The 51,304-nt window shown below is 57.7% G+C and carries 42 protein-coding genes; 20 read left to right on the plus strand and 22 right to left on the minus strand.

Annotated elements, in window-relative coordinates:
• Positions 1–61: 61 nt before the first annotated feature.
• The 6 genes from dld to zapE form a co-directional block, all read right to left on the minus strand.
• Positions 62–1,780 carry a D-lactate dehydrogenase gene (dld, locus tag Abci_RS06285; protein ID WP_048838295.1) on the minus strand — a complete coding sequence of 573 codons (1,719 nt, stop codon included), beginning with the start codon at positions 1,778–1,780 and terminating at the stop codon, positions 62–64.
• Between the two features lie 180 nt (positions 1,781–1,960).
• Complete coding sequence (locus Abci_RS06290; protein ID WP_048838296.1) at positions 1,961–2,998, minus strand: L,D-transpeptidase; 1,038 nt, start codon at positions 2,996–2,998, stop codon at positions 1,961–1,963.
• A gap of 45 nt (positions 2,999–3,043) precedes the next feature.
• Positions 3,044–4,771, minus strand: a complete 1,728-nt coding sequence (lpdA, locus tag Abci_RS06295) for a dihydrolipoyl dehydrogenase (RefSeq protein ID WP_048838343.1) — start codon at positions 4,769–4,771, stop codon at positions 3,044–3,046.
• A 79-nt stretch (positions 4,772–4,850) separates the two neighbouring features.
• Positions 4,851–6,092, minus strand: coding sequence for a 2-oxoglutarate dehydrogenase complex dihydrolipoyllysine-residue succinyltransferase (gene odhB / locus Abci_RS06300; protein WP_048838297.1), 1,242 nt, complete (start codon positions 6,090–6,092; stop codon positions 4,851–4,853).
• Between the two features lie 114 nt (positions 6,093–6,206).
• On the minus strand, positions 6,207–9,080 hold the full coding sequence (locus Abci_RS06305) for a 2-oxoglutarate dehydrogenase E1 component (protein WP_048838298.1): 2,874 nt from the start codon (positions 9,078–9,080) through the stop codon (positions 6,207–6,209).
• Between the two features lie 282 nt (positions 9,081–9,362).
• Positions 9,363–10,556, minus strand: coding sequence for a cell division protein ZapE (gene zapE, locus Abci_RS06310; protein ID WP_048838299.1), 1,194 nt, complete (start codon positions 10,554–10,556; stop codon positions 9,363–9,365).
• A gap of 132 nt (positions 10,557–10,688) precedes the next feature.
• Here zapE and Abci_RS06315 point away from each other — a divergent pair, with 132 nt between their 5' ends.
• The gene (locus Abci_RS06315; RefSeq protein ID WP_048838300.1) at positions 10,689–11,027 is read left to right on the plus strand and encodes a carboxymuconolactone decarboxylase family protein; all 339 of its coding nucleotides are present in this window, start codon (positions 10,689–10,691) and stop codon (positions 11,025–11,027) included.
• A 185-nt stretch (positions 11,028–11,212) separates the two neighbouring features.
• Here Abci_RS06315 and Abci_RS06320 read toward each other — a convergent pair whose 3' ends face one another.
• A complete protein-coding gene (locus tag Abci_RS06320) occupies positions 11,213–13,417 on the minus strand; it encodes a ComEC/Rec2 family competence protein (protein WP_244877600.1) in 2,205 nt (734 codons plus the stop codon).
• A gap of 85 nt (positions 13,418–13,502) precedes the next feature.
• Between Abci_RS06320 and gltX the strand changes: the two genes are divergently transcribed.
• The 11 genes from gltX to Abci_RS06375 all read left to right on the plus strand — a co-directional run bounded on the left by gltX (position 13,503) and on the right by Abci_RS06375 (position 28,512).
• On the plus strand, positions 13,503–14,909 hold the full coding sequence (gltX, locus tag Abci_RS06325; protein WP_048838345.1) for a glutamate--tRNA ligase: 1,407 nt from the start codon (positions 13,503–13,505) through the stop codon (positions 14,907–14,909).
• Positions 14,902–15,843 (plus strand): aspartate carbamoyltransferase catalytic subunit, encoded by a 942-nt coding sequence (locus tag Abci_RS06330; RefSeq protein WP_048838301.1) that lies wholly within the window; start codon positions 14,902–14,904, stop codon positions 15,841–15,843. Before gltX ends, Abci_RS06330 begins: the two co-directional genes overlap by 8 nt.
• Positions 15,840–17,132 (plus strand): dihydroorotase, encoded by a 1,293-nt coding sequence (locus Abci_RS06335; protein ID WP_048838302.1) that lies wholly within the window; start codon positions 15,840–15,842, stop codon positions 17,130–17,132. Before Abci_RS06330 ends, Abci_RS06335 begins: the two co-directional genes overlap by 4 nt.
• The gene (plsY, locus tag Abci_RS06340; RefSeq protein WP_048838303.1) at positions 17,129–17,773 is read left to right on the plus strand and encodes a glycerol-3-phosphate 1-O-acyltransferase PlsY; all 645 of its coding nucleotides are present in this window, start codon (positions 17,129–17,131) and stop codon (positions 17,771–17,773) included. The genes Abci_RS06335 and plsY overlap by 4 nt, the downstream gene beginning before the upstream one ends.
• Before the next feature lie 10 nt (positions 17,774–17,783).
• Complete coding sequence (gene dprA / locus Abci_RS06345) at positions 17,784–19,034, plus strand: DNA-processing protein DprA (RefSeq protein WP_244877601.1); 1,251 nt, start codon at positions 17,784–17,786, stop codon at positions 19,032–19,034.
• 29 nt (positions 19,035–19,063) lie between these two features.
• Positions 19,064–21,760, plus strand: a complete 2,697-nt coding sequence (topA, locus tag Abci_RS06350) for a type I DNA topoisomerase (RefSeq protein WP_048838304.1) — start codon at positions 19,064–19,066, stop codon at positions 21,758–21,760.
• A 3-nt stretch (positions 21,761–21,763) separates the two neighbouring features.
• A complete protein-coding gene (locus tag Abci_RS06355; protein ID WP_048838305.1) occupies positions 21,764–23,848 on the plus strand; it encodes an RNB domain-containing ribonuclease in 2,085 nt (694 codons plus the stop codon).
• The gene (locus tag Abci_RS06360) at positions 23,838–25,604 is read left to right on the plus strand and encodes a S41 family peptidase (RefSeq protein ID WP_048838306.1); all 1,767 of its coding nucleotides are present in this window, start codon (positions 23,838–23,840) and stop codon (positions 25,602–25,604) included. The genes Abci_RS06355 and Abci_RS06360 overlap by 11 nt, the downstream gene beginning before the upstream one ends.
• Positions 25,601–25,939, plus strand: a complete 339-nt coding sequence (locus Abci_RS06365) for a DUF1491 family protein (RefSeq protein WP_048838307.1) — start codon at positions 25,601–25,603, stop codon at positions 25,937–25,939. The genes Abci_RS06360 and Abci_RS06365 overlap by 4 nt, the downstream gene beginning before the upstream one ends.
• A gap of 202 nt (positions 25,940–26,141) precedes the next feature.
• Positions 26,142–27,284 carry an OmpA family protein gene (locus tag Abci_RS06370; protein WP_048838308.1) on the plus strand — a complete coding sequence of 381 codons (1,143 nt, stop codon included), beginning with the start codon at positions 26,142–26,144 and terminating at the stop codon, positions 27,282–27,284.
• A gap of 109 nt (positions 27,285–27,393) precedes the next feature.
• On the plus strand, positions 27,394–28,512 hold the full coding sequence (locus Abci_RS06375) for a THUMP domain-containing class I SAM-dependent RNA methyltransferase (RefSeq protein WP_048838347.1): 1,119 nt from the start codon (positions 27,394–27,396) through the stop codon (positions 28,510–28,512).
• A 46-nt stretch (positions 28,513–28,558) separates the two neighbouring features.
• Here Abci_RS06375 and cysK read toward each other — a convergent pair whose 3' ends face one another.
• Complete coding sequence (gene cysK, locus Abci_RS06380) at positions 28,559–29,545, minus strand: cysteine synthase A (RefSeq protein WP_048838348.1); 987 nt, start codon at positions 29,543–29,545, stop codon at positions 28,559–28,561.
• A 147-nt stretch (positions 29,546–29,692) separates the two neighbouring features.
• Here cysK and Abci_RS06385 point away from each other — a divergent pair, with 147 nt between their 5' ends.
• A complete protein-coding gene (locus tag Abci_RS06385) occupies positions 29,693–30,142 on the plus strand; it encodes an RrF2 family transcriptional regulator (RefSeq protein ID WP_048838349.1) in 450 nt (149 codons plus the stop codon).
• A 128-nt stretch (positions 30,143–30,270) separates the two neighbouring features.
• Here Abci_RS06385 and Abci_RS06390 read toward each other — a convergent pair whose 3' ends face one another.
• The gene (locus Abci_RS06390) at positions 30,271–30,813 is read right to left on the minus strand and encodes an Ig-like domain-containing protein (RefSeq protein ID WP_048838350.1); all 543 of its coding nucleotides are present in this window, start codon (positions 30,811–30,813) and stop codon (positions 30,271–30,273) included.
• A 453-nt stretch (positions 30,814–31,266) separates the two neighbouring features.
• On the opposite strand from Abci_RS06390, the gene Abci_RS06395 reads away from it, so the two are divergent.
• The 3 genes from Abci_RS06395 to Abci_RS06405 all read left to right on the plus strand — a co-directional run bounded on the left by Abci_RS06395 (position 31,267) and on the right by Abci_RS06405 (position 34,928).
• Positions 31,267–31,800 (plus strand): hypothetical protein, encoded by a 534-nt coding sequence (locus tag Abci_RS06395; RefSeq protein WP_048838351.1) that lies wholly within the window; start codon positions 31,267–31,269, stop codon positions 31,798–31,800.
• Positions 31,801–31,985: 185 nt separating this feature from the next.
• Complete coding sequence (gene parE / locus Abci_RS06400) at positions 31,986–34,013, plus strand: DNA topoisomerase IV subunit B (RefSeq protein WP_048838310.1); 2,028 nt, start codon at positions 31,986–31,988, stop codon at positions 34,011–34,013.
• Between the two features lie 18 nt (positions 34,014–34,031).
• Complete coding sequence (locus tag Abci_RS06405; protein ID WP_048838311.1) at positions 34,032–34,928, plus strand: EamA family transporter; 897 nt, start codon at positions 34,032–34,034, stop codon at positions 34,926–34,928.
• 22 nt (positions 34,929–34,950) lie between these two features.
• Here Abci_RS06405 and Abci_RS06410 read toward each other — a convergent pair whose 3' ends face one another.
• The 13 genes from Abci_RS06410 to Abci_RS06470 all read right to left on the minus strand — a co-directional run bounded on the left by Abci_RS06410 (position 34,951) and on the right by Abci_RS06470 (position 47,339).
• On the minus strand, positions 34,951–36,468 hold the full coding sequence (locus Abci_RS06410; protein WP_048838312.1) for a complex I subunit 4 family protein: 1,518 nt from the start codon (positions 36,466–36,468) through the stop codon (positions 34,951–34,953).
• A 116-nt stretch (positions 36,469–36,584) separates the two neighbouring features.
• Positions 36,585–38,540: a DNA mismatch repair endonuclease MutL gene (gene mutL / locus Abci_RS06415; RefSeq protein WP_084597554.1), complete on the minus strand. Its 1,956-nt coding sequence runs from the start codon at positions 38,538–38,540 to the stop codon at positions 36,585–36,587.
• 29 nt (positions 38,541–38,569) lie between these two features.
• On the minus strand, positions 38,570–39,088 hold the full coding sequence (locus tag Abci_RS06420; RefSeq protein ID WP_048838313.1) for a DUF3035 domain-containing protein: 519 nt from the start codon (positions 39,086–39,088) through the stop codon (positions 38,570–38,572).
• 53 nt (positions 39,089–39,141) lie between these two features.
• The gene (gene lspA / locus Abci_RS06425; protein WP_084597555.1) at positions 39,142–39,642 is read right to left on the minus strand and encodes a signal peptidase II; all 501 of its coding nucleotides are present in this window, start codon (positions 39,640–39,642) and stop codon (positions 39,142–39,144) included.
• Positions 39,639–42,560: an isoleucine--tRNA ligase gene (gene ileS / locus Abci_RS06430; protein WP_048838314.1), complete on the minus strand. Its 2,922-nt coding sequence runs from the start codon at positions 42,558–42,560 to the stop codon at positions 39,639–39,641. Before ileS ends, lspA begins: the two co-directional genes overlap by 4 nt.
• A 164-nt stretch (positions 42,561–42,724) precedes the next feature.
• On the minus strand, positions 42,725–42,910 hold the full coding sequence (locus Abci_RS06435; RefSeq protein ID WP_048838315.1) for a hypothetical protein: 186 nt from the start codon (positions 42,908–42,910) through the stop codon (positions 42,725–42,727).
• The gene (locus Abci_RS06440) at positions 42,907–43,851 is read right to left on the minus strand and encodes a bifunctional riboflavin kinase/FAD synthetase (protein ID WP_048838316.1); all 945 of its coding nucleotides are present in this window, start codon (positions 43,849–43,851) and stop codon (positions 42,907–42,909) included. The genes Abci_RS06435 and Abci_RS06440 overlap by 4 nt, the downstream gene beginning before the upstream one ends.
• 2 nt (positions 43,852–43,853) lie before the next feature.
• The gene (gene mtnC, locus Abci_RS06445) at positions 43,854–44,567 is read right to left on the minus strand and encodes an acireductone synthase (RefSeq protein WP_048838317.1); all 714 of its coding nucleotides are present in this window, start codon (positions 44,565–44,567) and stop codon (positions 43,854–43,856) included.
• Positions 44,564–45,109, minus strand: coding sequence for a 1,2-dihydroxy-3-keto-5-methylthiopentene dioxygenase (locus Abci_RS06450; protein ID WP_048838318.1), 546 nt, complete (start codon positions 45,107–45,109; stop codon positions 44,564–44,566). The genes mtnC and Abci_RS06450 overlap by 4 nt, the downstream gene beginning before the upstream one ends.
• Entirely contained in the window at positions 45,106–45,714 is a 609-nt protein-coding gene (locus Abci_RS06455) for a methylthioribulose 1-phosphate dehydratase (RefSeq protein WP_048838319.1), read from the minus strand. The genes Abci_RS06450 and Abci_RS06455 overlap by 4 nt, the downstream gene beginning before the upstream one ends.
• Before the next feature lie 95 nt (positions 45,715–45,809).
• Positions 45,810–46,055, minus strand: coding sequence for a twin-arginine translocase TatA/TatE family subunit (locus Abci_RS06460; protein ID WP_048838320.1), 246 nt, complete (start codon positions 46,053–46,055; stop codon positions 45,810–45,812).
• Positions 46,056–46,227: 172 nt separating this feature from the next.
• Positions 46,228–46,692 (minus strand): CHAP domain-containing protein, encoded by a 465-nt coding sequence (locus Abci_RS06465; protein ID WP_048838321.1) that lies wholly within the window; start codon positions 46,690–46,692, stop codon positions 46,228–46,230.
• Positions 46,662–47,339 carry a regulatory protein RecX gene (locus Abci_RS06470; protein WP_048838322.1) on the minus strand — a complete coding sequence of 226 codons (678 nt, stop codon included), beginning with the start codon at positions 47,337–47,339 and terminating at the stop codon, positions 46,662–46,664. Before Abci_RS06470 ends, Abci_RS06465 begins: the two co-directional genes overlap by 31 nt.
• 241 nt (positions 47,340–47,580) lie before the next feature.
• Here Abci_RS06470 and Abci_RS06475 point away from each other — a divergent pair, with 241 nt between their 5' ends.
• The 4 genes from Abci_RS06475 (at position 47,581) to hslO (ending at position 51,166) form a co-directional block, all read left to right on the plus strand.
• Positions 47,581–48,783, plus strand: a complete 1,203-nt coding sequence (locus Abci_RS06475; protein ID WP_048838354.1) for an aspartate aminotransferase family protein — start codon at positions 47,581–47,583, stop codon at positions 48,781–48,783.
• Positions 48,780–49,778, plus strand: a complete 999-nt coding sequence (gene argF / locus Abci_RS06480) for an ornithine carbamoyltransferase (protein WP_048838323.1) — start codon at positions 48,780–48,782, stop codon at positions 49,776–49,778. Before Abci_RS06475 ends, argF begins: the two co-directional genes overlap by 4 nt.
• Before the next feature lie 3 nt (positions 49,779–49,781).
• A complete protein-coding gene (locus Abci_RS06485) occupies positions 49,782–50,096 on the plus strand; it encodes a hypothetical protein (protein ID WP_048838324.1) in 315 nt (104 codons plus the stop codon).
• A gap of 113 nt (positions 50,097–50,209) precedes the next feature.
• Positions 50,210–51,166 carry an Hsp33 family molecular chaperone HslO gene (gene hslO / locus Abci_RS06490; RefSeq protein WP_048838325.1) on the plus strand — a complete coding sequence of 319 codons (957 nt, stop codon included), beginning with the start codon at positions 50,210–50,212 and terminating at the stop codon, positions 51,164–51,166.
• The last annotated feature ends 138 nt before the right edge of the window (positions 51,167–51,304 follow it).

The raw sequence follows: 51,304 nt of genomic DNA on the forward strand, positions 1-51,304 counted from the left end.
CGCCTTTTTTTACGCCTGTTACGTCTCCGCTCCCACAGAAGGGAGAGCGGAGAATAAATGCTTAAACGCTTTCCGCAACCCAGTTGCGCTTCTTGGTTGCCTGCCCAATACCCGGATTAAAGCAGTTGCATGGGTCCAGTGTACGATAGTGCGCCAGCATGTCTTCTGGTGCCTCGTAAAGATGTCCCACATTATGCTCTGCCGGGTAACGAGCCCCGCGCTGGTCAAGCCCAGGCAACATGCTGTGCTCAACAGCAACGGCATTGTAGCCTTTTTTAATGACGTAATCCTGATGCATGACGTGGCATAGGAAATGACCGTAGTAGAGTTTGACGATAATCTTGTCTTCAATCTCCTGCGGCAGTGTTTCAAACCACTCGCGGTCATTACGCCGTAGAGCCACATCCAACGCCACAATATCTTCCGCCTCGCGGTGGTGTACGGCACGATACCGCACGGCCGCCCCGGCCGCAGCAAAACGATGCAGGAAGGCTCGGCTCCCTTCATCGGGTGTGCATTCAAAATACGCACCAGTCACCTTACTAAAATAGTCAGCCAGGTAGCTGCGCATGGCAGGTGCAAGGGTTTCCGTCACTTTAAGCATGAGATGATGCTCATACTTATTACGGTAGTCGAGCATCCGTTCCGGCAACTGGTTAGGAATAAAGGCACTGAGCGCCTGCATGATGCGATCACTCAGATTTTCAGGCAGAAACCCAAATTTTTTCGTGAAAATGTCGAAACGGGATTTCATGGCAAACATTTTTGGCAGGAAAGCCGTGCCAAATTTGCGAATAATCGCAAAGGTGTCTTTGCCGTATTTTTCCGCAATATTAAACGCATCGCGGTGCATGTATTCGCCAGCGATGGGCAGTTCCTCAAACGCGGTCAGAACATGCCTCCGCAAATCTTCCAGTTCATCTGTGCTGTTGGTGCCAATGTAGAAAACGCTGGCGTTTTTGTTGGCCGGGAACGTATCCAGCCGTACAGCAAACACCACCAGTTTGCCTGCACAGCCTGCGGCCTCATGCCAACGTGCAGGGTCAGCGTTATAGCGTGCCGGTGTATCGGCATCTACATCGCGTACATGGGTGATATAATGCCCGTCATGGCCATGCCCTGCATCCCACTGGATATCGGCATCACTGAAAGTCCCAGCCTGCAATTTTGCAAGAATACTTTCCGGGTCATTACCCAGATCAATCCCCAGATGGTTGACCAGGCGGAGTTGCCCATCTTCCGCAACCTGCCCGAACACCGCCATCTCTGTATAGGCTGGGCCACGCTGCACCAGTGCGCCACCAGAGTTATTGCTAATTCCCCCCAGCACCGAAGCCCCAATGCAGGAGGACCCTATAACAGAATGGGGTTCACGCCCTATGGCAGCCAGCTTGCTTTCAAGCTCATACAAGGTAGCTCCGGGCAGGCAGACAACCTGCTTGCCATCACCAATCAGGTGGCTCCCTGTCAGCCTGAGCGTGCTGATCAACACAATTTCACGGTCGTAGTCATTGCCATCAGGCGTTGAGCCACCGGTAAGCCCCGTGTTGGCCGCCTGCATGATAATAATTTTGTCTGCCTGAACACAGGCCTGCGCCACGCGCCACAGTTCAATCAAAGAACCGGGCTGCACAACTGCCAGAACATTCCCGGAGCCAAACCGAAAACCATGCCGGAAGCGATACGTCTCAGCCTCTCCCGTCAGCACATGATGGCTGCCAACAATGGCGTTAAGGCTGCTGAGTAAAGACTGGTCAGCCTGAGGCTGGATCTGGGTCATGGAAGCGGGAACTCCGGTAAGGGAAAGTGCTCTAAACGCGTGTTGTTACAACATCTGCGTACCGTTATACCACTCTCCTTACGGGATGCCTGCCTCTCACTACCTCTTGAGCTTTAAATATCCGTTCACATTTCTGAAAAAAACGGGACCCGCTCGGGGCGTAGCCCGCTTTCCAGACTTTTAACCTCTTGAGGCCGCACCGTGCGGTTTAGTCGTGCTTTTGGCATCTGCTGTATTCACGCTCATAACCTCTGGCATATCTGCGGTATCGACCACAATTACGCTAGCTCCCGCCAGAGGAGAGGGCGTGCGGTCAGGCCGCAGAAGCGCTTTGAAGCGTTCATCAATAGCTGACATGCGCTCATATTCCGCATCAATCAGCCCATGCTTGTCAAAAAACACATTCAGAGCCGCCGGAATACGAATGCAGCCTTCAGACGCCGTGTGCCCTAACCGGCTTTCCAGATAAACGGGGTCTGTTGCGTGCATCTCCAGCCGGATCTGCCCTTTTTCACGGCTAGGTAGCCAGCCTTTTTCGGCCCATTGCCACCCGAAATCCCACACGCGCATCCCCTTGATGCCGTTGCCCATAATACCGTTTTCATTCTTGGTGCCCAAAGCACGATAACCAAGAATATCAGCCGTATTCTGGAAAACCCCCGTAGGCGTAATGTAATAAAATTTCCGGCCTGTTGTGCCTGTAGAGACCTTTGTACTGCCTATCACCTGCCAGTCAGAGCTATGCGGCAACGCCAGAAAAATACACAGCCTCTGCACCGCCGGATTACGGTCCACCACAATAACAACCTGAGGCCGATCGAGCGGATAGCCGGATTCCGTCAGTTCCTTTTGGGCAAGGGAAACCCATGCCTCTTTCCGCACGGTAGGCACCTTAACGGCAGCAGGTACTTCATGCCGGAAGGCATGGTTGAGCACTGTTGCTTCCGCACGCGCCTGCTCCTCCGTCAAAATTGGGAGGGAGGGAATTTGCAGCGCAGGCGCCGCCTCTGTAACCGATTCGGGAATAATAACGGGAGAGGGTGCCCCCTCCCTGTCTGCTGCGGCACCTTGGTGCCCGGCAGTATCGGCAACAGGGGGCGGAACCTTAGAGGTATCCTGCTCCTGCGCCTGAGTGAGTTCTGGCACAAGGAGCAAACTGCCCGCCAGAAAAAGCAAGATCGGACCTTTTGCTCCGTGCACGCCATATACTCCTGTCATTCATGCCAGAAGACTATGGCACCCCTTCCCCAAAGAAGGAAATCTTCAAATATTCAGTGACCGGCCATCAGCCCCCAAGGCGGCTTCTTTCACGGCTTCGCTCAAGGTTGGATGTGCATGGCATACGCGGCCAATATCTTCAGCAGATGCGCCAAATTCAATTGCCATTGTTGCCTCTGCAATCAGTTCACCCGCTGCCGGGCCAATGATATGCACGCCCAGTACGCGGTCTGTTTTCTTACAGGCCAGAACCTTCACAAATCCGTCTGTCATGCCCAGCGCCCGGGCACGCCCGTTTGCCATGAAGGGGAATTTGCCGGTTTTGTACTCGGTTCCTTTTTCCTTCAGTTGCTCTTCTGTCAAACCAACAGATGCAACTTCCGGCCACGTATAAATAACACCGGGGATGGCGTCATAATTAACGTGCCCTGCCTGCCCTGCCAGAATTTCGGCCAGAGCAACGCCTTCTTCTTCTGCTTTATGGGCCAGCATGGGGCCTGCAATCACATCCCCAATGGCGTAAATGCCGGGTACATTGGTTGCAAAATGAGCGTCTGTGACAATGCGGCCCCGTTTATCCAGCTCAATACCGGCTTCTTCAAGGCCCATATTCTTGCTGGCCGCCGTGCGGCCCACTGCCACCAGAACAATATCAGCTTCAAGCGTTTCGGCCTGCCCACCGGCTGATGGCTCAACCGTCAGGGTAACGCCTGTCTTGGTTTTTTCGGCTTTGGTCACTTTATGACCCAGCTTCATTTTGAAACCCTGTTTCACCAGAAGTTTCTGGAACTGGGTGGCAACTTCCTTGTCCGTACCGGGAACCAGACGGTCAAGGAATTCAACAACCGTAACCTCTGCGCCAAGGCGGCCCCACACGCTGCCAAGCTCAAGGCCAATCACACCGCCGCCAATGACCACCAGCCGCTTTGGTACGGATGAAAGTTCAAGCGCACCTGTGGAGGTGACAATAACTTTCTCGTCAATTTCAATACCGGGCAGGTTGGCACTGTCACTGCCGGACGCAATGATAATGTGTTTTGCCGTAACAGCTTTACCATCGACCGTGATGCGGCCCGTGCCTTCAACCTTACCGTGACCCTTGAGCCAAGTGATGCCGTTTTTCTTGAAAAGATACTCAACACCCTTGGTGTTGGCTTCTACGATATCAGCTTTGCGGGCCTGCATTTTTGCAAGGTCAAGCTTTACACTATCAATCACAACGCCATGGGCTGCAAAATCATGGCCAGCAGCGTGGTAGTTTTCAGAAGACTGCAAGAGCGCCTTGGAGGGAATGCACCCCACATTCAAACAGGTGCCGCCAAGGGTTGCGCGTTTTTCAACACACGCCACCTTGAAGCCAAGCTGCGCGGCACGAATAGCGCCAACATATCCACCAGGGCCAGAGCCAATGACAATAACGTCGTAATCAGTCTCTTTCGGGGTTTCTGCGGCGGGTGCAGCTTTGGCTTGGGGCGCTGCTGGTTTTGCGTCTGTTTTAGCGGGAGCTGGCTTGGCAGCGGCCGCGTTTCCGGCAGCACCTTTTTCCAGCAGTGCAAGAACTGCGCCTACATCAACCTCATCGCCTTCCGCAACGGCGTGGCTCTCCAACCGACCATCAGCAGGGGATGGAACTTCTACACTGACCTTGTCTGTTTCCAGTTCTACCAGTGGCTCATCTGCCTTGACCGCATCGCCAGGCTGTTTCAGCCATTTCCCGACCGTGGCTGTGGTCACGCTTTCCCCAAGGGAAGGTACTTTAATTTCGATTGGCATGAATCTCGTCTCGCTTGCGTTCAGGGTCAGATAAGAGAAAACAGGCGGGGCCATGATTGCCCCCGCCTGTCACCGGTTCTCAGACGTCGATCAGAAGGCGGCGTGGGTCTTCCACGTTCTGTTTGATACGGACCAGGAAGCTGACTGCTTCTTTCCCGTCCACAATGCGGTGGTCATAAGACAGCGCAATATACATCATCGGACGAATAACAACCTGCCCTTTTACAGCAACCGGGCGTTCCTGAATGGAGTGCATGCCCAGAATACCGGACTGCGGCGCGTTCAGGATTGGTGTGGACAGCAGAGACCCATAGATACCACCGTTGGTGATGGAGAAGGTACCGCCGGAAAGGTCATCAATTTTCAATGTCCCTTCACGCGCTGCCTTACCAAAACCGCCAATGGCTTTTTCAATCTGTGCAAAACCAAGTTTGTCAGCATCGCGAATAACCGGAACAACCAACCCATTTGGTCCGCCAACAGCAATACCAAGGTTGACATAGTCACGGTAAATCACGTCCTCGCCGTCAATTTCCGCGTTGATGGCAGGAAACTCTTTCAACGCAGCAATAACAGCACGGGAGAAAATGGACATAAAGCCCAGCTTCACACCGTGTTTTTTCACGAATGAGTCCTGATATTCCGCCCGCAGTTCCATGGCGGCGGACAGGTCAACCTCGTTAAAGGTTGTCAGGATAGCAGCCGTGTTCTGAGCGTCTTTCAGGCGGCGGGCGATGGTCCGGCGCAGGCGCGTCATCTTCACGCGCTCTTCACGGGGGTCATCATTCCGTGGGGGTTTGGGGGCCGCCTGCTGCTGGGCGACCGGAGGCTGGGACAGGAAGCTTTGGACGTCACCCTTCGTGATGCGCCCGTTCAGGCCTGAACCCTGACCAACCTGATCTGCGCTCAGGTTGTTTTCCGTCATAAGTTTGCGTGCAGCGGGGAGAGCCGCAGCGGCATCTATTGCCGGAGCAGCTTTTTTGTCGGCTGGGGCAGCGGCAGGAGCCGGTGCTGCGGGAGCAGCCTGCTTTTCAGTCGTTTTTTCAGCAGGGGCTGGTTGTGCTGAAGGCTTGTTGCCACCGGCACCGGGTTCCAGTGTTGTCAGCACCGCACCAACTTCCACCTCGTCCCCTTCCTTCACCGCTGCCGTGCCGAGCACACCAGCTTGCGGGGCAGACACTTCAACGCTGACCTTGTCTGTTTCAAGCTCAACAATCGGTTCATCCGCAGCCACGGCATCGCCGGCTTTTTTCAGCCATTTAGCAATGGTTGCAGTGGTAACGCTTTCACCTAGTGTCGGCACCTTGATCTCGACTGACATCTCTATCCCCATTTTCTTCAAACATGCACCGGTGGGGTTTTATACACCAGAGCCCACCTGTCGTTTCTCATCCGTTTTCCAAGCATGGATGACCTGCTCAGACAGTTCCGTATTTCAGTCTGTTTTCTTCACGCCCAACGCTCTGGCAATGAGGTCAGCCTGCTCCGCAGCATGAATACGGGCAAGACCCGTTGCAGGGCTGGCGGCCGCAGCACGCCCCACATAAGCTGGACGACCTGCTTTATGTTTGGCAGCGACAAGTGCTTTTTCGATACGTCTGTCAGCAAAGTGCCAAGCTCCGCCATTTTCCGTTTCTTCCTGACACCACACAACCTGCGCGTTCGGATAGCGCTTCAGTTCAGCAGCCAAGGCGGCTTCAGGGAACGGATAAAGCTGCTCAAGACGCAGGATGGCTACCTTGTTCAGCTCTTTCTCGCGCCGTTCTGCCAGCAGGTCATAATAGACCTTGCCAGAACACAGCACGACACGCTCAATCTCGGCATCCGCAGCCAGAGCGTCAATTTCTCCCAGCACAGGCTGGAAGCGCGTACCCGGCCCAAACTCCGTCAGAGCAGAGACTGCCAGCTTATGACGCAGCAGAGACTTTGGCTCCATAAGGATCAAAGGTTTACGATAATCCAGCTTCAACTGGCGACGCAGGGCGTGGAAGTAGTTTGCTGGCGTTGTAATGTTGCAGACAAACATGTTGTCTTCCGCACACAACTGCAAATACCGCTCCAGACGCGCAGAAGAATGTTCTGGCCCCTGCCCTTCGTACCCGTGTGGCAACAGCATGACCAAGCCGGACATACGCAGCCATTTGGTTTCACCTGAGGCTATGAACTGGTCAATAATAACCTGTGCACAGTTGGAGAAGTCCCCAAACTGGGCTTCCCACAACACGAGTGTTTGCGGGTTACGGAGCGAATATCCGTATTCAAACCCGAGCACCCCGTATTCTGAAAGAAACGAGTTCCAGATCTCAATTTTTGCCTGCTCAGGCTGAATATGATTGAGCGGCGTGTATTGGCTCTGATTAGTCTGATCAATCAGTGTGGCATGGCGTTGGCTGAATGTGCCACGCTGGCAGTCTTCACCAGACAGACGCACACGGTGGTTTTCCAGCAAAAGAGAACCGAAACCCAGTGCTTCACCCGTTGCCCAGTCAAACCCTTCGCCGGTCTCAAACATAGCCGCCTTGGCTTTAAGCTGACGGGCAATTTTTGAGTTCAGGTCAAAATTATCAGGAACAGTGGCCAGCGCTGCCCCAATGGTTTTCAGTTTATCCTGTGCAATCCCGGTTTCCGGGTAGGCGCTTTCCACCTTGCCAGTTGGCGCTGTCAGGCCGGACCAGCCACCTTCCAGCCAGTCAGCCTTGTTCACCTTGTAGGACTGTGCGGCTTTGTAGTCCGCATCCAGCCGTTCAAAAAACGCATCCCACTGTGCTTTTACGTCAGCCTCCGTCACCACACCTGCGGCGATAAGGCGCTTGGAATATAGTGCGTGTGGCGTTTCATGCTCGGCAATGGCTTTGTACATAACCGGCTGCGTGAAAGCAGGTTCGTCCGTCTCATTGTGCCCGTGGCGGCGATAGCAGACGATATCCAGCACGATGTCACTGGCAAAGGCCTGCCGGTAATCTTCTGCCAGACGGGAGGCATAAATAACCGCCTCTGCATCATCACCATTCACATGCAGCACAGGCGCTTCAATGGCTTTGGCGACATCCGTGCCGTAAACGCCGGAATGACCGTTTTCAGGGTTGGTTGTAAACCCAACCTGGTTGTTGACCACCATGTGAATGGTGCCACCTGTCCGGTACCCTTTGAGCTGAGACATGGAGAATGTCTCATACACAATGCCCTGACCGGCAAAGGCTGCGTCACCATGGATAACAATACCCATGTGCGCTGAGCGGTTTTCCGTATCGCCTGTGTCGTCCTGAATAGCGCGCACTTTGCCGCACACAACCGGGTCAACTGCTTCAAGGTGAGACGGGTTCGGCTGGAGCGAAATATGAACGGAGTGGCCGCCCACTTCCACATCCGTGGAGGAGCCCAGATGGTACTTCACATCGCCTGAACCCGCGACGTCATCCGGCTTGAAAGACCCACCAGCAAATTCATTAAAAATGGCCACATAGGGCTTGCGAACCACATTGACCAAGGTGTTGAGGCGGCCACGATGCGCCATGCCAATGGTCACAGACCGGACGCCCTGACTGGCCCCCTGATCAATAATGGCGTGCAGAGAGGGAATGGAAATTTCCCCGCCCTCAAGCCCAAACCGTTTGGCACCCACGTACCGTTTCTGACAGAAGGACTCAAAGCCCTCGGCTTCAGTCAGGTTCTGCAGAATAGCTTTCTGCTCTTCGGGTGTAACGGCTTTCTGCCAGTTATCGCCTTCAAGACGTTGGCGGAACCACTCACGCTGTTCCTCATTGCGGGCATAGAGATATTCCGCGCCGATGGTATGGCAATAGACCCCGCGCAAGGACGCAACAACGTCCTTGATCTTGGCGGATGGCCCCTTGAGCAGAGGTTGAAGCAGCGAGCCTATATAGACCTCACGATTCTGGTCCTTATCGCCAAAACCATAGGTTGCGAGCGCAAGCTCCTTACGGGGCTGAGGCACTTTAAGGCCAAGCGGGTCCAGCGTGGCTTCAAGGTGCCCATATTCCCGGTAAGCCCGGACAAGGCGTGCAATCGCCAAGCTGTCTTCAGCAGCCAGACCACCAACAGCGCTGCCTTTGGCCCCTTTTGCCACAGGCTCTGGCTCATCACCCGTAATGATGGACGCACGGGGAGCCCATGACGGCCCTACAGCGTCTTTCAGGACGGCGGCTTCTTCCTCTTCCAGAGAACTGAAGAGTTCATCAAAGGAGGGATCTACTGTTTTGTGATCCTTGGCCCACTGGGCGTACAGATCAGCAAGATAGGCAATATTGGCCCCGTTAAGCGCCGTTGCCAGTACATCTGAAGCTGCCATGTCAGACTCCTTCCCGTTGCGGGGCCAGCCCGAACTGGTGGCCTTGCATTGTGTCATTCCCGAACAAAACCCGGACCATGTTTTTCTTCATCCCACATCTCAGTGCAGGATGCCCTGCCTTGCCCTGTCGTGACGAAAAGGTGCCGGTTATAGCGCTACACATGCTGCCCCTGCATCCTTCCTGCACTCATGCATTCGTTCTTCCGGCCAAAGGCGCTGTGCCTCTGGCCACTCTGTGATTTTGCTAGACCGCTGCTGCATCGGGAACAAGAGAGCCGCCTGTCACGCTCTTGAGAGGCCATGTGCGGCCTGTGCGGCCTTGGCACCCTGTGCCAGCCAGCTCTCGCTCCCCATCTCAGCAAGACGTGATGCGGTGCGGGCAAAAGCATCCGCCCCATCACCGGTGGTAAAGAGCTGGTCAGGGGTAGCCTCCGCCGTGGCAAACAGCAGATTCCCGTTGTCATACAAGGCATCAATCAGGGTAATGAAGCGCCGTGCGAGGTTGGCATCGTCCTGTCCCATTTTGGGAATGTCATCTATGATCAGAACGGTGAACTGCTTTGCGAGCGCCAGATAGTCGTTTGGACCACGGGGCTTTCCACACAAAGAGTTGAAATCAAACCGGGCCACGGGGCCAGCAGCCTGATCCACCTCAAAGCTACGACCACTGAACTCCAGCGTCACAGGTTTGGGCTTTTCCTGCCCGGCATAGCGGGTAAAAATCTCGTCCAGCCTTTGTTTGCCGCGCTTGTCTGCGGGCACAAGCCATGTTTCCCGGTCCTGCTGCCGCCCACGGCGGTAATCCCGTTGCGAATCAAGCTCCACTGTGTCCAGTTCCCGCTTGATAATGGCAATGAACGGCTTGAAAGCATCCGCCCCCGGCTTGTTCTGGAACAGCTCACCAGGGTCTGTGTTGGACGTGGCGACAATAATAACATTGGCGGCAAAAAGAGCTTCAAACAGCCGCCCCAAAATCATGGCGTCTGCAATGTCATTCACCTGAAATTCATCAAAGCACAAAAGCTGTGCCCGACCTGCGATAGTTTTAGCTAACGGCGGGATAGGGTCTGTCATGCCGGGGTTGGCAGCCTTGAGAGCATGAAGCTTCTGGTGCACATCCTGCATGAAGCGCAGAAAATGAATACGCTCCTTCCGTTGCACCGGCGCACAGGCAAAGAACAGATCCATCACCATGGTTTTGCCACGCCCAACGCGGCCTACAATATACAAGCCACGCGGGTGCTGGGGTGGCGCAGGCGCTTTAATGCGCTGCACAAGCCCGGCCAGCAGCCCTTTGGCCGCTGGCTGAGGGGCTGGCATGTGGTCCAACTCCTGCCAAAGCCGGTCCAGCCGCTCAATTACCCGTTTCTGGTCTGGGTCACTTGTAAGGTCGCCTGACGCAATGCGCGCCTGATAAACCGCCATAGGCCCTTGCTGTGCCACCGTGTGTGCCTCGTTCTTGTTATTCTCGTTCATACCTTACGCCGATAGCGGGGAGCCACCCCACTGAGCAAGGGGCCTGAACCTCTCCTAACCGTGTCGTGACAGGCCACGCTGCTTTCTGCTGCATTCTAGAGGGTTTTTGTTAACAAAAACAGGACACAGCACATGACTGACTGGAATGCCTACCGCACGCACCTGAGCCAGAACGTAAAAGTACTGGCCAAACTGTCCCCCAATACCCTCAAGGGGTTACAGACCCTTGAAACCCCTGAACCAGACAAAAAACATCTGGACGACAAAACGCGGGAGCTGATCTCTCTGGCAGTCGCGGTCACCACACGCTGCGATGGGTGTATTGCGGTTCATACTGTAGGCGCCAAAAAAGCTGGCGCAACGAAGGAAGAGATAGCCGAGGCTCTGGGCGTAGCGGTAGCGCTGAACGCCGGTGCAGCTCTTGTGTATTCCAGCCGGGCGCTGGATGCGTTCGACACCGTGCAAGACTAAACGTGCAAGACTAAAACAGACTCTAGCTGCCAGCAGGACGGTGTCTCGCAACGGCATGATGCTCAGAACAGCATCGCATTGTCCTGCTGGTCGTTAAAAAGTGGGTTTGTCAGAGGCAAGGCAGGCCATCCGTACACAGCGCCTAGACGCACCGATAATAAGGGCGTCGAGGTCTGTTAATCGTTCTATTCTGCCTGCGCCAACGGCAGATTAGGGTGCCCATGCCCTCCGGGTTTTAAAACCCATGGCCGCGTGCCCTGCCACGCACGGTCTGTTTGGAGGTCAACCGCTTTCGCGGTCGCAAACACAGTCTGCGCGCCATTTCGCCATGCGGAAAAACGATCAAGCCGCAACGGCACATTCGGACAGGACTGGCGCAACGGGGCAGAACTGATAACGGCATCCGCGCCTTTACAAACGGCATCAGGCAAACCTTGCATCCCATCTGAGCGGTCATGCAGCCTTAACAAAAAGACCTTGTTAGCAGCGGAGAAAAAACACAGCCCTGCCTCGCCGTCACTATCGCAGCTTAACGCGCCATCCAGCACTTCATCCTGCACGGGAAACGGCTTTATGGTTTGGGCTGCCACCGCCTGCTGCCATGCGACACCTAGCCACGCGGCATCGCGAGATTGGCCACCAACCCACAGTGTTTTTTGCTGATACAGCCCCACCATACCCCCATCCGGGCTAATCATCATGGTTGGGCGCAACACCACAAATGGGACCAGCAAGCCAACACCAACCGGCGCAAGCCCCCAGAAACGCCATGTTTGCCGCCATAAGCACAGCCAACACAGCCCTAATATAATAAGCCCCAAAGCCCAGGGGGGCATTGCCGGCACCATAATGCGGGCAGCAGGCCACTGCACTACCACACGCGCCGAAGCGATAATAAGCCGCACACCCCACCCCATAGGGATGAGTGCCAATGCCTCACCATGAAACGGGACCAGAACGAGGGCCACCAAGCCTAACGGCATCACCCAGAGCGCCATCACAGGCACGACAAACAGGTTCGCAATAACAAAGAAGGGTTGTATTTGGCCAAAATGCGCCATCACAACAGGCAGGGTTGATAAACCAGCCAAAAGGCTCGTCAAACCCAAGACCAGAGCATGGTGTGTAGCCCTATGTGCCAGTTGTAACCACGCAGGCTTGAAGGTCAAAGCCCGAAAGGCGGCAAGTTTAGGCCCGGCAACCTCATAGCCCGCAGCAAGCGCCATCACTGCGACAAAGGACATCTGAAAAGCCGCACTCAGCACATACTCCGGGTGCCACACCAGCATACCCAGTGCTGCAAGCGCCAACCCGCGTAATGACACGCTCCGACGCCCGATAGACAACCCAACAACAACTACCGTTGCCATAACCAGACTGCGGATAACTGGCAGATGCAAACCGGTAAGAGCGGCGTAGCCAACCCCTCCGCCTAGCGCGACAAAGGCAGACAGTGCTTTGCACGGCCAACGCAAACTGGCCCACTCCCATCGGGCAAATGCCAGTCTGGCCGCCACCATAATCACGGTCATGACAAGACCCAGATGCAGCCCGGCAACCGCGAGCACATGCGCCAATCCTGAAACCGCAAACTCCTGACGGACAGTTTGTGGAATGCTGGCTGTTTCTCCCGTCAGCAAAGTCGTAGCCACAGCCCCTACAGCGCCAGGCAATACGGCGCGAATACGCTGATCAAGCGCCTCCCGCACAGGCTCAAGCTGCACTGTAAACCCGATGCCTCTGGGCGTGGTTGTATTCAGGCGCTCAACGGGGTCCAGCACGCGCCCATATCCGGCAAGGCCTGCAAACCATGCCTCGCGTTGCATATCCCGCCCTCCCGGATACGCCGGAAAAGGAGGTGGCGTCAGCATGGCCCTGAGCCAGACCGTCTCTCCGGGAAACAGAGGCTGGGTATCATCCGGCCTTAATTTAAGGCGCAGGCTGCGGCGAAGAGGCGCCATTCCCGAATCGAGAGGGGTTTCAAACTGTGCCGCTACCACCTCGATAGTGCGGGTTGCGAGGCCTGTTTTTGGGGCCACCCCTTGCGTCACACGCCTGACCGTGCCGCTCAGTTCTATCGCACGGCGCGGGAGTTCCGGCATGGGAGCATGGCGATGCGCCGCCCCCCATGCCGATGCAAACCCGATGGCCACGGCAGCGCACCCCGTACCCAGAACCCGCCCCCAGACTGTGCCCCGCCACATCCACAGCACAACACTGCTGACACAGGCCACACCAAGAGGAAGAACCAGACCACACAATGCTGATGGCTCGGTTTGAAGCGCGAAGTACCACACACTCCCCGCCGCTACGGCCACGGGCACCCACAACACCAGACGCCTGTATTCGACCAGCAGGCGGAGTGCCATACGGTCAAACACAGGTAACACAGCCACCGCCTGTGCACAGATGGGCAGCCGCCACGCCGCCACAGCGTATGGCTACCCGCGCCCGTGCGTGATATGGGTGCGCCTTATGACGACCATCCGTACACGCTTCGCTCCGAGTCCGACCGGCCTTTTGCACATTGGCAATGCCCGCGCGGCCCTGTTCAATTTTCTTTTTGCCCGTCATCACGGCGGCGAGTTCCTCCTGCGCATTGAGGATACCGACCGTGAGCGTTCCACCCAACAGGCAGTAGACGTTATTTTTGACGGTCTGGCCTGGATGGGCATTACGGCAGATGAAGAGCCTGTTTTTCAAAGCACGCGACAGGCACGCCACGCTGAGGTAGCGCTGGAACTGCTGGCAAAAGGTCTGGCCTACAAGTGCTACTGCACGCCAGAAGAACTGAAGCAGATGCGCGAAGACGCCATGAAAAATGGCCAGCCACCCCGCTATAACGGCATGTGGCGCGACCGTGACCCCTCTGAAGCGCCTGAAGGTGCTCCCTACGCCATTCGTATCAAAGCCCCGCGAGAGGGCGAAACTGTTCTGAACGACCTTGTGCAGGGCGAAGTCCGCGTGGCCAACGCGGAAATGGATGACATGATCATCCTGCGCTCTGACGGCACCCCCACTTACCAGCACGCTGTTGTGGTGGATGACCATGACATGGCCATTACCCACGTTATCCGCGGGGATGACCACCTGACCAACACATTCCGTCAGGCCATGATCTACCGTGCCATGGGGTGGGATCTGCCCCGCTTTGGCCATCTGCCACTCATCCACGGCCCGGATGGCGCCAAACTATCCAAACGCCATGGCGCACAGTCTGTGGTGGAATTCCGGGAACAGGGTTATCTGCCTGAAGCTCTGTGCAACTACCTGCTGCGTCTGGGCTGGGGCCATGGGGATGCTGAAATCCTGTCCCGTGAAGAACAGATCAAACTGTTCGACATTGATGGCGTTGGCCGCTCCCCTTCCCGCATGGACTACGCCAAGCTGCTGCATATCAATGCCGTGTGGCTGCGTCAGGCAGATGATACCCGCCTGACCGATGATGTGATGAACCGCCTGAAAGCCCTTGAAGGCGTGCAGACGGATGACACGGTACGCGCCCGCGTTCTTGCCCTGATGCCCGGTTTGAAAGAGCGTGCCCGCACCTTGGTGGAACTGACGGAAAGTGCAGCCTTCCTTGGCCGCCATGTGCCGTTGACCTTCAATGATAAAGCCAAGAAAATTCTGACCCCCGAAGCCCGGACCATTCTGGACGGTCTGGCGCGTGAACTGGCAGCGGTAGAAGACTTCACACCAGAAGCCATTGACGCCGCCCTGCGCCGCTTTGCGGAGCGTGAAGGCCATAAACTGGGTCAGGTTGCCCAGCCTGTACGCGCCGCCGTAACCGGGTCCAACACGTCCCCCGGCATTGATGCCACGCTCTTTGCCTTGGGTAAGGACGAAACTCTGGCCCGTATTGGAGCAGCCCTGCATGCCTAGCTTTCCCGGCCGGCACACCCAGCATCTGCTTGGCCTGCAAGGCATGACGCCGGACCAGATTGAGCCGCTGCTTGATCTGGCCGAAAGCTATGCCCTGCTCAACCGGTCCCGCAAGGTCTCGCGGGACGTGTTGCGGGGCCGCACCCTGATAAACCTGTTTTTTGAAGACAGTACCCGCACCCGTACCTCGTTTGAGCTGGCGGGCAAGCGGTTGGGGGCGGACGTTATCAACATGTCTGTCGCCCAGTCTTCCGTGAACAAGGGGGAGACGCTGCTGGACACGGCAGCAACCCTCAACGCCATGCAGGCTGACCTGTTGGTCGTGCGCCATGCGCAGTCTGGCGCACCCGCCCTGCTGGCACAGAAGGTGGAAGCCTGCGTGGTGAATGCCGGGGACGGCACGCATGAGCACCCAACACAGGCGCTGCTGGATGCCCTGACCATTCGCCGCCATTGTGGCCATCTGGCTGGCCTGACCGTTGCCATTTGCGGAGATGTTGCCCATTCCCGTGTAGCGCGGTCAGACATTCACCTTCTTACCACCATGGGCAGCCGCGTGCGGGTTGTCGGGCCACCTACTCTGGTGCCAAACGCCCTTCGGCACCTTGGGGTGGAGGTTTTTCACACCATGGAGGAAGGCCTGAAGGATGTAGATGTGGTCATTATGCTCCGTCTGCAACGCGAGCGTATGTCCGCAGGGCTTATCCCGAGTGCCCGTGAATATTTCCGCTTTTATGGTCTGGACAATCGCAGGCTTGCGCTGGCCAAACCCAATGCCTTGGTAATGCACCCCGGCCCCATGAACCGTGGTGTGGAAATTGACAGTCAGGTCGCGGATTCTGACCAGAGCGTGATTCAGGAACAGGTGGAAATGGGCGTTGCCGTGCGCATGGCCGTGCTGGACCGCCTGACACGCAGCAGGCACTCAGCATGAGCACTCTCCTTTTTGAAAATGTCCGGCTTCTGGACCCGTCCGCAGAACTGGACCAACCGGGCCGCCTGCTAGTTCGCAACGGGGTTATTGAAGCCACGGATAAAGCCGGTGCTGAAGGCAAGCCTGAAGACGCACAGATCATTGACGGCCACGGGGCTGTGCTGTGCCCCGGCCTTGTGGATATGCGCGTTGAAATTGGTGAGCCAGGACACGAGTATCGTGAGACCATAGCCTCCGCAGCACGCGCTGCCTCCGCCGGTGGCATCACAACCATTGCCGTCTTACCAACCTGCGAACCCGCCATTGACAACCCTGCCCTCGTAAGGCTGCTGCGTGGCCGTGGTGAGGAAACAGGAGCCATTTCCATTCTGCCCTATGGCGCTTTGACAAAAGGGTGCAAAGGGCAGGAACTGGCGGAAATTGGCTTGCTGAACGAAGCAGGGGCCGTTGCCTTTACAGATGGCGCCCGCGCCATAGACCCAGCCCGCCTTATGCGGCAGGCCCTGACCTATGCCAGCGGCTTTAACGCCATGGTGGTGCAACACCCGGAAGAACCATCCCTCGCAGGTTCTGGCTGTGCAACTGCGGGTGAGCTTGCCACCCGCATGGGCCTGCCGGGTATTCCGACCGTAGCAGAAGCCATCATGATTGCGCGGGACATCAGACTTGCAGAACTCACGGGTGGCCGCCTGCATTTCGGCCATGTCTCAACCGGGGAAGGCGTTGAACTGATCCGTCAGGCCAAGGCCCGCGGCGTCCCTGTCACCTGCGATACCGCCCCGCATTATATTGACCTGAACGAAAACGCGATTGGCGACTTCCGTACCTACGCCAAGTTCTCCCCCCCGCTCCGGTCCGAAGCTGATCGTCTGGCGGTGTGTGCTGGGCTGGCCGATGGCACAATTGACGCCATAGCCTCCGACCACCTGCCACGTGATGCTGATGACAAGCGCCTGCCCTTTGCGCAAGCAGCAACCGGCGGTACAGGCATGGTCACACTGCTGGGTGTGACATTGGGCCGTGTGCATGATGGCACACTCACCCTGGCACAGGCCATTGCCCTGCTTACGCATAAACCCGCCGGTTTGCTGCGCTCAAAAGCAGGCACTCTGGCCAAGGGTGCCGCCGCAGACCTCTGCCTGTTTGCACCGGAACGGAGCTGGCTGGTGGAAGCAGGCTCCCTACCGGGCCGTGCACAAAATACGCCTTTTGATGGCCGTGCGCTGGAAGGCAAAGTGCTGGGTACCTGGAAAGCGGGCCGTGCTGTGTATGGGGCAACAGCAGCATGACGGAAAATCTGCCGACCTACGCGCTTTGGCTCATGGCTGCCATGGCCTTCCTTGGTTACTGCCTGGGCAGCGTACCCTTTGGCCTCATTCTGACTAATCTGGCTGGCGCGGGAGACCTGCGCAAAATTGGCTCTGGCAACATTGGTGCCACCAATGTGCTGCGGACAGGCCGCAAAGACCTTGCCGCAGCCACACTGGCGCTGGACGCAGCCAAAGGCTTTCTGGCCGTAGTGATTGCATGGATCATGACACCGCCGGATTTTGCGGCACCTATTACAGCCGTTACAGCCCTAGCCGTGGTTTTTGGGCATTGCTTCCCCATTTTCCTTGGGTTCCGCGGGGGCAAAGGGGTTGCAACGGGGCTTGGTGCCTTACTGGCCCTCTCTCCTCTCACCGGGCTGGTGGGATGTGCTGCATGGCTGGGTTTTGCCAAACTGACCCGCATTTCCTCAGCAGGAGCCATTGCCGCATTTGTCATCATGCCTGTGGTGATGCTGGCGCTGCATGATTTCAGCTTCCAGACCTCCCCCAAACCAATGGCAACACTGCTCATCAGCGTGCTGGTGCTCGCCCGCCACCACGCCAACATTGGCCGCCTCCTGAACGGGACAGAGCCTCGGGTTGAGCGCAAGGTAAAATGAGACAGCCTGCGTGACAGATCTTCTGGCCTGCCTGCGCCTTGCCCGGACCGACGGTATCGGGCCGGGGCGCTGGCGGCAGATGATAGAACGCTACCATACGCCACAATCGGCCGTTGAAGCGCTACCCCACCTGCGTATCAAAGGCCGGGCATCTTTCGCTCCCCCGCCGGTTGAGCAGATAACCCGTGAAATTGAACAGACCCTGAAGCTGGGTGGCCAGTTCCTGACTGTGCTGGACCCTGCTTACCCCCCGCAACTGCGGGCCTGCCCGGACGCGCCGCCGGTTTTATCTGTTTTGGGAGACCGTGCCGCACTCAGCAAACCGGGCGTTGGTCTGGTCGGGGCGCGCAATGCGTCCGTGCATGGTGTCCGGCTGGCAGAAAGTCTGGCAACGGATCTGGTCGAAGCAGGCCTGACAGTCATCTCCGGGTTGGCACGCGGCATTGACCGAGCCGCCCACATGGGCGCGTTGCACCGTAAAGGTGTGACGATAGCCGCCATTGCAGGCGGACTGGACCGCCCCTACCCGCCAGAAAATATACGCCTTCAGGCAGAAATTGCAGAAAAGGGCGTGGTTGTAACGGAAGCGCCCCTTGGCACCATTCCAACCGCGCGCCATTTCCCGCGCCGTAACCGTCTTATTGCCGGATTAGGACTGGGGTGTGTGGTGGTGGAGGCCGCCTTGCATTCCGGCACCCTTATTACCGCACGGCTGGCGCTGGACTATGGGCGAGAGCTTTTTGCAGTTCCCGGCACACCACTGGACCCACGCTGCCGTGGCAGTAATGACCTGCTTCGTCATGGAGCCATTCTGACTGAAAGTGCGGCTGACATTCTGGCACATCTGCCGCCCCTTTCCCGCTTCGCGTCCTTTCCGCACGGTCCACTTTCACAAGAAAATACGAGTCAGCGTGTTTTTTACCCCAGTCCTGCTGACACCCTGTTTACCTCCCCCCCCACATCAGGCCAGCCCAGCCGGGTTTCAGGCCAGAAGCCGCCTAAATCTGCTGAATTTCATTCTTTCTCTCCCGCTGATCCTGCGCAAAGTCCCCCACCCGTACAGCATGCCACTATGCAGGAAAAATTACTTGATCTGCTCTCCTTTACGCCCATACCGGTTGACGATCTGGTTAGGCACTGTCAGTTCTCAGCTTCCGCCGTCTTGACTGCGCTGACAGAACTTGAGTTGACCGAGCGCATTACGCTCCTTCCCGGAGGGCGCGTTGCCTTGGCAAATGAGGCAGGCAAGAGGGCTGATTGAAGTGCTGCTTCCGGCAGGTCGGAGAGACTATGACTGACGTTGTGGTGGTCGAATCGCCAGCAAAGGCGAAAACGATCAACAAATATCTTGGTGATGGCTACACGGTACTGGCTTCCTTTGGCCATGTCCGGGACTTACCACCCAAAGACGGATCCGTACGGCCGGATGAAGGCTTTGCCATGTCCTGGCAAGCAGATGAGCGCGGCACCAAACAGGTTGCCGCCATCATCAAGGCGTTGCGCGGTGCCAAGACACTGTATCTGGCCACTGACCCGGACCGTGAAGGTGAGGCCATTTCCTGGCACGTCCGGTCCATGCTGGAAGAAAAGAAGGTTCTTAAAGGCGTTGATGTTCAACGTGTGACCTTTAACGAGATTACCAAAAGCGCCATCAAACACGCGATGGCACACCCGCGTGAGCTCGATTTTCCGCTGATCGAGGCCTATCTGGCCCGCCGCGCGTTGGACTATCTGGTGGGCTTTACCCTCTCTCCTGTTCTGTGGCGTAAACTGCCCGGTTCTAAAAGTGCTGGCCGTGTGCAGTCTGTCGCCCTCCGCCTGATTTGTGAGCGGGAAGCGGAAATTGAGGTTTTTCAGCCGCGCGAATACTGGACCGTAGCCGCGGCCCTGACCACACCCGCTGGTGCCCCGTTTACCGCACGCCTGACCCACCTGAACGGCAAGAAGCTCGACCAGTTTGACCTGAATACTGCGGACTTAGCGGAAGCCGCCCGGAAGACTGTTGAGGGTGAAACGCTCTCCGTGTCCTCTGTTGAGCGGCGCAAGGTCAAACGCAACCCGCAGCCACCGTTCACCACCTCCACCCTTCAGCAGGAAGCATCGCGCAAGCTGGGTATGGGGGCACAGGTCACCATGCGTACAGCCCAGCAACTCTATGAAGGGATTGAACTGGGCGGTGAAACCGTTGGTCTTATTACCTATATGCGTACCGATGGTGTGCAAATGGCACAGGAGGCCATTAACGCTATCCGCAGCCATATTGGTAAGCAGATTGGCCCGGACTACGTTCCGCAGCAGGCACGGCATTATTCGTCCAAAGCCAAAAATGCGCAGGAAGCCCACGAAGCCATCCGCCCGACAGATGTGTTCCGCACACCGTCCTCCGTTGCCGGATATCTGACACCAGATCAGCGCCGCTTGTATGAACTGGTCTGGAAACGTGCCGTAGCCAGCCAAATGGAATCTGCCGCACTAGATCAGGTTGCGGTTGATATCTCTGGCCCTTCCGGCCAGACCGTATTGCGCGCCAACGGCTCCATCATCACGTTTGACGGCTTCCTGCGCCTGTATACCGAAGGCCGGGATGATAGCGACAAAGCAGCGGATGATGACTCCCGCATGTTGCCTCCCATGCAGGAACGTGACCCGCTAAAGCAGGAAAAAGTAGAGGCAGACCAGCACTTCACCCAGCCTCCACCCCGCTTTTCCGAGGCCTCACTGGTCAAGAAGATGGAAGAGATCGGCATTGGTCGCCCTTCCACTTATGCCTCCATCCTGACTGTGCTGCGGGACCGCAACTATGTCATGCTGGAAAACCGCCGCTTCATCCCTGAAGCACGCGGGCGCTTGGTGACAGCATTCCTCGTCTCCTTCTTTGAGCGCTATGTAGACACCAAGTTTACCGCAAGCCTTGAAGAACTGCTGGACGATATTTCAGCCGGTCAGGCTAACTGGAAAGAGGTTCTGGCCTCCTTCTGGCAGCATTTCTCCCAAGCCGTGGCTGATACCAAAGACCTGACCATTACCGATGTGCTCAATGCACTCGATAAAGACCTTGGGCCTTTCTTCTTCCCGCCCCGGCCAGATGGGTCAGACCCACGCCATTGCACAGCCTGCGGTACGGGCCGCCTTGGCCTGAAACTGGGCCGGTATGGCGCGTTTATTGGCTGTTCCAATTATCCGGAATGCCAGTTCACCCGCCGCCTGTCTGCCGATAGCGCCGAGGATGGTGAGGGCAGCGAAGGCCTGAAGGACGGTATGCGCGTTCTTGGCCAGCACCCTGACACTGGCGAAGATATTACGGTCCGCCAAGGCCCGTGGGGGCTTTATGTGCAGCAGGGTGAACCAGACCCCAATGACAAGAAGGCCAAACCTAAGCGGGCCTCTCTGCCCAAAGGCGTGGAAGGGGACAAAATCACGCTGGAGACGGCTGTGGGGCTGCTCTCCCTCCCCCGTCTTGTGGGGCTACACCCTGAAACTCAGGAACCAATTGAGGCCGGACTTGGCCGCTTCGGGCCTTATGTCAAAATGGGTGCCATCTATGGCTCTCTGGACAAAGACGACGATGTGCTGACCATTGGCCTGAACAGGGCTGTGGATGCTCTGGCCAAAAAACTGGCCTCCATCCGCACTCTGGGGGCACACCCCAAAGACGCCGAGCCTGTTATGGTGCGTAAAGGCCGCTTTGGCCCTTATGTGCAACATGGGCAGATGGTCGCTACTCTTCCCCGTGGCACAGATATGGATGATGTCACGCTGGATGACGCCGTGGCGCTGCTGGCAGAAAAAGGAAAACCTTTGAAAGCCAAAGGGGCTGCTGCCAAAAAGAAGACAGCCACCAAGACCACGTCCAAGAAAACCACCACCAAAGCGGCCAAAACAGCCGAAGGGGACGCAACTCCGGCAAAAGCCAAAAAAGCGCCCGCCAAGAAAGCTGCGCCTGAAAAGGCAAGTACCACCACAACGCGCAAGAAAAAGGCCGAATAAACCATGCGGAAGGGCAGCGGGCCTTTGCCCCTGTCCGACCATGGGGCCATTCGGCACGCATTGGAAGCTGGCACAGCCCCTATGGGGCTTGCAGATATTCTCCATGCTTTAGGGTTACCCCTTAGCCTGAAGGCACAGTTGCGGGCTGTGCTGCATGAAATGGCACTGGCCGGAGCGCTGGCAACGCTCCCTCCGGGCAGACTGAAAGCCATTACCGGCCTGCCGGAAATGGTGCGCGTGACAGTGGGGCACCTGCGGTCTGACGGTTGCGCCTATGCCCATCAGAGCCATACCCCAGACACCTCGATTCTGCTTGTCTCCGGCCTTTCAGATGGTACTTTCCTGCTGCCTGGCGATGAGGTTCTCGTCCGGTTGCGTCCGTGTACGGCCCGTAACCGTTTACGGGAAGGACGCCCCATCCGTCTGCTCTCCCGCCAGATCAAGAGTTTTCCGGCGCATCTGACAGCCTGTTGCTTTCAGGCTGACACAACATGTCTGGCCACTTTTGAACCCTGCGATGGACGCATCGACCTGACCGTTACTGTGAAGGTCCCACAGGAGAATGCTTTTTTCACAGCCTTGAAGCCCGGTGTCATTGCGTTGCTGGACGCCGCCGCCCCACAGGCTGGCAAAAACGCGCCCTTTGCGATGACGCGTATTTTAGGGAACTGTGATGCTCCCGGCATGGCAGCTACCCTCAGCATTCTGACACATACCCTACCGGAAAACTTTACTCCAGAAAGCGAGGCTCAGGCTCATCTTGCCTCCCAACGCCCAGCCACGTTGGAAACAGCCGGGCGGCGCGATCTGAGTGATCTGCCGCTCGTCACGATTGATGATGAGACAGCGCAGGATTTTGATGATGCCATTTGGGCAGAGGAGACCGCTGAGGGTTTCCATCTGGTCATTGCAATAGCCGATGTCAGCCATTACGTGCCGGAAGGGTCTACACTGGACCAAGAGGCCCGTATACGCGGCAACTCCGTTTATCTGCCGGGCCATGTGCTGCCTATGCTCCCGGAAAGCCTCTCGGCTGGAGCGTGCTCCCTCAAGCCGCATGAAGACCGGCTTTGCGTCTATGTTGATCTCACTCTTAACGCTGACGGACAGTGTGTGTCAGGCCATCTGGGCAGGGCCCTCATGCGCAGTGCCGCACGCCTGACCTACCGGCAGGTGCAAGCCGAACTGGATGGGCATGATGACGCAGCATTCTCCTTGGCTAAGCTGCCCCCTGCTCTACTCAGCACGTTAGCAAAAGCCGCTGCCGCCCTGCGTCAGGAAGCCGTGAGCAGAGGAGAAAGGAGCGAGAACACACACGCACCGGATGCCTACAGCATAGAGTTTGACCAGGTGGGGTATCCCGTTGCGTTCACACCCCGCCCACAGGGTCTGGCGGAGGATATTGTGGCGCGCTTCATGATAGCCGCCAACCGCTTTGTGGCAGACTTCATGCGGCAAAACAGCGTTCAGGGCATGTTCCGGGGACATGCCGCCCCTAAAGCCGGGCAGCAGGGTCGCCGTGTGCCTGCGTACTACTCTCCTGTCGCAGCTCTCCATCATGGATTGGCCCTGCCAGCCTATGCGCATTTCACCAGCCCCATACGCCGCTATGCTGATCTGGTCACACATCGTGCCGTTATTGCAACATTAGAGTCCACCTCACTTCCCTACCCGTCTGAGGACGATACAGCCGCCGAGTCAGGTTTGCAGAAAATGCAGATTTTACATGCGCTGGCAGGGCATCTGCATTTTACGGAGCGCCGTGCTGCGTCTGCCACACTGGCCTGCCAGAACCGGCTTGCAGCGCTCTTTTTACGCCCCTTGTGCGGTCACGCCATGACGGCCTATGTGACAGGAACAACACGCTCGGCCGTCACCCTGACATTGACGAAGACGGGAACTCCGTCTTTGCTTTTCCGCAGCGCTTTGCCGGATGATTCAGGATTGTATGACGACTCGCACACCACACACGCACCTCAGCGGTCTGAAGCAACGCTTCAGCCAGGCTGCATGCTGTCTGTTGTGCTCAGGGCAACAAACCCGGCGCGAGGCACCCTTACTCTGGCAGCAGATTCCCATGCGCGCTAACACAGCCCTGCGCTTTGTACCGCCCCTCCGGCGGGCTTTCCCCTGCATGGTCGTGGCAAGCCTTATCCTGTGTCAGCCTTCCTCACTCAAGGCTGCGGTGGCTCCTCCCTTGCCGTCTGGCAGCCGCCCTACAGCCGTGCCAGACACCCCAGTGCCGCCGCCATCAGCACTTCCACCGGATGCAGCGCCCCCTCTCAAAAATGCGGCAGCGGCCGTTCCGGACGCCCTGCCCTCAGCCGCAAAGCAACCAGCGGCAACGGTTACCGCCACCCCAGACACAGCCATTGACCTGACGATGGTACGCACTGTCATTGCCACAGCGCTGGAATTTCTGGGCCCCCGCACGCTTGAAGCCCATTCAAGCCGTGACTTCACGCTCTGGGGCCTCGGCGCGCTCACGGCTCTGGACCCTACACTTTCGCTGGATACGCGCGGGGCGGACATCCGCCTTCTGGCGGGGCAGACATCTCTTTTCGCCCGTCCGGCCCCGCCCGCCAACCGTGACGATGACTGGGCGCATCTGGCTGTAGAGTTTATCTCCGCCGCACGCGCCCACTCTGAAAGCGTGCGCGCTGCCACGCGGGAAGATCTGGTGCAGGCGTTTTTTGACGAGCTGTTCAATCATCTGGACCCGTATTCCCGCTATATTGGCCCCTCCTCTGCCACAACAGACCGCCATGCCCGCGTAGGGGGTGAGGCCGATGCCGGGATCAGCCTGACGCGCAAAGGCCGAGACATCATCGTGTCTGCCGTCAACGCTAATGGCCCGGCATGGACTGCAACCGTAGATACGGGCGACAAACTGCTTGCCGTTAACAACAAACTGACAGCAGGTCAGTCTGCGGAAACGGTTACCCAGTGGTTACAGGGGGCTGAAGACTCCCGCGTTAGCCTGCGTTTGCTCTCACCCGGCAAAAAACGCGGGCACACTGTTGTTCTGCGCCGCGCCAAGGTGCCGCCTGAAACTGTGTTTGCATTTGCCAGTGGCTCGCTTGTCGTCCTGCGCGTGACGTCATTTTCCTCCGACACGGCAGAGGAAATGAGCCAGTATCTGGACCAGGCCACGCAAGATCCCGGCTTGAAAGGGCTGATCATAGATCTGCGCGGCAACCGTGGCGGGGTTTTACAACAGGCTGTCACGGCAGCCGCGCTACTATTGGACCATGGTGTGGCTGCGGTAACCGATGGGCGTGATGCACAGGCCAACCATATCTGGGCCGTACAGGGCGGAGATATGACCAACAATCTGCCCATTGCAATTCTGGTCGATGGCCGGACGGCCAGTGCGGCAGAAATTCTTGCCGCCGCCTTGGCTGACCATCGCCGCGCGGTTGTGATTGGAAGCTCCACCCTCGGCAAAGGCCTTGTGCAGACAGTTGCGCAGTTGCCTGATGAAGGAGAGCTTTTTGTAACCTGGAGCCGGGTTATAGCCCCTCTGCACTGGCCTTTGCAGGGTCTTGGGGTCATGCCCCAGATCTGCACCAGCCTTGGGGAGGCCGATACCAGCAGGCAATTGCATAGTCTGGCCCACGGCAGTCTGGACAACCGCGCCGCAGTACTTGAATCCCGTGCAGCACGTTTCCCGCTCACGGTCTCTCGTATTCTGGCTATTCGCCGTGCCTGCCCTGCCGCCCTTGGGAGTGATCGGGACGTAGAAACCGCCCGGGCAGTGCTGGAAAACAAGGCGTGGTACAGAGCCGCGATCGCAGCCATGCCAGAAGACCCGGCAGCCCTCCCGGCGGCCTCCAAGGAATGACCTCACCACGCCTGAAATCGGATTTTGTGGCGCGCGCCATCCTGCGGCAGGCTGCGCAAAATGGGCAGTCTGCCATGCTTTTACGGAAGGGCGATGCAGATGCCGGCAGCATTTTGGTGGTTTTACTGGAACGAAATGGCTCCGCCGTTGTTCTGAGCCAAACACGAACGCCGGAAGGGGAAGCCGCATGGCTCAGATCATCAGGTGAAAACCCGCTCTCACCCGCAGAAATCAGCCTCTACCTTGAGCGCCAGACCCGTTTTGACCCCGACCTGTGGGTTCTGGAACTTGAAGCCCCGGAGTTTAAACCGCCCTTCAACGCGACTCTGCTCTAAGGACACGAAAATATGTGTGACTTATGTCACACGCCAGATGGCCTGATACCACGCAAAACAGGCACCTATGTGAAAACAGACCCACCTGCCTGTTGCACATGACGCAAGTTTACAGCAAAGAAGACAAGCTTATGTGCTTTATCTGCACACCTACCCACATGCCCGGCCACTACCGAACCAGTGCCACAGCAGGGAGAATAACATGAAGCTGCGCCAAGGCCTCCTCGCGCAAACACTGCTTTCTGTGCCTTTGGTCGCAGGGCTTTTACTGTGCGCGGCCCCCGTTATGGCTCAACCGGTACAGGGCCTGTATGTTGGCGGTGAAGGCGGCGCAACCTTCAATCAGGACCAGATGGTCCGTAGCTCCCCCATGTTTCCGCATGGCCGTGACCGGTGGCGTACGGGCGGTGTCGGCATTGGCTCGGTCGGGTATGGGCTGGGCAACGGCTTCCGCGTGGAAGTTGAAGGCGACTACCGCAGCATGGCCTACAAGCAGTTCGCAGGCAGCACGGTCACAGGCAGGGCAGATGGCCGCCGCCAGACCTATGGCGTTATGGCAAACGCCCTGTTTGACATGGACATTGGCAAGCCTTGGCTGTTCCCGTATTTCGGGGCCGGTGTCGGCTATGGTTGGACTCACCTGAACACCAGCCTGAACGGTGACCAGATCAGCCAACATATGGGCGCCACATTTGGCAACTTTGCCTATCAGGGCATTTTTGGCCTGTCCTTCCCAACACCTTGGGTGGTCGGCCTGTCCATGACAGCGGAATACCGGTTCTGGACCATGCTCGGCCCGCAGTCCCACAGCTCTACGGCATGGGGTACGGTCGGTGGTGCCAACCTGTCAAAATCCTATGGCTTTGCCAGCGGCAACCGCGACACCAAGACAGACTTCAACCATTCCCTGATGCTCGGCCTGCGGTACGAGTTCAACCCGGCTCCCCCACCGCCCCCGCCGCCAGCAGAAAGTGCAGCTCCAGCCCCTCAGGCAGCCCGCAGCTACCTGATCTTTTTTGACTGGGACAAAGCAGACCTGACAGACAGGGCACGCTCCATTGTGTCTGTTGCAGCTCAGGCCTCCACGCACACAACGCTTACGCGCATCACCGTGTCTGGATATACTGACAACTCCTCCGCTCATCCGGGTGAGAAACGGGGCGAAGACTATAATATGAAGCTCTCCCTGCGTCGTGCAGAGGTGGTGAAGGCCGAGTTGATGCGTGATGGTGTGCCCGGCACAACCATTGACCTGCATGGCTATGGGGAAGCCAACCCCCTTGTGCATACAGCCGCGAACACAAAAGAACCCCAGAACCGCCGCGTGGAAATTATCTTCCAGTAAAAATGACCACATTGCTTGGTTTCGGTGCCGCTCTGGCTTTGGTCAGAGCGGTTTTTTATTGCCCGAGGCAGATATTGCCCTTTCCTTTCCGCACTGCCATTCAGACATGATGACACAAACGCCTGACTTCGAAATTTTTCTGGCTACCACGCCCGGCCTTGAGGGCATCTTATGTCAGGAAGTGCGGCTAAAGGGCTTCAAACACGCCAAGGCTGTTCCAGGTGGCGTCACCATAAAAGGCAGTTGGCCTGAAGTCTGGCGTGCCAATCTTTGGGTTCGGGGTGCCAACAAGGTCCTTGCGCGCCTTGTCAGTTTTCCCGCGCGCTATCTGACGCAGCTTGAACGCCGCACCAAAACTTTTGACTGGGCCAGTATTCTACGCCCTGACGTACCGTTCCGGGTCGAGGCCTCCTGTGCAACCTCCCGCATTTATCACGCGGGAGCCGCTGCCGAGCGTATTGCCGCCGCTATCTCAAGCGCTTTGGGGGTAGCCAGCACAGACACTGCCAGCCTTGTTATCAAGGCCCGCATAGAAAACGATGTCTGTACTCTCAGCCTTGATACATCGGGTGAACTCCTCCACCGACGCGGGCACAAAGTTGCTGTTAACCGCGCCCCCATGCGGGAGACGCTCGCCGCTCTCTTCCTCACACAATGCGGGTATAACGGGGCCGAACCCGTGCTGGACCCCATGTGCGGCTCCGGCACATTTGTGCTGGAGGCCGCTGAAATAGCGGCACGCCTTAACCCCGGCCGCCTTCGTTCTTTTGCTTTTGAACAACTGGTCTCATTTGCCCCCGCCGCGTGGGCACAGATGCGGGCGGTGAAAAGCCAACGCACGCCCCCACACCGCTTTTATGGCAGCGACCGAGACAGCGCTGCCATTGAAATGTGCGTGGCAAACGCCAAATGTGCCGGTGTGTCAGATTTTTGCGTGTTTGAGCAAAAGCCTGTGAGCGAGATTCGCCCTCCCGCCAACGAGCCTCCGGGCCTTGTGATCTGCAACCCGCCCTACGGCACGCGTATAGGAGATAAGGAGCAACTGGCCGCTCTCTATCGTGCTTTTGGCCAAACCATGCTGGACCATTTTTCCGGCTGGCGTGTGGGGCTTATTACCAGTGAGCCAACCCTGGCATATGCCACGCACCTGCCATTTCTGCCCAACACAGCCCCCATCCCGCATGGTGGCTTGCGCGTAGCGCTGTACCAGACAGCTCCCCTGCCATAGAGAACGGGGGGCCAATAGCAGCCCCCGAGACCCTCTTGGGTACGTTTTACAGCCCGTTAAACAGGGATGTAGAGAGGTAGCGCTCCGCAAAGGACGGAGCGATGGCAACAATGGTTTTGCCTGCATACTCCGGCTTGCGGGCCAGTTGCAAAGCCGCATGCAGCGCAGCGCCGGACGAAATACCAACCGGAATACCATCCAAACGCGCACACCGCCGGGCAGCAGCAATCGCCTCCCGCTCAGAGACCGTCAGGACACCATCCAGAGATTTCGTGTGCAGCGTTGCCGGGCAGAATCCGGGACCAATACCCTGGATGCCATGCGGCCCCGGTTCATCCCCATTCAGGATGGCGCTTTCGGCGGGCTCCACACCAAAAACCTGCAAGCTTTTACGGCGGGGCTTAAGGGCTTCCGCAATACCGGTTGCAGTGCCCCCTGTGCCAACGCCTGCAACAATGGCATCCACCTGCCCGTCCGTATCAACCCAGATTTCCTCTGCTGTCGTTGCGGCATGCACAGCCGGGTTGGCCGGGTTGTCAAACTGGTCCGGCATCCATGCGTCCGGCGTTTCGTTCAAAATTTCGTTAGCGCGAGCAATAGCCCCAGCCATACCCAAACGGGCTGGCGTAAGCTCAACCTGTGCGTCCATCAGGCGCAACATCCGGCGGCGCTCAATGGAGGCCCCTTCCGGCATGGTCACAATCAGCCTGTACCCACGCGCTGCGGCAACAAAAGCAAGGGATATGCCGGTATTACCGGACGTTGGCTCAACCAGCACGGTACGGCCTGGCGTGATAAGACCCGCTTTTTCAGCGGCCAGCACCATAGCTGCGCCAATGCGGTCCTTGACCGACCCGAGCGGATTGAAAAATTCCAGCTTCAGCAGCACGCGGGCTTTCAGCTTATCTTCCTGTATCAGATGCGGCACAGCCACCAGTGGTGTGCCACCGACAACATTGGTAATGGAGTCGTAAATACGGCCGCGGGGAGCCGCAAAGCCATATGTCTCGCGTGAAAGATCCGAAGCTGTCATGAAAACGCCTTTTCGTCTGTCTGCATTTCTGTCAACATTATAATACGAAATAACCGCGTAGATAAACCGCACAACCCCTGCTATATGCGGGACAGCCCAGACGTAACGTTACATTTGCCCTTTTTTGAGGTGGAAGGAAACCGGATCATGATCCTGCGCCGTGACAGAGCCATGACGGCTGTTCTCATTATGCTGGACGTTGCATTCCACGCAGGCCGTTCCGGTACAGTCAGTGCGGCGGATATTGCTGAGCGTTCCAACCTGGCCCGCCGTGGTATTGAGCCCCTGCTACAGGCTCTCTCCCGGACAGGGCTTCTGGAAAGTATTCGCGGGCCGCGAGGTGGTTACCGGCTTGGCCGCCCCCGCCGCGATATTTCTCTGGTCGATATCATCAACGCGGTTACGCAGGACGATCAGAACCCGGAAGATGGCCCACAGGGTCCGCTTTTTGCCAAGGTGATAGAACCAAGCTGGAAACAGTTTGATAAAGACCTGACCGTGCAGATGAAAAAAACCAGCCTTGATGATCTGGTCAAAAAAGCTGAGACATCCGGCCTGAAGCGCCCCCTGAGCGAGCCTATTACCTTTTCTATCTAGCTCTAAGAGCGGCTTGCTCCATACAAAAACCCCCGCAGCGTTTTCCGCTGCGGGGGTTTTCTTGTATCTACGCAATTTTTACGGGTGGCTTATTTACTAATTTCTTAAACAGGCCACCCTGTATCGTATTATTTTTTGCGCTTAGCCGTCGTGACACGGCGGCGTGCAGGCGTTGCTGCTTTTTTAGCCGGTGTCGGGGCTGTGACGGCAGGCACAACAGGCTTGGCAATAACCACGCCAGTTGCATCCACCTGAGCGGTTACAGTCAGACGCGTACGCTTCTGCCCGCCACCCGGAATAAGGGTTACGGTAAAGCTGTCTGTACCAGCGTAGCCCATGGTGGGGGTGTAGCTGACATGCGTGTCATCATCCAGGCTGTACAGGAAGGCTTTCCCGTGCTCTGGCGCAGGTGAAACGCCGAAGGACGCATAGGCCTTGCCAGAAGGCTGGGAGAGCTTCAGCTCACACAGGCCATCGTCAGACCGGACGGTCATGGTGGTGGAAAGCTGGCCATCCGGACCCGTTTTCACGGGGGTTGTGCTACAGACCGCAGACTTTTTCAGATACCCGAACGGGTTAGGTGTTCCAGTCCGAACGGGACCACTGGTGGTCGCACAGCCGGCAAGCAGACCACCTGTTAGTGCCAGAACGGCTATTCCTCGCAAGCGCACTGTCAGCTCCACTCATTCATCAATTATTACAAAGGATGAACCCTGTGCGGCCGGAGGCAAACTGGCTGAAAGAGTTTTCGGCCCATAAGCGCCTTGCGCACCATGATTCGCTTTTGCGTTTAGAACATCCGCGCCTTGGAAGAAAGGGGCTAAAAAATTCAGGGCTTTCTGTTTTCTCCCGCTTGGTAAAATGCGGCGGCCCAACCATCATTTTGCCCCAAATGTGACGTTTTAAGAGGAAATGTGCGTCGGCGGAGAAAACAAGTCTTTGAAGCCTTAGACGGTATTCAGTCTGAAACACGGGCTGACCACCGAAAATGCCTCTGGCTTTCTCTCCTGAATACGCTATTTCGTGTCGTCGAACCTTTATAAAGACCGTCTCGTATGCTGGACCGCGGGCAACACCTTAACGTGATGAAAAACGCCAGCCCCGGCATCTATCGGAGGAACCGCATGTCCTGTTTTTCTCGTCTTCTGGCCGCAGGCGTTCTCGCTGCGGGCGTACTGCATAGTTCTTACAGCCTAGCGGCTACACCGTGCGGCCACTCCCCCGCACATGAAGCCTTTGATGTGCAGGCCCTGAAGAGCGAGTTGATGGTAACCGCCCTCTCCTGCAGCGCGCAGGACCGCTACAATTCATTTGTTGCCAAGTTCCGCAGCAATCTGCTGGATCAGGAGCAGAAGCTGAACACGTATTTCCGTAATACGTATGGCCGCAGCGCACAGCGTGAGCATGACGACTATATTACCCAGCTTGCCAACGTGCAGTCAGAAAAGGGCCTGTCCGCTGGCACCATTTTCTGCCAGCAGCGTCTGGCGATGTTTGACGAAGTGAATGCGCTGGACACCACGGAAGACCTGGCAAACTATACGGAAGCCAAGGACGTAACGCAGCCTGCCTCCTTTGAAACCTGTGCGGCACCTGCCACCCCAAGCCGCGCTACGCGCCCGGCAGCCCGCAAGACACGCTCCGTACGGAAAGCTTGATACAGGCGGTTCCTTTCTTCATTCTGATCTTCTTAAGGCCGCGTATCCCGCGGCCTTATTTTTCCGTACTCGACTCGTGTAATCCATAAATTTCTAGCGTGGATGTTCTCTTTTTGTACCTATTTTAAAGAAGAGTAGCGTCTAGCGCTTGACGAATCCTTCACAAAGCGGGACAGACCGTAACCATGAGCGACCTGTTTTCCGAGCCCCCTCCGCCCTCCCGCCGGTCTGCCGGAAAGGCAGCGAAGCCTGAAGCCGACAGCACGCAAGCCTATGACGCCAGCGCCATTGAAGTGCTGGAAGGGCTGGAACCAGTACGCCGCCGCCCCGGCATGTATATTGGCGGCACAGACGAGACCGCGCTGCACCATCTGGCCGCTGAAGTGCTGGATAACGCCATGGACGAAGCCGTGGCAGGCCATGCATCCACCATTGATGTCAGCCTTGAACCCGGCAACAAACTGACAATCAGGGACAATGGACGCGGTATACCCGTAGACGCCCATCCCCGCTTTCCTGATCGTTCCGCGCTGGAGGTTATTCTTACGACCCTCCATGCTGGTGGTAAGTTCTCCGGCAAGGCCTATGCAACGTCTGGAGGGTTGCACGGTGTTGGCTCATCCGTTGTGAACGCTCTGTCCTCCCGCATGGACGTGGAAATTGCCCGTGACCGCGCCATATGGCAGCAGTCTTACGAACGCGGCATTCCCGTAACAGCGCTGGAAAAAACAGGGGCCACCCAGAACCGTCGTGGCACGCAGATTGCCTTTGTGCCTGATGCCCAGATTTTTGGGACGCACCATTTTGTGCCGTCACGGCTTTATAAGCTGTGCCGGTCAAAGGCATTTCTTTTCCGTGGCGTAACCATCCGCTGGAACTGTGATCCATCGCTCATCAAAGCTGGCGATGATACGCCTGCAGAAGCGGTGCTGCATTTCCCCGGCGGTTTGGCTGACAGCCTGAGTGATGAACTGGGAGCCTCAGCCCCCCTCCTCACCCCCATTTGGGCGGGTGATGCAGCCCTCCCCCCTGCGGCAGACGGCCGCGACAATGGGCGCGTAGAATGGGCTGTTGCCTTTCTGGAAAGCGGTGCGGCATCCCTTGCCTCTTACTGTAATACCATTCCCACCCCACAGGGCGGCACACACGAAACCGGATTCAGGAACGCTCTGGTCAAAGGCTTACGTGCCTGGGGTGACCAACGCTCCAACAAAAAAGCAGCCGCTATTACGGCGGAAGATGTGCTGGGCACCATAGCGGCTCAGCTCTCGGTCTTTATTCGTGACCCGCAGTTTCAGGGCCAGACCAAGGAAAAGCTTACATCGTCCGAAGCCAGCAAGCTGGTTGAAACTGCCTTGCGGGACCGGTTTGACCACTGGCTAGCGCAAAATCCGCCGCAGGCTGATGCGCTCCTGACCTTTATGATTGAGAGGGCAGAAGAACGCCTTCGCCGCCGTGAGCAAAAAGAAACACCGCGTAAGAGTGCCACACGCCGCCTGCGCCTGCCCGGCAAACTGACCGACTGCACCCGCGAACGCGCTGAGGAAACCGAGATATTTCTTGTGGAAGGCGACTCCGCAGGCGGCTCGGCCAAGCAGGCGCGTAACCGTGAAACACAGGCCGTTCTGCCATTGCGCGGCAAAATTCTGAACGTAGCCAGTGCCACGACAGAAAAACTGCGCGCCAATCAGGAATTGCGGGACCTCATTGAGGCGTTAGGCTGTGGGTCTGGCGACAAATTTGAGCTGAGCAAACTACGTTATGGCCGCGTCATTATCATGACCGATGCTGACGTGGATGGCGCACATATTGCCTCCCTGCTCATGACATTTTTCTACCGTGAACTGCCGGAGCTTATCCGTGCGGGCCACCTCTACCTTGCACAGCCGCCACTCTACCGGCTGACACAAGGTGCCCGCTCCGTGTACGCCATGGATGATGCGGACCGAGACCGCAAAATTAAGAAAGAGTTCAAGTCACGCGGTAAAATTGATGTCTCCCGCTTTAAAGGTCTAGGGGAAATGCCCCCGGCGGACCTTAAAGAAACAACAATGGACCCGAAGCGCCGCACGCTGCTGCGTGTTGTGGCTCCGGCGGAAGACCGTCTGGCCACGCGTGAACGTGTTGAAAGCCTGATGGGCCGTAAACCGGAACTACGCTTCGCCTTCATTCAGGAACACGCGCAATCTGTTGGAGAACTGCTGGATGTCTGACCCACTGCTTCCTGCCGAATGAACAACACCGACCTGACAGTTAAAGAGCGCGCCGCCGCACTGGCGCAATTAATTGGCGGCATGGTGTGTTTGCAATTTGGCTCTTCTACAGCCAAGGCACTTTTTCCCGTCTTTGGTGCTGCGGGTATGGTGGGGCTGCGCTGCTTCTTTGCCACCGTTGTCTTGATGTGCATTTTCAGAAGCTGGAATGTTCTATCCTGGCGGGTGCTCAAGCTGGCCTTCCCTTACGGGCTGGCCATTTGTGCCATGAATCTGTTTTTCTATTTGGCGCTTCAGCGTATTCCGCTGGGTATTACCGTTGCCATTGAATTTACCGGCCCTCTTTTTCTTGCATTTATGGGGTCTCAGCGTCTGGCTGATATTGGGTGGCTTGTGCTGACCATTGCCGGGTTGGGGTTATTGCTCAACCCTTCTTCCTCAACTGCACCGGACGCCCTGGGGATTCTTTTTGCCATGGGAGCAGCCGTTGCGTGGGCGCTCTACATCGTGTTTGGCAAACGCTTTAGCGGCAAGCTGTCTGCCGGACATGCCTGCACTATAGGGCAATTATGCGCCAGCATCGTGCTGTTCATACCCTGTTTTCTACCGGCGTTTTCAACGGGGCTAGGCCAGCCCAAACTGCTGTTCCTCAGCCTGATAGTGGCCATATGCTCATCGGCTCTGCCCTATGCGCTGGAAATGCGCGCCATGCAGCGTTTGTCCGCACGGGACCTTGGGGTTTTTTGTAGTCTGGAGCCTGTCTGCGCCACGCTGGCCGGGGTTCTCATTCTCCATGAAACGCTGCCCCTCAGTCGCTTATGCGGCATCCTGATGGTCGCGGGCGCTTCAGCCGGAACTGTTCTCACGCCCCGGCGTAGAAAAAAGCCTGACGAGCTACCGGAACTCCCCCAATAACAAACCTCTGACAGCGCGCGTTTTATCGCGCTGCCACAGCAACAGCCGCGTGGGACGTGTTCTGCGCAACAGCGTTCGCGCTGCCATGAATGGCCTGCATGACCACCGGGTCAAACAACCGGGTAAAGCTACCCGGATGCACGCCCATCCATAAGGTCACAACAGCCAGAGGCACCAATACTGCCATTTCGGCTGCGGTCAGGTCACGCAGCAGACTGACAGTACCTTTTACGCTGCCAAACAGTACATGCCTGTAAAGCGAGAGCATATAGACGGCACCCATAATCATGGTGGCCCCCGCAAGCAGCGCTACCCAGAATGAAACATGAATGGCCCCCATAAGGACCAGAAGCTCCCCGACGAAAGACCCCGTACCCGGCAGCCCTATGTTGGCCATGGTAAACAGCATGGCCAAAAGGGCTAGAACGGGCATCTGCCTTGCAACGCCGCCAAGAGCATCAATGTTCTGTGTTTCAGCACGCCATGCCACCGCAGACACACAGAAAAACAGGGCCGCAATCACCACCCCATGTGAAAGCATCTGGTAAATTGCGCCATCAATTCCCTCTGCGGTCAGGGTGAACAACCCAACAGCAATCATGCCCATGTGTGAGAAAGAGGAATACGCAATAACGCGCTTCATATCTGTTTGGGCAAACGCCACAAAGGCGGCGTAAATAATGGCCACCACCCCCAAAGCCAGCACATAGGGTGCAAACGCGTGCATGGCATTGGGAAACATAAGCACCCCAAAGCGTAGCAACCCGTAGGCTCCGGTTTTGGACAATACGCCTGACAACATGGCGGAGGCAGGTGCCGGGGCTTCAGAATAGGCGTCAGGCAACCATGCATGAAGCGGAAACAGCGGCAGCTTGACGCCAAACGCCAGAATGAACGCCAGCAGCAGCCACCCCTGCATAACCGGGGAAAAACCTGCCTGCATAAGACCCTGTATGTCTGTAGTACCCGCCTGTAGCCACATAGCCACCAGCGCAATGAGCATGAACAGGGAGCCACCGAACGTAAACAGGAAGAACTGGAGAGACGCCCACATCCGTCTGGCCCCGCCCCATACGCCAATCATCAAGCTGGCTGGAATAAGCGTTGCTTCATAAAAGACATAGAACAGCACCAGATCCTGCGCTGAAAACAGACCGAACAAGGCCGTTTCAAGCAGCAGGAATGTGATGGAAAAAGTGCGCACCTGCGTTTGCACCGTGCGCCAGCTTGCAGCCAGCGCCAGCGGGGTCAGAAATGCGGTGAGCAGAATAAAGACCAAAGAAATACCATCCACACCCGTATGGTAGGAGATACCTTGGTCCGCCATCCAGCTTAGCCGGGTTTCAAACTGCAATCCGGGGCGGCCTGGGTCAAACTGTGCCCATAAAACTGCACTGAGCCCCAGCACCAGAAGGCTTGTCCAGAGGCTGAGCCATCGTGCGCTACGCCCTTGGTCTGCCCCTCCCCGCCCTAAAAGAAAAACCAGCCCTGCGCCAGCAAGAGGGAGATAGGTTATGAGCGAAAGCAAGGTGGGGTACACGGCGTTCTTACCATCCGGGTTACATCACGGTAGCGCTAACTGTGCGCCATTTTGGTGCTGCAAGCCAGAGAAGCGCTGTTCACGTTCCGCCGAGCAGGCTTCCGCCGTTCCCCTCGTCAGCGGCGACCGAAAAGCTTTTCCAGATCCTTTTTGCTCAGCTTCAACCAAGTCGGTCGGCCGTGGGAGCATGTTCCGGCCCGTGGCGTTGCTTCCATCTGGCGCAAAAGGGCATCCATTTCTTCTCGTGTCAGGCGGCGTCCGGCCCGGATACTGCCGTGGCACGCCATTCGGGCAATGACGGCATCCATCCGGCCATCCAAGGAAGGCATTTCTTCCGGGCTGCCATTATCGTCTGCTTCCAGTTCGTCAGCCAGATCACGCAGTAGCCCTACCGAGTCGCTGGTATTCAGCATAGCCGGAAGTGCGCGGACCAGAATGGCATCGGTCCCGAACGCCTCCACCTCTATACCCAGCTTGGCCAACATCCCTTGCCGCGCAGCCAGAAGCTCCACCTGCAAGGGTGGTAGGTCCACAACATCCGGCACGAGCAGCCGCTGGCTTTGTACCGTACCGCTTAAAAATTGTTCCCTCAGCCGTTCATGGGTCAAACGTTCATGCGCTGCGTGCTGGTCCACCAAGACAAGGCTTCCATCTGCAGCTACCGCGATAACATAGGTATCCAGCACCTGCGCCACCGCAGCCCCAAGGGGATGGTCAGCCACAGAGTCTGTTGAAGCAGGAACGTAAGCGGGCTCCGGCTCACCCCCCATAGACGGAGCAGCTACGGAACCCTGAGCCCCCACCCCACCACCCAGAGGGGGCAACATGCGGGCTGTCGGTGCATCTCCCAACCTAAGCCGAGGCTCTGCCACCACTGTGCCTGCCCGCAGGGGCAGCGTTGACGCCGCACGCCCCGGTGCCGGGGGAGCAGGCACGACCGGCCCGGCAGAGGTTTCGGGCGGATACCAGATACGCCCCGGCTTTACGGCTGAGAAGGAGGGCCTGACCCCGGCATTTCCAGCCCCGCCCTCCAGAGCACGGGTCAGGGTGCCGATGACAAGCGACCGTACAGCGGCCTCATCCGCAAAACGCAATTCCGTTTTTGCGGGGTGAACGTTCACATCCACCCTGTCCGGCGGGATAGTAAGGGTAAGGGCAACAACAGGGTGCCGGCCGTGTTCTATGACCCGGCGATAAGCCACCCGGACTGCTGTTTTCAAAACGGGATCAACAACAGGGCGACCATTCACCAGCATGAACTGGCCAGTCGCCGTAGCCCTGTGTACGGAAGGGCCACACGCAAAACCGGACAGCACCATGCCGTCCCGCTCCCCATGAATACTCAAAAAGCCATCGGCCTCGTTCGCGCCCAGCAAGGCAGCGGCACGGCCCGCCATGTCCTGCGCTGGCAGGTCAAACAGAAGCCGGTCATCCATACTAAAACGAAAGGCCGTTTCCGGCACGGCAAGGGCCAAACGCCTTACAACACTCTCAGCGTGGTTACCTTCTACCCGAGGACTCTTCAGGAATTTCCGCCGTGCGGGGGTGGCAAAAAACAGGTCTTCCACCACAACGCTGGTCCCGACAGCCCCAGCACTTGGTTCTGGCGCGGAGACCTTGCCACCTGCAACATGAATACGCCAAGCCCCGCTCTCCCCTTGTGTACGGGACGTTATGGTCAACCGCGCCGCAGCCCCAATAGAGGGTAGCGCCTCCCCCCGAAACCCGAGGGTGCGGATATGGACCAGCGATTCATCCTGAAGTTTGGACGTACAATGCCGCTCAACGGCCAAAGCCAGTTCATCCGGGGTCATGCCGCATCCATCATCCGTGACAATGATGCGGTCTATCCCCCCACGCTCCAGACTGACATCCAGCCGTGTGGCGCCCGAATCTATGGCGTTTTCAACCAGTTCCTTTAACGCGGCGGCTGGCCGCTCTATGACCTCACCCGCCGCAATGCGATTGACCAGAACCTCTGGCAAGCGGCGCAAGGTCGGGCGGCGCGGCGCGGGGGCTGCGTTTTCTGAGGGAACGGGAGACGGGGAAGATAAAAAAGAAGGGTCTGACATGGCCAGACCCTTTGTATCAGAACGGCTGCCTATTTGGGAGCGCGTTGTGTGGGGGTAACCCCATGTGTAGGAGGCTTGCCCAGAGCCGCATTTGTTTTCAGGCGGCGGTTTTCTTCATCCGCATCCACTACAGCACCGGCTTTACCGCCTTTCCAGAACATAAGCTGCTCCACAAAGCCTGAACCGGCCTGCCCCAGCTCACCCTGATCTGGCGCATCAGCGGCCTGAGAGGCTTCTGTCACCAGCATGCTCTGGCCATCACTGTTGGAACCGTTCTCACCGTGCAATGCAACATCAGGCGAGAGGGTTTCGAGCGCCTGCAAGCGTTCGCTCTCGTCCTGCGGACGCTCTGCACCGCTCACGGGCTTTGCCAGTTCGTCCATTGGCGGCATGGACAGCGGTGCCCGCGTGGTGACGGTATACTCATCTGGCATACTACGTTCGAGACCGAACGCCCGCGCTGCCTCGGAGCCGGAGCACCCGGTCAGCAGCACACATCCGCCAAGAAGCAGCAGCGGAGAAATCAGTGTCGAAACTCGGCGTGCCATCTTCTGCCTTTTATCCTTCCTGCCCAGCCTGCCGGAGGGCAGGTCGCTTTTTCTCAAGTTGTCTGGTGGTCTTTGCCCATAAGGACATTTTGCACCAGTAGTACGCAAACTGAGCACACTATAGCGGAATCAGCTACGTTAAATACATACCATGACCATCCAAACGCATGGGCATGGATAAAATCCACTACCGCGCCATACCGGACACGGTCCATCACATTCCCAATGGCACCGCCAGTAATGGCCCCCACACAGGCTGCGGTCAGCCTGCTTGGTGTGCGTGCCATCCATACCAGCAAAATGCAGGCCACCGCTAGAGCAATGACCGAAAACACTATGCGCCCAGCACCGCCTAACCCACCAAACATGCCAAATGTCACGGCGTGGTTCCACACCATGCTGAAGTTCAGGAAAGGCAGAATGGCTATGGACCCTTTATCGGGCAAATTCAGCCCGTAGAGAATCCAGTATTTGCTCAACTGATCTGCTGAGAGCGTCAGCATTAACACCAAGGCTCCCAGACCAAATGGCCGCGCTATGAGGGGCTTGCTCACACGCCCCCCTGCACACTACCGGCTTTACCCAAGCCCGCCTGCTCCACAACATCGGCGCAGCGCAGGCACACACCGGGGTAATCCTGACGGGTGCCGGTTTCTGGCAGAACTTTCCAGCACCGCACACATTTTTCACCCTCTGCCACACGCACAACAGGCGCGCCGTGCAACGTACCGCCCTCGGCCCCCTCCACGTAGAGAGAGGCGCTTTCCGGGTCGATCAGCACATCAACGTGAGACACAATGGCAAGCTCGCTCCAGTTTACCCCGGCAAACAAAGCAGCCTCTTCCTGTGACAAAGTCAGCTCGACCTGGGCCTGAAGGGAAGACCCGATGGTGCCATCGCGCCGTGCCCCTTCAATCTCGGTCGTGATGATACGGCGGACAGCACGCAGGCGGGTCCAGCGTTCATCCAGTTCCGGATTGCTCCACTCAGCCGGCAGATCAGGGAAAGGCTGCATGTGCACGCTTTCCTCGTCTCCAAAGCGGGCGGTCCATGCTTCTTCTGCTGTAAAGACCAGCACCGGCGCCAGCCACGTGCTCAGGCAGCGGTGCAGATGGTCCAGCACGGTACGGGCAGAGCGGCGGGTGTGGTTATCTGGCCCATCGCAATACAGCGTATCTTTTCGGATATCGAAATAGAAGGCGGACAAGTCCGTTGTGCAGAAGCCATGCAACGCAGGGTAAACCCCAACCCACTCATGCGTTTCCACCGCGCGGGCGATCAAACCACCAAGGTCCGTCAAACGGTGGAGCACCCAGCGCTCAAGCTCTGGCAGCTCAGCGTACGGCACAGCTTCTTCTGCCGTGTACCCATCCAGCGCCCCAAGCAGCCAGCGCAGCGTGTTGCGCAAGCGGCGATAAAGCTCGCCCTGCTGCTTAAGAATTTCCTTCCCGATACGCAGATCCTCATGCGTGTCAGAATTCATGACCCACAGGCGCAGGATGTCCGCCCCCAGGCTGTCATTCACGTCCTGCGGCGCAATGACATTGCCAAGAGACTTGGACATTTTACGGCCCTGCTCATCCAGCACAAAGCCATTGGTCACAACTGCCTTGAAGGGTGAGATGCCGCGTGTGCCTACACTTTCCAACAAAGAGGACTGGAACCAGCCGCGATGCTGGTCAGACCCTTCCAAATACAGATCAGCCGGAAAGCTCAGATCCTGCCCGCCCAGAACGAAGGAATGGGTAGAGCCACTTTCGAACCACACATCCACGATGTCGAACACCTGTTCGTAGTCATCGGGGTTGCGGTCTGGGCCCAAGAAGCGTGATGCCGGTGCACTATACCAGACATCTGCGCCCTCATCCCTGAAGGCATCCACAACGCGCTGCATGACTTCGGCGTCCCGCAGCACTTCGCCCGTACGTTTTTCAACAAACACCGCAATAGGCACACCCCATGCGCGCTGGCGGCTGATGCACCAGTCCGGGCGGTTCTGGACCATTGAGGTCAGACGGTTGCGGGCCTGTGCGGGCACAAAGGTTACGTCTTCCAGCGCATTGAGCGCCTTTTCGCGCAGGGCCCCTTCCCCATCCATGCTGATGAACCACTGCGGGGTTGCACGGTAAATGATGGGCGCACGAGACCGCCATGAATGCGGGTAGGAATGAACAATCTCACCCCGTGCCACCAACCCTGCCGGAGCCGTGCCCGCAGCGTTGGCCTGTTCCATAGCGTTTGTCAGAGCAATGCAGACCGGGTCTGCCGCCTTGAACACATGCACGCCAGCAAAGCCCGCAACCCACGGAGAGTATGTGCCATCATCCTGCACTGTCTCCGGAACTTCCACGCCGTACGTACGGCACAGCCGGAAGTCATCTTCACCGTGGGCAGGAGCCATGTGGACAAGGCCCGTACCGGCATCGGTCGTGACAAAGTCACCGGGGAGCATGGGCACATCAAAATCATAACCGGAGCCACGCAGCGGGTGGGCACACACAGCCCCTTCCAGCGCGCTACCCGGCAGCGTGTAAAGGATGTGATGCGCTGTAACGTGTGCTTCCTTGCAGAAGGACTCGACCAATGCTTCCGCAACCAGCAGTTTGTTGCCCGGCTCCAGCAAAGCACCCTCTGCCGTGTCATCTACGCGCAGCACAACGTAAGTGACTTCCGGCCCGTAAGCCAGCGCACGGTTACCCGGAATGGTCCAGGGGGTTGTGGTCCAGATAACAACGGACACATCCGCCAACGCGTGCGCCGGGGTCGGGTCCTTAACAACCGGGAACGCCACCAGAATGGTGGTGGATTTATGGTCGTGATATTCAATTTCGGCTTCAGCCAGAGCGGTCTTTTCAACCGGGCTCCACATGACCGGGCGCAGACCACGATACAAGCCGCCATTGAGCAGAAAACGGCCAATTTCCGCTACGATAGCGGACTCGGATGAAAAATCCATGGTGGCGTAGCGGTTGGCCCATTCAGCCTGCACGCCCAGCCGCTTGAATTCTTCCATCTGGATAGCCAGCCATTTGCCAGCATAAGCCCGACATTCCGCCCGGAACTCAAGCACCGGCACGCTGTCCTTGTCGCGCTTGGCCTTGCGGTATTCTTCCTCAACTTTCCATTCGATGGGCAGACCGTGGCAGTCCCAGCCCGGAATGTAGCGCACAGCATAGCCTGACATGCGGTGTGCGCGGTTGATGACGTCCTTGCCAATCTTGTTCAGGGCATGGCCAATATGCAGGTGGCCATTCGCGTAGGGCGGGCCGTCATGGAGCGTAAAAGGCTGCCGCCCTTCCGCCTGCGTTTTTATCTGCTCATCCAGCCCAATTTCTGCCCACCGCGCCAGCCACTCCGGCTCACGCTTTGGCAGGTTCCCACGCATGGGGAAGGACGTGCGGGGCAGAAAAACCGTATCGCGATACAAGTCGGCGGGAGAAGTTTTTTCTGTGTCGCTGCTGGATGTAGACATGGAACGGCAGGTGTCACTCTGGTTCGGGTTCAGCTCAATGCGCGGCAGGCACAGATGTGCGAGCGCTACGCATGGTTATCAGAGCGCACGGGCGGCGGGTCAAGCGGCTCCGGCGCAAATGGGCTCTTTTGCGGTTAGAAAACCGCATTAAGCGCAAAACAGTCCTACCGGAGGTCACCGTTTTTATGCCGGCACACAAGGTCGTTCAGCAGATAGGTAACAACGGCATAGGTGAAAAGACCGGCTATGGTCGTCTCAACATACTGCCGCGCTGGTACAACGGCATAAAGCACAAACGCCAGCAACGGCAGGCCTATGGCATAAGAGGCTATCCGCAGAAGGATAGTCATGCAGCCGCCGCTCCTGAACTGAGGACACGCTGCGCTGCCTGTGCGTCCTGCGCAATTTGCGCTTTCAGGGCATCCAGCCCGTCAAACCGCTTTTCAGCCCGCAACATCCGGTGCAGCACCACAGAGAGCGTCTGGCCATACAGGTCTCCCTGATAGTCAAACAAATTGACCTCCAGCCTGCTTTCCTGCCCATCGTTAATGGTCGGCCTGCGGCCAATATTGGCAACGCCGGGCTTTGTGCTGCCATCCGGCAGGCGCACGGTCACGGCATACACACCGCGGGCTGGTTCCAGATGCCTGCCCAGTGGGATATTAGCTGTTGGGAACCCCAGCAGTCGGCCACGCTTATCCCCGTGCTGCACCACACCCCGAATAGACCAGGGCCGCCCCAGTTCATCCCGTGCGCGTTCAGGATAACCTTCCTGCAAGAGCCGCCGGATACGCGTGGAAGAGTATGGCCCAGCGGCATCTGCCAGTGCTGAAACCGAGGTAAACCCTACCCCCAGTTCAGCCGTGCGTTCTGCCAGAAACGGCACGGACCCACCGCGCCGGTGCCCGAATGCAAAATCTGGCCCACAGGCTACGTGCTTTAATCCCAGACCATTATACAGCACGTCCTCTACAAACTGCTCGGCTGGCATAAGGGAAAAGGCTTCATCAAACGGGATCTGAAACACATGCTTCACGCCAAGCGCACCCAGAGCGGCAAGGCGTTCGTCCGAAAGAGTGAGGCGAAAGGGTGGGTCCTGCGGGCGAAACAGCTCACGCGGGTGCGGGTCAAATGTCACCACGGCCAGAGGCAGATCTGGCCGCGTTGTATGCAGGGTATGAACCAGATGGGCGTGCCCCAGATGCACACCATCAAAGTTGCCCAGCGCCGCAGCACAGCCCCGCGCCTGCTGGGGAATGGTCAACCAGCTTTCGTGCAACTGGGCATGCATGGTCAGGCCTGCCCTATACCCGGCAACCCGAACAGGGACGCCGCTTCAATCAAATTACCTGCCACGGGGTATTCTGTTCCGGCGACCGTACCATCTTCATGGCGTACAATCTGGCATACTCGCAGTCCCGCCTGTGCAGCGGCATCCAGCTCTGCCGTCACGTCAGACAGGAACAGTACATCCGAGGCTTTCCAGCCGGCTTCCTGAAGCAGGGAGACATAGCTGGCCGCTTCTTTTTTACCGCCTACGCGCAGGTCAAAAAAACGGGTGAAAAGCGGGGTAACGTCCCCTTGTGCCGTATGCCCGTAAATCAGTTTCTGGGCAGGTTCTGAGCCTGAGGAATAAACGGCCAGTTCAATACCGGCACGGTACCAGCTCTCCAGCATTGGCACGACATCCGGGTACAGACGCGCGACAAGAGCACCGCGTTTGTAGCCTTCCGCCCAGACAAGCCCTTGCAACGCTTTAAGGGGTGCTACTTTGGCATCCTCATTCATCCAGCGCTCAAGCTGTTCAAGAGGGGGCACGCCGGGGGCCAGCTTTTCCGTCTCAGCCAATGCTGCCTGCACCGCAGGGTCATCTTTCCGCTCTTCCAACACGCGCGCCATGTGCGTGCGGGCATAGGGAAACAGAACATCATGCACAAAAGAAATCGGCGCTGTTGTGCCCTCAATATCAAGCAGAACAACACGCGGGGCAGAAGCAGCAGTCTTCATGAGGGGTACGCCAAAAATTGATGGGCAAGGTCCGTGCCGGTGTAATCGGCTATCCAGCCTTCCTTGCGGGTGAAAATGCGTAAGGTCACAAAATCTGGCACCGGGCCGCCGTCAAACCAGTGTTTTGTGCCTTCTGGTACGGAGATCAGATCAGTCTGGGTGCATTCCACATCATAAATACGGTCTGCCACATGCAGGATGAAGTGGCCTCCCCCATGCACAAAAAACCGTACTTCATCTTCGCTATGCGTATGCTCGGACAGGAACTTGCCGCGCAGCGTGGGCCAGTTGGGTGTTTCTGGTCCAACGCGCAGCACGTCGGCAGAGCCTGCGCCGGTCTCTCCCATCAGCTTGTCCAAAAAGGGGCGGTACGCGGCCAGAACGGCCTCTTCTTCCGCATCACGGGCAGGAATTTCCGGGCCTTCCCACCGCTCGAACCTTACACCCAGCGGTCTTAACTCCGCTGCTATTTTGGCGGGGTCAGACGTGACCAGAACAGGGGTTTCCGGCACCGTATCCTGAAAAATGGTAAGACTGCTCATACACCCAGCTTCCTTCGTTCAAGAAGGCAGGCCAAAAGAAACTCCAGCCCTTCCAGCCTGGCCAATGCGGTTGGCATATCCTTGCCCCACACATACACGCCATGGCCGCGAATGATGTAGCCCGCAGGCATGACCCCAAAATGCGGGGCTACCTCACGCGCCAGCCGCGCTATATCCTGATCGTTCCTGAACAGGGGAACAGCAAGAGTGGCATCATGAGTGGTCTGCCCCTCAAACACCTTCTGCACTTCGTAATCAGAGAGCTGCAACGCCTCTGTCGGCTCGATCATGGAAAGCACGGTCGATGCCACAGAGTGGCCGTGCAACACGGCTCCCGCAGAGGGGTCCTGCTGGTAAATCTGGCAGTGCAGCAGGGTCTCGGCACTGGGCCGGTTTCCTGCATCATGCGGTTTGCCGTTTTCATCAACCGTGATGACGTCCGCTGCCTGCAAAAAGCCTTTATGGCCCCCTGAGCGCGTAATGGCGATACGACCATCTGCCAACCTGCGACTGATGTTCCCTGCTGTAGCAGGCACCCAGCCCCGGTTGTCCATACGCTGCCCTGCGGCAAGAATATCCTGCACAGCCTGCGCAAAATCCGTCATGAACCCCGCCCGACCTCTCTCATGAATGTACGATGACCTGCTTGCCTGACCATGGCTCTGCTGGCGCACACGGCACCACCAGACCGGCCGGGTTTTCAGGGCTGGTGCGTTTTATCGCGCTGTGCAGCCTGATCCACCGATGTGGCGGACGGAGCAGGAATATGGCCGCCGGGGCGTGTGGCGCTCTCATCCATCGGCTCATCATCAGCCATATGCTTCTTGAAAGACTTAATGCCCTTCGCGAAGTCACCCATCATAGAACTGATTTTACCGCCGCCACCAAACACCACCAGCACAACAATAAGCACGATCAGCCAGTGCCAGATGCTCAAGCTACCCATTCAACAGTCCTTTGTTTCCCTTTGACACAGGCTGGACGGCCCAGATACCCTGTGTCTGTCCTTCTTTCACATGGCGGCCATTGTGCTGTCATGCAAGTCTGTTCTTCCTTATATCAGACAGCAGGCCCGCTGTATGCCCCGTGTGATGCACCTTGCCGGGGCCAGACCACGCTTAAGGCTCTATAAAACCATAAGTGGGGTAGATGGTTTTACCCATCCCCCTTATCGGGCTCCACCAGACGCGCACGCGCGTCCAGTCATTTGCAGCGGAAACATCTTCCACGGGGGCGCTGCGCGTTACGCGGCCAGGCTCCCAGTTCGCGTGCTCAACCAGCACCAAACGGGCACTTTTGACCTGCTGCACAACAGAAACATGCCCTGATGGCAGGCGGCGCGTGGACCGAAAAACCAGAACATCGCCTTTGCGAGGCGTGCTGCTGCGGCCATACACCCTCCCCGCCTGCCCCCACCAACTGGCTGCGGCACCCCGCAGGTTAACGGCCGAGTGCTCACGGGCATACGGTGCACATTGCACGGAGCCATTCCACCCACGCCCACCCGCACAGGCGGCCAAAAGAAGAGGCGCTGCGTAAAAAACGACCCGTTTTACGACTCGGACTTTAATCGTTCGACCCACTGTGCCGCTTCCTCCGGATCCATATCCAAAACCTGTTCCGCAATATCGCGCCCAAAGCCGGAGCGTGCAAAAACGCCCAGTGCTTTCTGCCGCTCTGCCATACCGCGTAGGCGGCGCTCTTCCTGCGTTTCTTCGCCTTCAACAGATGAGGCGTCTCGCCGCAGGCGTGGCAGGTTGGCAAATGGGCCCAAACGCCGTTTGCGGGCGGCTGTCAGGGCCGCAGAAAGTTCGGTCTCCCGCGCGGAGAACCCTTCCACTACACCCTGTAGCGCTGCGGCCCGTACCTCTGCCTCAACACCCTTGGCAGCCAGATGGGCCTGTACCGCCTTGCCTGAGCGCCCTGAGCGGGTAAGTCGCTTGGCACGGGCGCGGGCAAACGCATCATCATCAACAGCGCCAAGCTGCACCATGTCTGCCGCAACAGCCTGCACAACAGGCCGCAGGGCCGCCATATGTGCCGCAATATCCTCACGGTCCGCTCCGGCTTTCAGGGCCGCACGCTCCCACCGTGCTACACGGCGCAGCAACACCTGCTCCAACCCATGCTGCGTTGTGGCAAACCGGGCCAGGTGCGCCAATGCGGCCTCTCTCAACGCCGCTTTATCCGGCGGGGAAGGACAATCAGAAGGTAAATGAGACAACGCCATACGCGGTTCTATGCCCCAAAACAGAGTGCTGTGGCCACTTTGTGCCGCCACAAAGCAACAATAGGCAAGAATTGCGCCAGTTTCATGAAAGAATTTCGCTCTCAACGTTTGACACCGGGGGGCGGCCCTTGTCATCATGGGGGTGCAACGGATCGCCCGCTCCAGCACGGCAGCGGGCTTTTTTCGTTTTGCACCTGTTTTTCATTTTTCACGCAATGACCGCAACACAAAGACAAAGTTCATGATTCCAGCCCTGACCCCGACCTACAACCGCGCAGACCTCGCTTTTGAGCGTGGCGAAGGCGCCTGGCTGTACACGACGGACGGGCGACGATTCCTAGACTTTGCTGCGGGCATTGCCACCTGCTCTATCGGGCACGGGCACCCGCACCTGGTGCAGACAATTCAGCAGCAGGCTGCCAAAGTCATGCATGTGTCCAACCTGTTCCGGGTACCGCAAGCTGAAAAGCTGGCCCAGCGGCTGGTTGATAACAGCTTTGCGGATAGCGTCTTTTTCTGCAATTCCGGCGCTGAAGCCAATGAAGGCATGGTCAAGTTTGCCCGCCGTGCGCAGGCGCTGGCTGGCCACCCGGAACGCACAGAAATCATCTGCATGGAGGGCGCGTTTCATGGCCGGACACTGGCCATGCTCTCCGCCACCGGCAACCCCAAATATCTGGAAGGGTTTGGCACACCGGTTGCTGACTTTGTGCATGTGCCTTTCAACGATATTGAGGCCGTAAAAGCCGCCATTGGCCCGCGCACTGCTGCGGTCATGCTGGAACCCATTCAGGGGGAAAGTGGCATCAAGGTTGCTTCCACCGCCTATCTGCAAGCCTTACGCGCCGTGTGTGATGAAACCGGCGTACTGCTGGCACTGGATGAAGTGCAGTGCGGCATAGGCCGTACCGGTAAGCTGTTTGCACATGAATGGGCAGGGATTACGCCTGACGTTCTGTCTAGCGCCAAAGGGCTCGGGGGCGGCTTCCCCATCGGGGCTGTGCTGGCAACAGAGGCTGTAGCCAAAGGCATGACAGCAGGCACCCACGGCACCACTTTTGGCGGTAACCCCCTCGCCTGCGCGGCTGCAAATGCCGTGCTGGATGTTCTGCTGGCCCCCGGCTTCATGGACCAGATTCAGGCGCGGGCTACCCTGCTCGACAGCCTGCTGGATGACCTGATCAAACAGGCTCCCGGCGTTTTTGCAGAACGCCGCGGCCTTGGCCTGCTGATCGGTCTGCGCTGCATCCCTCCTGTTGGAGAAGTGCAGGCTGCCGCCCAGAGAGCAGGCCTGCTCTGTGTCACAGCAGGTGACAATGTTTTGCGTCTGGTTCCCCCTCTAACACTCACTGAAGAGGACTGCCGGGAGGCCGTCTCCCGCCTGCGGCAGGCGGTTCTGTCCAACTCTTCTGCTGATACGACTGTTCTGGAGACATCCCTGTGAGCGCTGCCCTTTCTTCTGTTCCTGCCAACACAGACAAGGTCGGCCCTCGCCATTTCCTTGACCTGAAAGATCTGGATGCCGCAACGCTGCGCCAGATTCTGGATGTTGCCCGCAGCATGAAAACCATGCAGCAGAACCGTCGCTTTCCACTGCACCCGCGCCGCCCGCTGGCGGGGCGGATGCTGGGTATTATTCTCTCCAAACCCTCCACCCGGACGCGCGTGTCCTTTGAAGTCGGCATTCGCCAGCTTGGGGGGGATGCCATTATCCTCAGTCCCGGTGAAATGCAGCTTGGCCGGGGTGAAACCATTGCCGATACTGGCCGCGTGCTCTCCCGCTTTGTGGATGCGCTGGTCCTGCGGACAGGCAAGACGGACTCCCTGCAAACATTGGCCAAATGGAGCAGTGTGCCGGTTATCAATGGGCTGACACCGTCTTCCCACCCCGTGCAGATCCTGGCTGACATCCTGACATTTGAAGAGCATCGCGGCCCTGTAAAAGGCAAAACCTTTGCCTGGACAGGCGATGGCAACAATGTGCTGACCTCCCTGATTGAAGGTGCAGTCCGCTTCGGGTTTGCCCTGCGCGCCGCAACCCCAGCAGACATGCGTCCCGCGCAGGATGTGCTGGACTGGGCCAAGGCACAGGGCGGTGACGTGCAATGGACGGACGACCCCAAAGCCGCTGTTCACAAGGCAGACTGCGTTGTGACTGATACATGGATCAGCATGTCTGATTCAGACGACGAAGCAGCAGCCCGCATTGCCAAGCTCGCGCCCTATCAGGTGAACACAGAATTGATGGCGCTTGCGGCAGCAGATGCCCTGTTTATGCACTGCCTTCCCGCCCATATTGGGGAAGAAGTCACGCAGGATGTTTTTGAAGGCCCACATTCTGTTGTGTTTGACGAAGCTGAAAACCGCCTGCATGCCCAGAAAGGTATTCTGGCATGGGCTATGGGCGGTGCGGACTGGGCCTCTTTTGGCAAGGAATAAAGCATGACTGGCACGGATAAGGTTGTTCCCACCACAACAGAAGATACGCCCTCCGTTCCTGGCTGGGTGGAAACAACGCTGGACGAGATTCTGGCAAACCTGCCGGTCACTGCGGAAAAACTAGCTCCGCTCCGTGCCTCCTACCTTGACTGCCTTGCCAATTGTGGCCGCGCCACAGATCTGGACAGCGCTCACGATGCCTGCCGCCAAGGGCTGTTGCGGGCCTTGAAAGACAATGTGGGTCTGGATTCCACCACCCTGCGGACGCTGGAGCAAAAACTGGAAAAGCTTGAACTCGATATTTCAAGCGCCATTTAAGAGAAAACAGCTTCTGACTTTCTTGCGCTCCCTGCGCGGAAAACGGCAGGCAGAACGGCTGGCTTCAGCCGCCCTGTGCTGCCGTTTTCTTTTGTGTCGATAAGGCCCCCACTATGGAAACCCCTGCTTTTCTTGACCGTGACCGCCCCGATGTGCCCGATCTTGTTGTGCCCGGTGGTGTCACGCCTTTCTATCTAAAAGGCCGCCCTGTCCGTGGCCGTATGGTGCATCTTGGTGTGCTGGCGGATGTCTTGCTGACGCGCCATGATCATCCGGCTGCCGTTACACGTCTGGCGGGCAAGGCACTCGCTTTGGTTGCTGCTTTGGCATCAGCCCTCAAGTTCAAAGGCTCTTTCTCCCTTCAGATTAAAGGGGATGGCCCTGTCTCCATGCTAGTGGCAGACTGCACGGACACAGGTGCCCTGCGCTTCTATGCCCGCACGGAAGAAGACGCCCTGAACACCCTTCTGGCTGAAACCTCTACCCCGACCGACCGTGAGTTGCTGGGCAATGGCTACCTTGCCCTGACAATTGACCAAGGCCCGGATATGGAGCGGCATCAGGGGATTGTGGAAATTGCCGGAGATGACCTGGCAACCATGGCATCCCACTATTTTGCAACCAGTGAACAACATGCCTGCTGGCTGTTCCTAAGCTGCAAAATGACCGATGCCGGGTGGCGTGCTGGTGGCCTGATTCTGGAACGCATTGCAGGGGAAGGCGGGACCCATGTGGTGGGCGATGCTGACGCAGATGCAAACTGGGAAACCGCCACCATTCTTGCCTCCACACTGTCTGCCCGCGAACTGCTGGATGACAGCCTATCAGCCCCGGAGCTGTTGCACCGCCTCTTCCATCAGGAAGATCTGCATGTCAGCCAGCCGCGTGCTCTAGCCTATGGCTGCCGCTGCTCCCGCGCACGTCTGGTTGATGTGCTGCAAGGCTTCTCCAACGATGACCTGGACCACATGGCGCAGGATGACGGGCAGATTGTCATGAATTGCGAGTTCTGCAACATCGACTTCCGCTTCCCCCGCAAGGATATTCTCTCCCGTGCGGAGCAGGATTAAAGCATTCCCTGACAGGGTGTGACGTCACACCATACGGCCAGACGTAATAAAAAGGCTGCTGGAACATGATGAGTCCAGCAGCCTTTTTATAAAATCCAAAACACCCGGAAGGCCGGAAGGCCGGAAGGCCGGAAGGCC

This window comes from Acetobacter cibinongensis, assembly GCF_000963925.1.
GTDB classification, from domain to species: domain Bacteria; phylum Pseudomonadota; class Alphaproteobacteria; order Acetobacterales; family Acetobacteraceae; genus Acetobacter; species Acetobacter cibinongensis.

What these genes read in the sequence shown, in the direction of transcription:
- Abci_RS06335 (WP_048838302.1), top strand. Translation starts at nt 15,840, where the DNA reads ATGAGCACTCTCCTTTTTGAAAATGTCCGGCTTCTGGACCCGTCCGCA.
- Abci_RS06405 (WP_048838311.1), top strand. Translation starts at nt 34,032, where the DNA reads ATGAACAACACCGACCTGACAGTTAAAGAGCGCGCCGCCGCACTGGCG.
- Abci_RS06455 (WP_048838319.1), bottom strand. Translation starts at nt 45,714, where the DNA reads ATGACGGATTTTGCGCAGGCTGTGCAGGATATTCTTGCCGCAGGGCAG.
- Abci_RS06450 (WP_048838318.1), bottom strand. Translation starts at nt 45,109, where the DNA reads ATGAGCAGTCTTACCATTTTTCAGGATACGGTGCCGGAAACCCCTGTT.
- dld (WP_048838295.1), bottom strand. Translation starts at nt 1,780, where the DNA reads ATGACCCAGATCCAGCCTCAGGCTGACCAGTCTTTACTCAGCAGCCTT.
- Abci_RS06330 (WP_048838301.1), top strand. Translation starts at nt 14,902, where the DNA reads ATGCCTAGCTTTCCCGGCCGGCACACCCAGCATCTGCTTGGCCTGCAA.
- ileS (WP_048838314.1), bottom strand. Translation starts at nt 42,560, where the DNA reads ATGTCTACATCCAGCAGCGACACAGAAAAAACTTCTCCCGCCGACTTG.
- gltX (WP_048838345.1), top strand. Translation starts at nt 13,503, where the DNA reads ATGACGACCATCCGTACACGCTTCGCTCCGAGTCCGACCGGCCTTTTG.
- Abci_RS06370 (WP_048838308.1), top strand. Translation starts at nt 26,142, where the DNA reads ATGAAGCTGCGCCAAGGCCTCCTCGCGCAAACACTGCTTTCTGTGCCT.
- topA (WP_048838304.1), top strand. Translation starts at nt 19,064, where the DNA reads ATGACTGACGTTGTGGTGGTCGAATCGCCAGCAAAGGCGAAAACGATC.
- Abci_RS06475 (WP_048838354.1), top strand. Translation starts at nt 47,581, where the DNA reads ATGATTCCAGCCCTGACCCCGACCTACAACCGCGCAGACCTCGCTTTT.
- Abci_RS06420 (WP_048838313.1), bottom strand. Translation starts at nt 39,088, where the DNA reads ATGGCACGCCGAGTTTCGACACTGATTTCTCCGCTGCTGCTTCTTGGC.
- Abci_RS06435 (WP_048838315.1), bottom strand. Translation starts at nt 42,910, where the DNA reads ATGACTATCCTTCTGCGGATAGCCTCTTATGCCATAGGCCTGCCGTTG.
- plsY (WP_048838303.1), top strand. Translation starts at nt 17,129, where the DNA reads ATGACGGAAAATCTGCCGACCTACGCGCTTTGGCTCATGGCTGCCATG.
- Abci_RS06440 (WP_048838316.1), bottom strand. Translation starts at nt 43,851, where the DNA reads ATGCATGCCCAGTTGCACGAAAGCTGGTTGACCATTCCCCAGCAGGCG.
- Abci_RS06360 (WP_048838306.1), top strand. Translation starts at nt 23,838, where the DNA reads ATGCGCGCTAACACAGCCCTGCGCTTTGTACCGCCCCTCCGGCGGGCT.
- Abci_RS06385 (WP_048838349.1), top strand. Translation starts at nt 29,693, where the DNA reads ATGATCCTGCGCCGTGACAGAGCCATGACGGCTGTTCTCATTATGCTG.
- parE (WP_048838310.1), top strand. Translation starts at nt 31,986, where the DNA reads ATGAGCGACCTGTTTTCCGAGCCCCCTCCGCCCTCCCGCCGGTCTGCC.
- hslO (WP_048838325.1), top strand. Translation starts at nt 50,210, where the DNA reads ATGGAAACCCCTGCTTTTCTTGACCGTGACCGCCCCGATGTGCCCGAT.
- Abci_RS06365 (WP_048838307.1), top strand. Translation starts at nt 25,601, where the DNA reads ATGACCTCACCACGCCTGAAATCGGATTTTGTGGCGCGCGCCATCCTG.
- mtnC (WP_048838317.1), bottom strand. Translation starts at nt 44,567, where the DNA reads ATGAAGACTGCTGCTTCTGCCCCGCGTGTTGTTCTGCTTGATATTGAG.
- lpdA (WP_048838343.1), bottom strand. Translation starts at nt 4,771, where the DNA reads ATGCCAATCGAAATTAAAGTACCTTCCCTTGGGGAAAGCGTGACCACA.
- Abci_RS06290 (WP_048838296.1), bottom strand. Translation starts at nt 2,998, where the DNA reads ATGACAGGAGTATATGGCGTGCACGGAGCAAAAGGTCCGATCTTGCTT.
- Abci_RS06395 (WP_048838351.1), top strand. Translation starts at nt 31,267, where the DNA reads ATGTCCTGTTTTTCTCGTCTTCTGGCCGCAGGCGTTCTCGCTGCGGGC.
- Abci_RS06315 (WP_048838300.1), top strand. Translation starts at nt 10,689, where the DNA reads ATGACTGACTGGAATGCCTACCGCACGCACCTGAGCCAGAACGTAAAA.
- Abci_RS06355 (WP_048838305.1), top strand. Translation starts at nt 21,764, where the DNA reads ATGCGGAAGGGCAGCGGGCCTTTGCCCCTGTCCGACCATGGGGCCATT.
- Abci_RS06375 (WP_048838347.1), top strand. Translation starts at nt 27,394, where the DNA reads ATGACACAAACGCCTGACTTCGAAATTTTTCTGGCTACCACGCCCGGC.
- Abci_RS06305 (WP_048838298.1), bottom strand. Translation starts at nt 9,080, where the DNA reads ATGGCAGCTTCAGATGTACTGGCAACGGCGCTTAACGGGGCCAATATT.
- cysK (WP_048838348.1), bottom strand. Translation starts at nt 29,545, where the DNA reads ATGACAGCTTCGGATCTTTCACGCGAGACATATGGCTTTGCGGCTCCC.
- Abci_RS06485 (WP_048838324.1), top strand. Translation starts at nt 49,782, where the DNA reads ATGACTGGCACGGATAAGGTTGTTCCCACCACAACAGAAGATACGCCC.
- mutL (WP_084597554.1), bottom strand. Translation starts at nt 38,540, where the DNA reads ATGTCAGACCCTTCTTTTTTATCTTCCCCGTCTCCCGTTCCCTCAGAA.
- odhB (WP_048838297.1), bottom strand. Translation starts at nt 6,092, where the DNA reads ATGTCAGTCGAGATCAAGGTGCCGACACTAGGTGAAAGCGTTACCACT.
- zapE (WP_048838299.1), bottom strand. Translation starts at nt 10,556, where the DNA reads ATGAACGAGAATAACAAGAACGAGGCACACACGGTGGCACAGCAAGGG.
- Abci_RS06470 (WP_048838322.1), bottom strand. Translation starts at nt 47,339, where the DNA reads ATGGCGTTGTCTCATTTACCTTCTGATTGTCCTTCCCCGCCGGATAAA.
- Abci_RS06460 (WP_048838320.1), bottom strand. Translation starts at nt 46,055, where the DNA reads ATGGGTAGCTTGAGCATCTGGCACTGGCTGATCGTGCTTATTGTTGTG.